37 protein-coding genes and 2 pseudogenes are annotated in these 42,744 nt (G+C 60.1%); 16 read left to right on the forward strand and 23 right to left on the reverse strand.

What is annotated here, in order from left to right; translation table 11 throughout:
- The 17 genes and pseudogenes from AC5RWD_RS20440 to AC5RWD_RS20520 form a co-directional block, all read right to left on the reverse strand.
- Positions 1–478: pseudogene (locus AC5RWD_RS20440) on the reverse strand (isocitrate lyase); the annotation flags it as partial.
- Between the two features lie 221 nt (positions 479–699).
- Positions 700–1,410 (reverse strand): TSUP family transporter, encoded by a 711-nt coding sequence (locus AC5RWD_RS20445; protein ID WP_494021766.1) that lies wholly within the window; start codon positions 1,408–1,410, stop codon positions 700–702.
- Positions 1,411–1,450: 40 nt separating this feature from the next.
- Positions 1,451–2,605, reverse strand: a complete 1,155-nt coding sequence (locus AC5RWD_RS20450; RefSeq protein ID WP_494021767.1) for a thiolase family protein — start codon at positions 2,603–2,605, stop codon at positions 1,451–1,453.
- On the reverse strand, positions 2,602–3,045 hold the full coding sequence (locus AC5RWD_RS20455; RefSeq protein WP_494021768.1) for a MaoC family dehydratase: 444 nt from the start codon (positions 3,043–3,045) through the stop codon (positions 2,602–2,604). Before AC5RWD_RS20455 ends, AC5RWD_RS20450 begins: the two co-directional genes overlap by 4 nt.
- Positions 2,975–4,246: an MFS transporter gene (locus AC5RWD_RS20460; protein ID WP_494021769.1), complete on the reverse strand. Its 1,272-nt coding sequence runs from the start codon at positions 4,244–4,246 to the stop codon at positions 2,975–2,977. The genes AC5RWD_RS20455 and AC5RWD_RS20460 overlap by 71 nt, the downstream gene beginning before the upstream one ends.
- Positions 4,247–4,248: 2 nt before the next feature.
- Positions 4,249–5,619, reverse strand: a complete 1,371-nt coding sequence (locus AC5RWD_RS20465; protein WP_494021770.1) for an MFS transporter — start codon at positions 5,617–5,619, stop codon at positions 4,249–4,251.
- Between the two features lie 23 nt (positions 5,620–5,642).
- On the reverse strand, positions 5,643–6,074 hold the full coding sequence (locus AC5RWD_RS20470; protein WP_494021771.1) for a Zn-ribbon domain-containing OB-fold protein: 432 nt from the start codon (positions 6,072–6,074) through the stop codon (positions 5,643–5,645).
- Positions 6,071–7,129 (reverse strand): thiolase family protein, encoded by a 1,059-nt coding sequence (locus tag AC5RWD_RS20475; protein WP_494021772.1) that lies wholly within the window; start codon positions 7,127–7,129, stop codon positions 6,071–6,073. Before AC5RWD_RS20475 ends, AC5RWD_RS20470 begins: the two co-directional genes overlap by 4 nt.
- Positions 7,130–7,230: 101 nt before the next feature.
- Entirely contained in the window at positions 7,231–9,189 is a 1,959-nt protein-coding gene (locus AC5RWD_RS20480) for an AMP-binding protein (protein ID WP_494021773.1), read from the reverse strand.
- Positions 9,190–9,354: 165 nt separating this feature from the next.
- On the reverse strand, positions 9,355–10,575 hold the full coding sequence (locus tag AC5RWD_RS20485; RefSeq protein ID WP_494021774.1) for a PucR family transcriptional regulator: 1,221 nt from the start codon (positions 10,573–10,575) through the stop codon (positions 9,355–9,357).
- A gap of 85 nt (positions 10,576–10,660) precedes the next feature.
- Complete coding sequence (locus tag AC5RWD_RS20490) at positions 10,661–10,918, reverse strand: hypothetical protein (protein WP_494021775.1); 258 nt, start codon at positions 10,916–10,918, stop codon at positions 10,661–10,663.
- Between the two features lie 134 nt (positions 10,919–11,052).
- Positions 11,053–12,066, reverse strand: a complete 1,014-nt coding sequence (locus AC5RWD_RS20495) for a D-cysteine desulfhydrase family protein (protein ID WP_494021776.1) — start codon at positions 12,064–12,066, stop codon at positions 11,053–11,055.
- A 299-nt stretch (positions 12,067–12,365) separates the two neighbouring features.
- Positions 12,366–13,214: an IclR family transcriptional regulator gene (locus AC5RWD_RS20500; RefSeq protein ID WP_494021777.1), complete on the reverse strand. Its 849-nt coding sequence runs from the start codon at positions 13,212–13,214 to the stop codon at positions 12,366–12,368.
- A gap of 50 nt (positions 13,215–13,264) precedes the next feature.
- Positions 13,265–14,482, reverse strand: coding sequence for a mandelate racemase/muconate lactonizing enzyme family protein (locus tag AC5RWD_RS20505; protein ID WP_494021778.1), 1,218 nt, complete (start codon positions 14,480–14,482; stop codon positions 13,265–13,267).
- Positions 14,469–15,470 carry a C-terminal binding protein gene (locus tag AC5RWD_RS20510; RefSeq protein ID WP_494021798.1) on the reverse strand — a complete coding sequence of 334 codons (1,002 nt, stop codon included), beginning with the start codon at positions 15,468–15,470 and terminating at the stop codon, positions 14,469–14,471. The genes AC5RWD_RS20505 and AC5RWD_RS20510 overlap by 14 nt, the downstream gene beginning before the upstream one ends.
- Positions 15,471–15,513: 43 nt before the next feature.
- Complete coding sequence (locus AC5RWD_RS20515; protein ID WP_353710712.1) at positions 15,514–16,092, reverse strand: OsmC family protein; 579 nt, start codon at positions 16,090–16,092, stop codon at positions 15,514–15,516.
- A 76-nt stretch (positions 16,093–16,168) separates the two neighbouring features.
- Positions 16,169–17,515 carry an MFS transporter gene (locus tag AC5RWD_RS20520; RefSeq protein ID WP_353710711.1) on the reverse strand — a complete coding sequence of 449 codons (1,347 nt, stop codon included), beginning with the start codon at positions 17,513–17,515 and terminating at the stop codon, positions 16,169–16,171.
- 427 nt (positions 17,516–17,942) lie between these two features.
- Here AC5RWD_RS20520 and AC5RWD_RS20525 point away from each other — a divergent pair, with 427 nt between their 5' ends.
- Complete coding sequence (locus tag AC5RWD_RS20525; RefSeq protein ID WP_494021799.1) at positions 17,943–18,122, forward strand: LacI family DNA-binding transcriptional regulator; 180 nt, start codon at positions 17,943–17,945, stop codon at positions 18,120–18,122.
- A 261-nt stretch (positions 18,123–18,383) separates the two neighbouring features.
- Here AC5RWD_RS20525 and AC5RWD_RS20530 read toward each other — a convergent pair whose 3' ends face one another.
- The gene (locus tag AC5RWD_RS20530; RefSeq protein ID WP_494021779.1) at positions 18,384–19,343 is read right to left on the reverse strand and encodes a DMT family transporter; all 960 of its coding nucleotides are present in this window, start codon (positions 19,341–19,343) and stop codon (positions 18,384–18,386) included.
- A 31-nt stretch (positions 19,344–19,374) separates the two neighbouring features.
- Here AC5RWD_RS20530 and AC5RWD_RS20535 point away from each other — a divergent pair, with 31 nt between their 5' ends.
- Together AC5RWD_RS20535 and AC5RWD_RS20540 are read left to right on the forward strand one after the other, a co-directional pair.
- Positions 19,375–19,929: a helix-turn-helix domain-containing protein gene (locus AC5RWD_RS20535; RefSeq protein ID WP_494021780.1), complete on the forward strand. Its 555-nt coding sequence runs from the start codon at positions 19,375–19,377 to the stop codon at positions 19,927–19,929.
- 415 nt (positions 19,930–20,344) lie between these two features.
- Entirely contained in the window at positions 20,345–21,046 is a 702-nt protein-coding gene (locus AC5RWD_RS20540) for a helix-turn-helix transcriptional regulator (protein WP_494021781.1), read from the forward strand.
- A 45-nt stretch (positions 21,047–21,091) separates the two neighbouring features.
- Here AC5RWD_RS20540 and AC5RWD_RS20545 read toward each other — a convergent pair whose 3' ends face one another.
- On the reverse strand, positions 21,092–22,333 hold the full coding sequence (locus tag AC5RWD_RS20545; RefSeq protein WP_353710708.1) for a MalY/PatB family protein: 1,242 nt from the start codon (positions 22,331–22,333) through the stop codon (positions 21,092–21,094).
- On the reverse strand, positions 22,327–22,743 hold the full coding sequence (locus AC5RWD_RS20550) for a RidA family protein (RefSeq protein ID WP_494021782.1): 417 nt from the start codon (positions 22,741–22,743) through the stop codon (positions 22,327–22,329). The genes AC5RWD_RS20545 and AC5RWD_RS20550 overlap by 7 nt, the downstream gene beginning before the upstream one ends.
- 435 nt (positions 22,744–23,178) lie before the next feature.
- Between AC5RWD_RS20550 and AC5RWD_RS20555 the strand changes: the two genes are divergently transcribed.
- The 8 genes and pseudogenes from AC5RWD_RS20555 (at position 23,179) to AC5RWD_RS20590 (ending at position 31,831) form a co-directional block, all read left to right on the forward strand.
- A complete protein-coding gene (locus AC5RWD_RS20555; RefSeq protein ID WP_494021783.1) occupies positions 23,179–24,684 on the forward strand; it encodes an amino acid permease in 1,506 nt (501 codons plus the stop codon).
- Between the two features lie 327 nt (positions 24,685–25,011).
- The gene (locus tag AC5RWD_RS20560; RefSeq protein ID WP_494021784.1) at positions 25,012–25,305 is read left to right on the forward strand and encodes a hypothetical protein; all 294 of its coding nucleotides are present in this window, start codon (positions 25,012–25,014) and stop codon (positions 25,303–25,305) included.
- Between the two features lie 233 nt (positions 25,306–25,538).
- Positions 25,539–26,103, forward strand: a pseudogene (locus AC5RWD_RS20565) (recombinase family protein).
- A gap of 384 nt (positions 26,104–26,487) precedes the next feature.
- Positions 26,488–27,162, forward strand: coding sequence for an SIS domain-containing protein (locus tag AC5RWD_RS20570; RefSeq protein ID WP_494021785.1), 675 nt, complete (start codon positions 26,488–26,490; stop codon positions 27,160–27,162).
- Positions 27,163–27,344: 182 nt separating this feature from the next.
- Positions 27,345–28,400, forward strand: coding sequence for an ABC transporter permease (locus AC5RWD_RS20575; RefSeq protein WP_494021786.1), 1,056 nt, complete (start codon positions 27,345–27,347; stop codon positions 28,398–28,400).
- A 26-nt stretch (positions 28,401–28,426) separates the two neighbouring features.
- Complete coding sequence (locus AC5RWD_RS20580) at positions 28,427–29,425, forward strand: substrate-binding domain-containing protein (protein ID WP_494021787.1); 999 nt, start codon at positions 28,427–28,429, stop codon at positions 29,423–29,425.
- 43 nt (positions 29,426–29,468) lie between these two features.
- Positions 29,469–31,028: a sugar ABC transporter ATP-binding protein gene (locus AC5RWD_RS20585; RefSeq protein ID WP_494021788.1), complete on the forward strand. Its 1,560-nt coding sequence runs from the start codon at positions 29,469–29,471 to the stop codon at positions 31,026–31,028.
- A 341-nt stretch (positions 31,029–31,369) separates the two neighbouring features.
- Positions 31,370–31,831: a transaldolase family protein gene (locus tag AC5RWD_RS20590; RefSeq protein WP_494021789.1), complete on the forward strand. Its 462-nt coding sequence runs from the start codon at positions 31,370–31,372 to the stop codon at positions 31,829–31,831.
- Positions 31,832–31,886: 55 nt separating this feature from the next.
- Here AC5RWD_RS20590 and AC5RWD_RS20595 read toward each other — a convergent pair whose 3' ends face one another.
- Positions 31,887–32,792: a sugar-binding transcriptional regulator gene (locus AC5RWD_RS20595; protein WP_494021790.1), complete on the reverse strand. Its 906-nt coding sequence runs from the start codon at positions 32,790–32,792 to the stop codon at positions 31,887–31,889.
- Positions 32,793–33,561: 769 nt separating this feature from the next.
- Between AC5RWD_RS20595 and AC5RWD_RS20600 the strand changes: the two genes are divergently transcribed.
- Genes AC5RWD_RS20600 through AC5RWD_RS20610 form a run of 3 tightly spaced genes read left to right on the forward strand, consistent with a single transcriptional unit; the run spans position 33,562 to position 36,368 of the window.
- Positions 33,562–34,194 carry an SIS domain-containing protein gene (locus tag AC5RWD_RS20600; RefSeq protein ID WP_494021791.1) on the forward strand — a complete coding sequence of 211 codons (633 nt, stop codon included), beginning with the start codon at positions 33,562–33,564 and terminating at the stop codon, positions 34,192–34,194.
- A gap of 9 nt (positions 34,195–34,203) precedes the next feature.
- Entirely contained in the window at positions 34,204–35,673 is a 1,470-nt protein-coding gene (gene xylB / locus AC5RWD_RS20605; RefSeq protein WP_494021792.1) for a xylulokinase, read from the forward strand.
- Positions 35,670–36,368, forward strand: coding sequence for a hypothetical protein (locus tag AC5RWD_RS20610; protein WP_494021793.1), 699 nt, complete (start codon positions 35,670–35,672; stop codon positions 36,366–36,368). The genes xylB and AC5RWD_RS20610 overlap by 4 nt, the downstream gene beginning before the upstream one ends.
- A 325-nt stretch (positions 36,369–36,693) precedes the next feature.
- On the opposite strand, the gene AC5RWD_RS20615 is transcribed toward AC5RWD_RS20610, so the two are convergent.
- On the reverse strand, positions 36,694–37,344 hold the full coding sequence (locus tag AC5RWD_RS20615; RefSeq protein WP_494021794.1) for an amino acid ABC transporter ATP-binding protein: 651 nt from the start codon (positions 37,342–37,344) through the stop codon (positions 36,694–36,696).
- Positions 37,345–38,184: 840 nt separating this feature from the next.
- On the opposite strand from AC5RWD_RS20615, the gene AC5RWD_RS20620 reads away from it, so the two are divergent.
- Together AC5RWD_RS20620 and AC5RWD_RS20625 are read left to right on the forward strand one after the other, a co-directional pair.
- Complete coding sequence (locus AC5RWD_RS20620) at positions 38,185–38,550, forward strand: hypothetical protein (protein WP_494021795.1); 366 nt, start codon at positions 38,185–38,187, stop codon at positions 38,548–38,550.
- A gap of 137 nt (positions 38,551–38,687) precedes the next feature.
- Positions 38,688–39,218: a hypothetical protein gene (locus tag AC5RWD_RS20625; protein WP_494021796.1), complete on the forward strand. Its 531-nt coding sequence runs from the start codon at positions 38,688–38,690 to the stop codon at positions 39,216–39,218.
- 158 nt (positions 39,219–39,376) lie between these two features.
- Here the strand turns inward: AC5RWD_RS20625 and AC5RWD_RS20630 are convergent, their stop codons facing one another.
- Positions 39,377–39,943, reverse strand: coding sequence for a hypothetical protein (locus tag AC5RWD_RS20630; RefSeq protein ID WP_494021797.1), 567 nt, complete (start codon positions 39,941–39,943; stop codon positions 39,377–39,379).
- Between the last annotated feature and the right edge of the window lie 2,801 nt (positions 39,944–42,744).

The raw sequence follows: 42,744 nt of genomic DNA on the forward strand, positions 1-42,744 counted from the left end.
TCGGGACCAGCCAGTCCTCGACGGTCTGGATGCCTTCGGAGAATTCGATCTGGTCGGCGCGGAGCAGGGCGTTGTTGATGCGGCGGACCACGGTGGGAACCGAGTTGGCCGGGTACAGGGATTGGTCCGGGTAGGTGTGGCCGGAGTTGTTGGCGTCCGCGGCGACCTGCCAGCCGGAAAGGTAGATGGCGCGCAGGCCCGCCTTGACCTGCTGGACGGCCTGGTTTCCGGTCAGGGCGCCCAAAGCGTTGATGTACCTGCCTTCCTTGTGCTCCTCGGTGAGCTGCTTCCACAGCTTCTCGGAGCCGCGGCGGGCCAGGGTGTGCTCTTCGGAGACCCGGCCGCGGAGACGGACGACATCCGTTGCCTTGTAGTCACGGGTTACGCCTTCCCAACGCGGGTTGGCAGCCCACTCGAGCTCCAGGGCGGCGGCCTGCTGTTCGGGTGTCTGCTGGGTGGGCTCAAATGCTGCAGTCATCGTTGATCTCCTTGATTGAGCTCCGGAATCGGAGGCAGGGGTGGCGTTCGGCAGCCTCTGGCACCTAGCCACTGCTTAAAAACATAAAGTGATTCGACTCACGCGTCGTCAGGACGAAACGAAGACTTTGCTGAGAAACGTTGCATTTAACGCAACGGGGCCGTTGTCGCTAAAATCCCAAGCTTCATGGCGTGTCTGCTCGATTGTTGAATTCCGCACTGCTACCAGGCCATAAGGCCCTTAGCGATAGCTCCGAGCGCACTGGCCCAGGCGACGGTTAGAGTAATCGCTGTGGCTGTCTTGGACGTGATGCGGCTGCGGACAAAGGCTCCGGCGCAGACACCGAGCAATAGCACGGGACTCAGGATGGCGGATTGGAGCAACAGAGAACTCGACCATCCCCATGCTAAAAGTGAGGCCACGTTGAAAAATACGAAGACGACCTGTGAGGATGCGACAAATCTCTGGTTGGTCCAGCCGCATGTGATGGCGTAGGCGGTCAGCAGAGGAGCCGAAAGCCCGCACAAACCGTGAATGAAGCCCGCAACTAATCCCGTTCCTAAGGGCAATGACACCCGCCCGTTCAACTTCTCTATGTGACTCGTTGCCGGACCGGCCAAGAGTAGTGATGCCAGTAATGTGCCGACCACCATGAGAAGAACAGACAAATTGAGCGCATGTGCCAGGAGCGCTCCCAGTGGAATGCTGCCCAGTGCTGGGAGAGTCAGGAGTGCAGTGGTCCGAAGGTCCACTGCACGCCATGTCTGTACGAGGGCTGCTACCGAAACCATTAGTCCTAACAGCAGTCCCAGTCGCATTCCATCGGTGGGGCCCAGAAGCAGGATCAGGACCGGCATCGCCACGAGCGCGAAACCGATCCCACCTACACGATGAACCGCGGACGCAACCAGGACTGCAGCTGCAGTCAGCACTGAACCACGGAAGCTGGAGGGAGGTCAGCTTGGGCAGGCATCAAATCAGTTTGAGGAGAATGGCCTGGCCTTGGCCTCCTCCCCCGCAGATTGCTGCCACACCTAAGTCCACTTCGCAGTCCATCATTTCTCTGGCCAGTGTTTGTATTAGGCGGAATCCTGAGGCCCCCAGGGGGTGGCCCAATGCGATGGCGCCGCCGTTGACGTTTACCCGTTCCATGCCGATGTCCAGTTCCCGGACGGATGCCAGGACCACGCCGGCGAAGGCCTCATTGATTTCCCAGAGACCGATATCGGCAGCGTTGAGCTTGTTCCTCTTTAATAGCTTTTTTGCAGCTTCTGCCGGTTTGAGGTGGAGCGAGAAGTCAGGGCCAGCTATCGTCGCTGCGTCTACAATTTCCACCATGGCCGTGTGGCCGCGGTCTCGGGCGAGCCCTAGGTTCATGATGATTCCTGCGGCGCCTGCATCGGACATTTGGGAAGCGTTCCCGGCTGTGATGCTCCCTCTCTCGGAGAATGCACTCTTTAGCTGCCCGAGCCTGTCCAGGGTAGCGCCCGGGCGGATCCCCTCGTCGTCCACAAGTCCTTGGAAAGGGACAATTTCCTTTTTGAAGCGGCCATCCTGGGCCGCTCGGGCGGCGCGGAGATGGCTTTGAAGTGCGAAGGCATCTTGGTCGGCACGGGAAATTCCCAGCTCAGTGTTCGACTCATCCGAAAGGGGTCCCATGCCTCGATCGGAAAGGGCGCACCAGAGGCCGTCTTTAGAAAGTAGATCGATGACCTGGCGGTCACCGAAGACCCCCGCTTGCCGGATTTGGATTCCGTGGAGGGCGCGGCTCATGGAGTCGAATCCGCCCACAAGTGCCGTGTCCAGCTCTCCCGACCGGATCAGAGTCGCGGACAGGCTGGCAGCGGTCATGCTTGCCAAGCAGACATTGTTGAGGGTGGTGGCCGGTACCGTCGGCGGGACGCCTCCCCTCACTGCTGCGCTACGGGCGGGGTTCTGTCCGTTTCCGGCTTGGACGACATTGCCGAGGAAAATGTGGTCAGGGACGAGTCCGTTCAAGGGCTCCAATGCCCCTTCCACCGCGGCGGCCCCCAGATCGATGGCGGAGGCGGTCCGTAAGGCGCCGTTGAATTTTCCTACGGCGGTCCGCGCGGCCGAGACGAGGACGGGGATGCGGGGTGATGTCACGACTCGTCCTCCCCCATGCCCAGGTCCATTGTGTAGCAGACGGCGGTGCCTTCAAGTACTACAGTTCCGTCATCGCGCACAACGGACGTCCGAAGCTTCGTGATCGGCTTGTCGGCACGCGCTTCGGTGACTTCGACGTGTCCGGTGATCACGTCTCCTGGCCGGACGGGTGCCTTGAAGTCCCAGTTCACGTTCAAAAACACGGTGCCCGGTCCGGGTAGTTCCTCCGCCACGACGGCGTTCAGGATGGCGCTGGTCACTCCGCCTTGGACAACTATTTCGCCGAATCGCGAGGCCTTTGCTGCCGCAGTGTCGTAATGCAGGGGGTTATGGTCGCCGCTTATTTGCGTAAACAGCACAATGTCGCTGTCAGTAATCCTTCGCGACAATTGGGCAGTCTGCCCGACCTTGGGCTGGGAGCGGGTCTGAATGGGGGTCATGATTGACCTTTCTTGTAGGGGGTTCGGTTCTTGCCAGCCTGCGCATTGCCAGAACGCCGATCAGAGGGCCGGGAAGCAGCAGAACGAAGGCGTACTGCCATCCGACGATCGCCGCGAACAGTGGGACGAGCTGGATGGTGACTACTGTCAGGAGGAATCCGATGGCGGTCTGGGTGGTGAGCGCTGTTCCGATGTACCGCGGATCGACATTTTCGCTCAGCGATGTTGAGAAGACACCGGAATCGGCGATGACTGCGGCTCCCCAAACGAGGAGAAAAATCAGCATGGGGATGCCTTCGGCCCAAAACATCAGGGGAGACAGGAGGCAGCAGCTCCCACTCACTGCCAGGGCCATGGCGGCTGCCTTGGGCCGTCCCCAGCGATCCGCGGCCCATCCTCCGAACAGGGCGCCGGCTGCCCCGCCGACTCCCATCGTAAGAAACATTGTTAGCCCTGTTTGGAGAGTGCTGTCCTTGCCTCCCTGGCTGGCGAGCAGGTACATCGGGAGCCAGGTCCAGAGTGCGTAGAGCTCCCACATGTGCCCGAAGTAGCCGATGTTCGCCAGCTTAGGGCGCTGTTCTTTGAACATGGCAAGGGCATAGCGGCGGTTTGGCCTGGCACTGGCTGTCTCGGCGTAGGGCCCCGGCCGAATAGCCACGACCGCAGTCAGGGCACCGGTGGCGGCAAGCGCTGCGGCGGAAGCCATGACGTTCCGCCATGGAAGATCGCCCATGCTGCTGATCAGGTGCGGTACGGCGGATCCCAGCGTTAAGGCTCCTATGAGGACTCCGAAGGCTTTTCCCCGTAGTGCAGGGGCAGACCATGACGCCATCAGCTTCATACCGACGGGATAAACGCCTGCCAGGAAGACGCCGGTCAGGAACCGGATCGCGATGGCCGGAAGCAGACTGTCCACGAAGGCTGCCAGAGCGGCGGTGGTGAGGGCGGCCCCGGCGGCGCAGGTGCCCAGCAGCACCTGCGGCCGGAATCTGTCAGCAAGGCTCAGTACCGTTGACGTGACCGCGCCGGCAACAAAGCCGACCTGCACCGACGCGGTCAGCCATACGCCGGCCGCGGCGCTGATGCCCCATTCGCGCTGCAGGGTAGGGACCACTGCGGAAGCAGAGAACCAGACAGCGAGGCCGAGGATCTGCACAAGGGCGATCAAGGCCTGCTGCCGGTTTGCCCGCCCAAAGTGCATGGTCAGTCGCGTCCTGCAGTTGCTGGAACCTGGATTTCGTTCGCCTTTGCCTTAACCGCAAGGGGGGCCCCTTTGCGTCGGTTTCCGCGGTGGGTCTCCGGGGAGAGCCATGTCGCCACGATAGTGATGATGCTCATTCCAATCATGTAGAGAGCCACCAGCCACGGCTGATTGTCAGAAATGCTGAGGAGGAATACGGCAAGAACCGGGGACACAGCACCAGCGATGGTGGATGCTATCTGGTACCCGAGGGACGCACCTGTGTACCTGACATTCGGTTCGAACATTTCGGCCATGTACGCGGCTTGCGGGCCGTACATCAGGTCGTGGAAGACCAGCCCAGCCACGATGGCCAGCCAGATCAGGATGGCGCTGCCGGTGCCCATCAGCATGAAGAAGGGGAAGGCAAAGAGCGCAGAAAGAACCGCGCCGATCATGTACACACGGCGTCGGCCGTACTGATCGGACAGCCAGCCAGAAATGAGGAGGGTGAAGCTGCTCACAACTGAACCAATAAGCACGCCGATTAGGGCCACCGACTGCGGAAGTCCCAACGCTGTACTTGCGTAGGTCAGCGCGAAGACCGTGATGATGTAGAAGATGGCGTTCTGGGACATCTTGATACCCACCGCCAGTGCCACTGCCCGCCACTGGGTCCGGAGGACATGGAGGACCGGGAACTTCGCTACCTCGCCCTTGTCCTTGACGTCCTGGAAGGTCGGCGTTTCCTCCATTTTCAACCTGATCACCAGGCCGACGACGATCAGCAGGGCGGATCCGACGAAACCGATGCGCCAGCCCCATGCGAGGAAGGCTTCTGGAGACAGCATCAGGCTGGAGGCCATGAAGACACCGTTTGCCAGCAGGAGCCCGACCGGAACCCCTGCCTGAGGCCATGCTCCGAAGAAGCCACGCTTTTCGGGAGGCGCATTCTCAACCGCCACGAGGACTGCTCCGCCCCATTCTCCGCCGACTCCGAAGCCCTGGATCATTCTCAGCAGCAGGAGAAGGATGGGCGCCCATATTCCGATGGAGGCGTACGTCGGGAGAAACCCGATCAGCGTTGTCGCGAGTCCCATGACGAGCAGCGAGGAGACCAGCATGGCTTTGCGGCCGATCTTGTCCCCGAAGTGGCCCATGATGACACCACCCAGGGGGCGGGCGATAAATCCCGCTGAAAACGTAAGCAGCGCCATCATTGTTCCTGCCATGGCTGAATATGACGGGAAAAACAGTTGATTGAAGACAAGGGCCGCGGCAGTGCCGTACAGATAAAAGTCGTACCACTCGATTGTCGTTCCCACGAAGCTTGCGATGCGCGCACGGCGGCGGGTAACTGCTTGTTCGAGCGTTTCAGTGCTTTCTGTTGACATGATGATCCGATCCTCGTTGATCGTTAGTGGATGGGGGTGAACTGAAGCAGGGTTTGGTTATCCGTCTCATCCCTGCCGGGAAGAAGCCTGACTGCCTGCCCGCAGTAGACGGTGTCGGGTGGGCAGGCGACGATGTTCGTCATGAGGCGTGGACCCTCGTCCAGTTCGACCAGGGCCAAGACGTAAGGCACCTGCGGCCCCCAGGCAGGATGACCGGGAATGGCGACCACGGTATAGGTCCAGACGGTTCCGGTCCCTGCGGCCTCTTGCCAATCGAGATCGTTGGACCAGCACCTTACGCAGAGGCTTCGAGGGTAATGCTGAAGATGTCCGCAATCCCTGCAACATTGCAGCAGCAGCTCGCCCTCGGATGCCCGCTGCCAGTAGGGAGAACTTCGGGAAGTGAATACAAATCCCGGCTTGGGAATCAGGCGTGTGTCAGTGGGAGTCTTCATGTATTGGCACCTCCCAGGACAAGGGCGACTTCTTCACTCATCGTTGCTCCGTTTCCGGTGACGAGGGCAATGTCCGGGTCCGTAATCTGGCGTTCCCCTGCTTCTGCTCGGAGTTGGCGGACGGCCTCCACGATGTGTCCCATGCCTCCGGCAAGATCAGCCTGACCGCTTGCGAGCTGACCACCGTGGGGGTTGATGGGAAGTTTGCTGTTGATGGAGAAGTCATGTGCCTCCAGCCAGGCTCCACTTTCGCCTTTGGCGCAGAAACCCGCGTCCTCCACGGTGATGGCAACGACGATCGAGTAGCAGTCATAGATGGAAAGGAAGTCGATATCCGCCGGGCCTATTCCGGCCATGGAGTAGGCGTCACTGATGGCCGGAGCCAAAGGAGACGTGGTCAATCCGGGTGCCTGACTGAGCGCGCGGTGGGTCACTCGTTCTCCCGCCCCGAGCACGTAGACGGGCGCTTTCTCCATGTCTTTGGCCCGGTCAGAGGAGGTGACGATGACGGCTGCTCCGCCGCCGCAAGGCATGACTATCTCAAGAAGCCGCAGTGGTGACATGACCATCGGTGAATTCAGGACGTCATCAGTGGCGATGGGTTTGCCATGAAATACTGCAGCCGGGTTGAGCATTGCGTTGGCCCGCTGTTTGACGGGGACCTGGGCCAGTTGCTGCGGTGTGGTGCCGAACTCGGCCATGTGGCGCTGGGCGATCATGGCGTATGCCTGGTTGGCGCCGCTGGCTCCATAGGGTACGTCGAATTCCCGGATCGGGTTGCGGTTAGGTGACCGGGTAGCACTCCCAGGGTCACGCGTATTGCCTAGGACGCAAAGGACGGTTTCGCACATGCCGGCGGAAATCGCCGCAGCCGCGCGCCACACCATTCCCGCCCCAGTGGCGCCACCGAGGTCAACAATGTCGGCGAAACGGGGTTGCAGGCCCAGATACTCCGCCACGGTCGCAGGAACGTGCTGCGGTGTTTCCCCAACTTGGGGACCGACTATGAGGCCGTCAATATCCGAAGGGGCCAGGCCGGAATCCTTGAGGGCCATTCTGGATACCCGAGCGATCATCTCCAGCGTTGTAACGCCGGGCGTTGATCTAGTGGGAGGAATCTCGGCAACCCCGACCACGGCACACCGCTGACGAAGCGTCACCGACCGCCTCCTATGGCCGACAGGGAGGCCGGGTCCTCAAGTGAGGAGGTATCCCCCGGCGTTTCCCCCAGATACACGGACCGGATAACGCGTCGAAGGATTTTCCCGCTCCGCGTCCTGGGTAGCGTGTCTACAACATGGACGAGTTTTGGCTTGAGCGGTTTGCCCAGGTCTCTGGAGACGACGTCGGAGATGATCTGAGCAAGTTCGCGCGTGTTCTCCGTCCCGGGGGCCACCCTTGCAAAAATCACCAAGGCTTCGCCTTTGATGGGGTCCGGGACGCTGATGGCAGCGGACTCCATCACAGAGGGAACACTGTTAACAACAGACTCAACCTCGGCAGGTCCAAGGCGTTTGCCTGCGATTTTGAGGGTGTCGTCACTGCGGCCCCGCACGAACCAGACTTTTTCGTTGTTTACCTCAACCCAGTCGCCGTGGAACCAGGTGGCGGCCCATCGATTCCAGTAGGTCGAGTAGTACCGTTCAGGTGCTCCCCAGAAAGTGATCGGCATGCCCGGTGAGGGACGACGCAGTGCGAGCTCACCGATGCCGGTTCCCACGCTGTTCCCGTCAGCGTCCACGACATCCGCGCCCATTCCGGGCAAAGGACCTGCGAAGCCGCAGGGGTGGATGGGCTGGGCGGTGAAGTTGGTCAAAATGGCGCCCGAAACCTCGGTGCCGCCGCTGTAGTTTATAACCGGAAGTTGACCCTGGGCCACGCGCTCGAACAACCATTCATAAGCGTCAGGAGTCCACGCCTCGCCACTCGACGCCAGCACACGCAGGCTTCCGAGGTCGATATTGGCTGCATCCGGATCCTGCGTCATGAGAGACCTGATCAGAGTGGGCGATACCCCGAGCATCGTGACGTTAAGATTCCGGACCACATCCCAGATTCGACCCGCGGAAGGAAAGTCAGGGCTGCCACTGTAGAGTGCCACGGAACTACCGGCAATAAGGCCTCCCAGAACAGTTATGGGACTCATGATCCAGCCCGGATCTGTCACCCACATGGCCACGTCTCCGCGTCCAACATCGAAACTGAAGGCGACATCACTGGCCGCTTTCACAGCAAACCCGGCGTGGCTCAGGACAATCCCCTTAGGAGCACCTGTTGTACCCGACGTGAAGGCTATGAGAAGGGGATGATCTGCCGGACAGGTGGCTGCTTCCAGCGGAGCTGCCGGAGCTTCGGCTCCCAACGCTTCCCACGCCACTTCCCCAGGCAGAGCAGGGTCGCTATTTCCTGGTGCAAGGGTGACGACGACTGTAGTGAGAAGTGACTCGACGCCTTGCAGAGCCGCTGCTGCTTCTTGGCGCAAGGCCACGACCCGCCCGCGGCGGTCGAAGCCATTGGCAACAATGTGGGCCTTCGCCCCGGCAATCCTTAGACGGTCAGCAACAGCAGTTGCCCCGAAACCGGAAAAGATCGGCACGGAAATAGCCCCGATTTTCGCGCAGGCGAGTTGAGCCACCGCCGCTTCCTTGACCATTGGCAACTGAATTCCGACGGTGTCCCCGAACTTCACACCTGAATTCAGCAGTCCTCTGCTGACCCGGTCTACCTCGGCAGCGAGTTCGTCAAACGTCCACTTTCCGCTTTCACCGTTTTCGACTTCCCAGGCGAGTGCGGTTTCATTTCCACGGCCGGCCCTCACCCACCGGTGTACAGCGTTGTCCGCGGCGTTGAATTTGCCGTTTACGAACCATTTCGTCGCATGAGGCTCGTCCAGCTGATCGAGTGTGGCGGTAGGGGTTTCCTGCCAGTCCAGCTCCAGCCACTCCGAAACGGTTCCCCAAAACCAGGACGGCTTTTCATATGCTTTGGCACCCAGCTCGCTTATTGTGGCGCAGTCTGCAGCGGCAGCAAATTTCAAAATTCTGCTGCGCCCGATTTCGGTGGGACCCGGCTGCCACACCAATCCTTGGGTAGGGCTTGCGGATGTGATGGTCACAACTTCTCCTGACGCTCTTCATTGTGTTTCAGGTCACGACTGATGGTCTGACAACCGTAGGAGTGCTGACCCGTTGGTGTCCCTACGGGGAAACGCCAAGTTTCATGGTGTTTTTTGCGCTTAACGCAGTGGCACCTCGTGTACCAGGCGAGCTGGTTCGAGCATTCAATGAACGTCTAGTTGATCCTCGGTGTCCTGCAGTCTGAGGGACAGGGCGAGGAGTGTGAGATCTTCCGCGTTGAAAGGGTCGTGCCCGGTTATTTCTTGGATCTTTTGGAGCCTGTATTTCACGGTATTGGGCTGAACCCTGAGGGCCTCCGCGGCTTGAACCAGCTTGAAATCCGCCCTAACGTACGCCCGGAGCGTGGCGAGCAGTGACGTGTGTCGAGCTGCGTCATGATTGCGAAGCGGGGTCACTGTTTCTTCGGCAAGGTCATTGCGGAATGCGCTGGTCCTCACCAGATGATCAAGGAGTGTGTCGCAGTACAGGTATGCGCGTGGTTCAGACTTGTCTAGGGGCGCCGATGCGATCGCGTTCTGGGCTTCTACGTAGCCGCGTGCCACTCCGGCGAGACCGTCGTGGGGCCTGCCAGCACCTAGGACGAAATTGGGCAAGGCCGCAGCCAAATCATTTAGCCGTGCACGAAATCTATCCCCGGTCGGTGTGCGGAGGTCCTGGATCGCTACTATCTCCTCGTTGCGCACACCAACCAGCGCCAACCGGAACGGGGGTTCTGAGAGCCGGGCCGTCACGATTTCGAGGGAATCACGGAGGAATTCCGAAGCAGCCGCGGAACGGGCTGCCCACCGCAGTAGCAGGACCTGATAGCGGCCCGTCATCTCCAACCGGTGCAGCTTCGCATGCCGTGAGATTCTCGGCACGTTTCCATCAACCAGTGCTTCCAGCAAATCCCGTCGACCCATTTCGCGGTCATGAATCAGTCCCGCCGCCTCGCTGAGGTACGACTGGGCTACAGCGGTCGACACGAGGTCAACGTGCTTCATGATCATGCCGGCGAGAGTCAGCGCCGATTCAGGATTATCGTGCGTTTGTGGGGCCGCCAAAACTTCTTCCCACACAGTGTGCCCCCACAGCCGGTAAGCATGAAGAAGCGCTTGAATCGGGACCCCTTGTCGAAAGCGCCGAATGGCACTTTCCCTGAATGGGAGCAGTTGGTCGCTGGTCAGCTCCTCACTGGATTCGATGCAGTGGAGCATCACCTCAAGGTTTCGGCGCGCGGTGGGTGCCACGTCCTGCTCGATGAATCCCTCCGGCAAAGAGCGGTATTCAACGATGTCTTCCCGGTAGCGCCGGGCCAACAACTCTCCGATATCATCGGCGCGTTGTTTCAAGTACTCCACAAGGGTTGACTCCTCGTCAGCCATACCAGGCCAATTCTGACCCTTCATGACGTCACGTCCTCCTGTTGGGTTCGACCGGCTATCGCAGAAGTTTGGATGCCAGCCAGTTTCAGTGTGCCCGAGTCGAGGTCTGCGGTTGATGCTCTGTGCGGCCGGGCTGGTAGTAGAACAAGCTGGTCCACAGACTGTAGCCTTGAGCCTTTTCGATGAACTCCCTGGAGTGGATTCCGTCGGCGGCAAGCCAAATACCTGAGTCGTCGGGCATCACGGCATCGACTAAGCCGGCGCGGTACAGGCACCGGCCAAGCCGGACTTCAACCATCGCGCCTTGAACCAATCGCCATTCAGTGCAGGGTTGCAAGCTCATGAATACATCTTTCGTTGATGCATTCCGCATCTTTAGTGATCGGGCGACCGTGCAAAGCCGGGGCAACCCGGGTTGTCCTGTCCTGCCTTGTTCCGACCTTGCCGGGACTCGCCGCTCCTTTCGGCTAAAACTCCTTACGGTTCCTCCCTGCCGGCTACGCTCGCGCGATAACCAAACAGACCAGGTTGGCCTCCTGTGTGGAGGAACAGGATGTCGCTGACGCAGCCAAACCCATGTTCCTTTTTCCGGATCCCGGCAACCAGACCTGCCATGGCCTTGCCGGTGTATACCGGGTCCAGAAGTATTCCCTCGGTTCGGGCCAAGAGGTGCACGACGTCCAACATCTCATCAGTGGGTAATCCGTAGCCGGGGCCGATGAACCGGTCATCCACTGTGACGTCGTCCATCGTTGGGCGGTTTGCTTGATCGGCACCCAGCAGGGCGGAGGTGTCAAGGGCTAGCCGGTGGACTGCTTCACGCTGGGGATGTTCCGGGAAGGCCACGCTGAAGCCGACCACCGCGGTCGTATCACCCGAAAACCGGAATCCGCTCAGAAGCCCTGCCTGGGTACCTCCGCTGCCGGTACCCAATGCCACTGCGTCGAATTTAATTCCCGTGGCCATGATCTCTTCTGCGCATTGGACGTATCCGAGTCCAGCGTGGGCGGTGGAACCCCCAAGAGGAATAGCGTACGGAGTTTCGCCGCGCTCACGGACAGACTCCACTGCGAGTTGGAGCTCCTCGGCGAGCGTTAGCTCCGAACCGACGAACTTGATCTCTGCACCGAACATGCGGTCAAGAAGCACGTTGCCCGAGTTGCGGTAGTCCGCATCGGAGAGCGCTCCTGGTCCGAGTACAAGGACGCATTTAAGGCCAACCCGGGCTGCGGCCGCGGCAGTCTGTCTTGCATGGTTTGACTGCATTGCCCCGCACGTCACCAAGGTGGTTGCTCCAAGGCGCTGTGCCTGGCCGATGAGGTATTCGAGCTTGCGGACCTTGTTGCCTCCAAGCGCGAGACCACTTTGATCATCCCTCTTAATCCAGATCCGTGTGGGACTCCCAAGAGCCTCCGAGAACCGGTCGAGCGGGTGCACGGGCGTTGGGAAGTAGCCCAGCCCGGTCCTTACCTCGAGTGCTTCAGCAACCATGGTCTTGATCCATTCTTTGCGTTATTCCGGAGCGCGGGTTTCCTGCCTTAGGGCTCGATGCCAGTGATAGGAATCAGCCCTGTGGCTACCAGCCGTGCTGAAATGCGGAAGGGGGCAGAGGGTTTTGGGTGCCACTAGTGACCAGGGGTCTTGCCTCGGCACCTGCCACAACCTCGCTGGCCGCGGAGAATTTGTTTATTCTGGGCCCCACGCCAACGAGGACCTTGCACGATCGCTTGTGCGTCAGCTTCGATGAGGCAACAGTTTCAGCGAGCGTTCGCTTCCCGTCGCGGACCGGTTCAGCCGTTGACGCTGAGGCGGCGCATGCTGCTGTTGCTGAAGCGGGGATCAAGTTCGATCAGGGCTTCCGAGAAGGCGGCAGCCTCCTGCTGCAACCACTCGACGATTTGAGATCGCCGGGGCTCGGTCATGCGCGGTTCTATTGCGGCAACGCTGAGCGACGCTACAGGGTCTCCGTCTGCTCCCAAGACGGGAACCCCAAGACCGGCAGAGTCCGGGATCAGGAGCCCGGGGAAATACGCATATCCGTTGGCCCGGGCCTCATCGACCATCTGACGCACCACGGTGGATTCAAGGCCAAGGTTTCCACCGGGGTGATCAGCATCGTCCCGGATGATTCGTTCGATGTCGTCGTCACCGAGCCATGCCAGCAGGGCAAGGCTCCCGGCGCAGGTTCCGAGCCGGAGCCGGTCGCCGACGCGCGGGTTGAGAGTGCGGATGGGGAAAGACCCTACGGCCTGGTCAATGCAGAGGGCCTTGTTGCCGGCACGCACCGAAAGGTAGACAGTGTCTCCGGTCAGTTCAGCGAGGCGGAGCAGGTGTGGTTCAGCTACGTCAAGTAGTCCGTGCCTGTCTGCTGCGGCGCTTCCGTAACCAACCAGGGGCAGGCCCAAAAAGAACGTCCCTGACTCGTCGTCCTGCTCGACCCAGCCGATTTTGGAGAGCGTTGCCAGCAGCCGGTGAACTGTGGTCTTGGAGAGTTTGGTCTCAGCGGCTATGTCGACCAGGCGGCTGCCGCTGCGGCCCGCGGCGGAGATCGCCTGGATCACAGCGGCAGCGCGCTCTACACTACGGATGCTGTCCGTGGCCCCAGCTAGCGCAGGCCCCTGCTCTTCGGGCGTCGTCATGGAATCAGAGTATCCGGTATTGACATGCGAAGATCCGGGCGCTGTCATGGCTACCGCTTTATCCCGAGATACGCAGTTCGTTTTACAGCCGGTCGCGAGAGGATCGCCTCTTCAATGGGTTCTGTCCCCCACCCTGGGCGGCCGGGCACCTGGAGCCGGTCCCCTCGCAGGACCGGGGCGTGGGTGAAGAGTTCATCGTCGAATTCAAGGCGGTCCACATCGTGTTCCATAATCCTCAGATTCGGTGCCGCTGCTGCGAAATTGGCGGACATCATGGTCGAGAGGTGGCTGTAGAAGTTATGCGGGGCAACGTTGACGTCGAAAGCTTCGGCGGTGTTTGCAATCTTCATTGCCTGCCACGCACCGTTCCAAATGACATCGACAATGCCGACGTCCAGGGATTGCCGCTTGAAGTACGGCAGGAACTCGCGGACGCCAAACAGGGTTTCGCACGAAGCGATGGGGACGCCGCTCTGTTCCCGGATGTGAGCCAGGGCATCGGGGTTGTACAGGTCGAGCTCAGCCCAGAAAAGGTTGACGTCCTTCAGTGCACGCAACAGGCGGAGGTATCCCTCGGTTCGAGCGTTGAAGTTCATGTCCAGGAGGATCTCAACCTCGTCGCCCACTCCTTCTCGAAGCGCGTCGACATGGGCCACGACGTCCTTGATGAGTTTGAGGTCGATGTTGAGTCCTGGTTCGTAGGGGTTACCGAAGCCGGCGCCCCAAGACTTAGGGCCGTTGGGACCATAGGAGAACATGTTGGTTTTGACCGCTCTGAAACCGCGATCACGTGCTTCGCGCCCGGCCTCAGTAACGCCCGCCAGGTCCGAAATGCGCGATCCATAGTGATCGGGGTGGCTGATGCGCCAGCTGGCGCAGTGGGACCAGTAGACCTGGATTTCATCCCGGTGCTTGCCGCCGAGCAATTGGTGGACAGGAATACCAAGGATCTTGGCTTTGGCGTCGAGCATGGCGTTTTCGATCGCGCCGAATGCTTCTGCCGGCAGCCCGGATGGTGCGGGCCGCGCCGTTGCTGCGACCTGCATATAAGTGCGCTCGTGGTTGAAGATATCGGCGCCCACAAACAGTGGGGCGTAGAGCTCGATGACGTTGGTGAGGCCTCGTGGGCCGAAGTCTTCGTCAAATTCTGACCAGCCGACGACGCCGTCCTCGGTCGTGAGCTTGACGAAGTGGTAATTTCGCCATCCTGCATCGCAGGACAGGGTTTCGATGCTCTTAATTCGGACAGTCACTTCATCGTGGTTCATCTTGCCTCCATCGGAAAGAGTTGGTCTGCGGAGTGTTTACCGGGTGGGCGACCTGCTGGCCTTTCAACAGGCGGGCTATATCGGTAAAGGCTGTGGTGCTGACCTCTTGAAGGGAGTCAGCTGAAAGATACGCGATATGCGGCGTCAGGGTGATAGCTGGCTGGGACCGCAGGGGACTGGTCTCCTGAAGCGGTTCCTGCGCAAAGACATCCAGGGCTGCGCCGGCCAGGTGCCCGGAACCGACTGCCTCGGCCAGGGCGGCTTCATCGATAATGCCGCCCCGGGATACGTTGACGAGGAAGCTACCTTTCTTGAAACGGCCCAGTGCGTCCTTGTCGATGAGGTTTCTTGTCTGGTCGGTCAGTGGGACGTGCAGCGACACTATGTCCGATGTGGAGATGAGTTCATCGAAGTCCATCGATTCCGCACCGACTGCCCATATTTGCTCAGGATTTGTGCGCGGGCTATTGGCGCGAGTGGAGAACCCGATCGGGGCAGCCATCTCCGCCAGCCGTTTCCCGGAGCGCCCGAATCCGATGATTCCGAGGGTCAGTTCGGACGGGCGCCGGATGGTCCTGCCAATTTCCTGACCATTCCATCCGTGCGCCCGCACATCCGCGTCGAAGTCCTTGAGCCGGCGTATGCCGTTCAGGATGAGTGCGAGGGCATGGGTTGCGACATCTGTGTAGTTGCCGTCCGGCACGTTGGTCACCTGTACCCCCAACTCGGTTGCGGCAGTGATGTCGATTGAATCGACACCGACTCCGGGCCGGGCGATTACCTTGAGGTGCGGCAAGGCTTCCAGGACGGTCCGCGTGATGGGCTCGGTCATGACGACGAGCCCATCCGCGTCCCTGCAGTTCGTGATGATTTCGGCCTCCGTCGCACTGGGCCGTACCTCGACTGAAACACCGAGTTCTTCGAAACCCTTCATCGTTGCCTGGTCGACAGCGATTGGGGAGCCATCAATTTTGTATACCCGGTGCATCACGAACGCTTCCTATCCTGCGGTTTGTCGATCTGGTGTCGGACTACGCCAGCGTCGTGACCACATCAACGGGGCGGATCAGGGTGTCCCGGATCGGGGACCGCTGCTGCACGGTCTCGACCAGGTCCTCAAGTTCCTCGCGGGTCGCGGTCGGAGCGTCGAGTTCCACCGTGACGCGGATCTGGCTGGCACCGGGGTTCTCTTCAGGGGCAATGCCCAGGAAGGAGGCAAGGTCGAAATCAGCCTCGAGCTGCAGCTTGTAGCTTTTCAGTTCGATGTTCCTGGCGGCGGCATTGGCCGTGAGGGTGACGGTGTAGCAGCCTGCGAGGGCCTGCAGGACATATTCCGCGGGTGATACCGCGGTGTCTGTTCCGAGGAGGCTGGCCGGCTCGTCGCTGCGCATCTCGAACTTACCTGCCCGCGAGGCATCCTTCTGGCCTGCCTGGGTGAGTGCGCCGGTGGCGGACCGAAGCTTGAAGCCGTCTTCCCATTCGCCCTCTACCGAAAAGGTGACTTCACCGAGGGTCCGCTCGCCCCGCACTGCCTCGATGGTAGCCGTGAGCTGGTCCAGATCGACGCCGTTGACGATGCCGCGCTCTGTGTTGGTCTCTGTTACAGACATTGATGATCTCCTGTTTGTTCTGGCAAGTGCCAAGTCAATGTAACCATAGTTCCGTTACGCGGAACAGGGTTCCGTTTTATTTTATAGCAACCGGGGCATGAGCAAGTTCTTCTGCTGCTACTTTCGCGTTCTTGATGATCCTGGCCCGCGCAACGAGGACAAGGGCGCCTGACAGTAGCGTGAAGGCGCTGGCAACGAGCATTCCGGGCTGAAGGCTTCCGGTCATGTCCTTGAAGTATCCGGAGATGTAGGGGGCGAAGAATCCGGCGAGGTTGCCTATGGAGTTGATCAGGCCGATACCCGCGGCCGCGGCTGTGCCGGTCAGGAATGTGGGGGGAATCTGCCAGAAAACTGGAATCGAGCAGAAGACTCCCACAGCCGTGACGCAGATGCCGATCATGCTCAGCAGGGGTGAGCCAAGGACCAGAGATATGGCGAGGGCGGTCCCGCCCAGGAAGCAAGTGATGGCGACATGGATGAAGCGTGACTGCGTCTTGTCCGAATGCCGGGACCAGGGCAGCATGACGGCGGTCGCGACGGCATAAGGAATGGCCGAAATCAGGCCGATCTGGGTGAGGTCGAACTTCACGCCGTACGTTGCCTGGAAGCCGGAAACAATCTGGGGGAGAAAGAACCCTACCGCGTAGACGCCGTATGCGATTCCGAAGTAGATGAATCCCAGCATGAAGACGCGGGGGCTGAAAGCCTTGCGGATCGAATGCCCGTCGTGGGCTGCGTCAACTGCCGCGTCTTCGGCCGCGATGGTGGCTTCCAGCCGTACGGCGTCAGCCCTGTCGAGCCATTTGGCCTTGGTGGGGCGGTCAACAAGGATGAAATAGCCGATGACTCCCGCGAGCACTGTAATCACGCCCTCGATGAGGAACATAAAACGCCAGCCGACAAGTCCGAAGATGCCGTCGCCGTACTGCATCATCATGGTCGAAATTGGCGATCCCAGCAGGAATGAGATCGGAGCCGCGATGTAGACGAAGGCAACGATGCGTGCCCGCTGCCCGCGGGGGAACCACATGCCAAGGAAGTAGATGATCCCGGGGAAAAACCCTGCCTCCGCAACGCCGAGCAGGAAGCGCAAAATGTAGAAGCTGATTGGTCCTTGCACGAAGGCCATCGCGCCAGCGATGGCGCCCCAGGTCACCACGATCCGGGTGATCCAGATGCGGGCACCGAACCTATCAAGCATGAACTGGCTGGGTACTTCAAAGAGGAAGTACCCAATGAAAAATACGCCTGCGCCCAGCCCATATGCAGTGGCGCTCAGGCCCAGGTCAACGTTCATGGTCAGAGCGGCGAAGCCTACGTTGACGCGGTCTACGTAGCTGAGGAAATACAGAATCATCAGCATGGGAAGCAGGCGCAAAGCGACCTTCTTCAGAACTGGTTTGTCGATGTCGGCGATAGTCATCGAGGTGCCTCCTACAACGTCAATGTTGTTTGTGAATGTGACAGTTTCGGTTTCCATCCCAGGTGGAATGTTTGTAGTGCCGCCGGCATCAGTGCGCGGTGACTCAAGCTCTTCAGTCAACTGGACTGGGGACAAGGCCTGATCCGAACGGAGTCGTTTGCCTTACGCCTTTAGTGAACCAGCTCACGTAGCGCACGTCAAGAAAAAGTTTCGCTAGACGGGTTTCTGTTCTACGTAGCGGAACACAAGTGGAGTGATGGGCCCAGCACTCCTATTGAAGGCCGCCCCTGGCTGGAGGGGGCGTAGTGCCAGATTGACGCCCGGAAGTGATGCGCGCAGCCGAGAGCGCAGTTATGCGAATAAACCCAGTAGCAATAGGTCCGAGGAGTTGTCCATGGCTGGAACACGGTCAAAGTCAGGACCGGCGATGCGCGACGTCGCCGCTGCCGCTGGCGTCTCGCAGGCTACGGTTTCCTTGGTGCTGAACTCGGATTCCGGGTCATGGTTCGCGGAGGAGACGCAAGCGGGTCCGGGAACCCGTGGCCCGCCCTGGCCTACCCTTCTATCGCCCACGCCAAGACCGATCGTGAAGGCGTGGTCCGAATGATTGGGTTTATCGGCGATCCTTTGCGACCATTCCTTTTGTCGGTGGCATCATCGAGGCGCGCAGCAGCGGGCATGGAAGACGGGCTCCTTCTGCTGACCGTGAATACCCACGGCGACAAGGAGCTTGAGGCCGGCCGCCCGGGACATGTTCCCTAGTTCCAGCGAGCATTTCGTTGGCTCAACGAGGAGCACGGCTCCGGTCGAGGTGGTCGCGCCCTGTACGGGTAAGTGACAGCAGTATGAGTCGTGGCAGGGGCAGGTGTTAGTCCGTTTGCTCGAGGTGGAGGAGAACGGGGGTTAGTTTGTCCACCCCCAGTGCAGGCTCACCTGAAGTATTGGAGTCGCCACGTTTGCGGGGTTTGAGTTCGCTGACGAGGGCGCCGACGACAATGAACACGGCCCCGACGATCGCGACCGGGGGCAGCCGGTCCCCGGCGACCCGGCCGATGATCGCAGCCCATACAGGCTCGGCGGCGTAGATGATCGTTGCCCGCGTAGGCGAGACGGATTTCTGGGCCCAGTTCATCGTGAGCTGGATGAGGCAGCTCGCAGCCCCCAGGACGACAGAGGCCGCCACCCACACCCAGGAGAATGCGGGCAGCTCCTCACCGACGACGGGCATGGCCAGAAAGCCCAGTAGTCCCGCGACAAGCAACTGGACCACGGTCACCCGGCCCAAATGCACCTTGCCCGCGAACCAGCCGATAAGGATGATTTCCGCTGCAATCGGAAGGGTGCTCAGGACGGTTGCGATCTCCCCCGAGCCGAAGGTGAAGCCGACGCTGCCCGGGTCGGCGAGCAGCACGAGACCTACGAAGGCAAGCCCCACGCCGATCCATGTAGGAAGGCGCGGCGGCTTTTTGAACACCATCCACTGCAGGATTGGAACAAGGGGAACGTAGAGGGCTGTGATGAATGCGGAGGTGCTGCTGTTGATCGTTTGGAGTCCGACGGTTTGCAGTCCGTAGCCGAGGAAGATCATCACGCCGATGGCTGAGCCTGCCGCAAGTTCTTTCCAAGCAAGGCCACGGAGGACGCGCGCGAAAACGAGAGCACTGATGATGCCAGCGGTCACGAACCGCATGCCCACAAAGAACCACGGTCCGCTGTACTGGACAGCGATGTGAACCATGAGGAACGTCGCCCCCCACACGGCTGTGATGAGGACGAGTGCGAATTCCTGCCTGGAGAGCAGGCGCCATCGCGGACGAGTGTGCAACATGCTGCACACTCTATGGTGCAGAATAGTGCACATGCAAACAGAGGGAACTAACGGTGTCCTAGAGCACGTCAGTGCGAACGTGCGTCGCTATCGTTTGGCGGCTCAGCTCAGCCAGGTCGCTCTGGCGGACCGCGCAGGCATCAGCCGCCGTACTGTCGTCAAGCTCGAGGCAGGTGAGGCAAATATCAGCCTGACAGGCCTCGATCATCTCGCCGATGCGTTGGGTGTCACATTCGTCGATCTCGTTGCCGCACCAGCCGCACCTCATACCGATATCAGCGAAGTTGCATGGCGAGGAGACCGGCAAGGCAGCGTCGCGGTGCTGCTGGCATCCGTTCCCGCCGCCAAGGACGCCCAATTGTGGGCGTGGACCCTTGAAACGGGCGATCGCTACGACGCGCAGCCGGATCCGGTGGGATGGTCGGAGATGCTCTTCGTCTCCGAGGGCTCCATCCGCGTCGAGCAGGAGCACGGCGATACCGAGCTCCGTACGGGTGACCACCTTGCCTTTCCGACCTCACAGCAGTACGCCTACGTCAACGTCGGCGACACTCGGGCACGCTTCGTGCGAGTCGTCGTCAGCTAACGCACCAGCCCTACATTTTTCCGGACGAGCATTGATCAGTCGTTGAGATCGGCGATGTTTGCCCGCGATTACCCCGATCTGCTTAGTGGCGAAAAATCGCACTTCGAGGGGTGTCTCCGAAGGCGGTCATCATGACTCAGCGCAGGGAAGTTCGTGCCTTCGAAATGCTAATCGGGTCGAGGACAGGCGGACGAGGAAGCGGGAACCCGGCCTATGCCTGTCTCTGAAACGCCATCAGCCTTGGCCGCACATACGGAAAGTCACGAAGCCCTCGTTGATGTCGCCCCGTCTTTTTGAACAAAGTGTTAAAATTCTAGGACTGAGTGCAGTGGATTCAACAGCTTTGCAACGGAGGACTAGCATGGGCAGTCAGATGAGGGACACGATGGCGCCGGCTCCAGAAGGTCTCCAAGGAATGGACGCTGAATCAATCAACTGCGTCCTAGAGCTTCTAGTGGAGCCTCTCCAGGCTTCTGTTCCCCAGCCGACGGAGGTTGTACTGCACGATTTGCAGCGAATCCCGGACACGGTCCGGGCCATTGCCGGGGTAGTTACCGGTCGGCGCATCGGCGATCCGCCCACAGACAAACTTCTGGAACGAGTTGCTGCCGGGGACCTCAGCCACGAGATTGGATATCGGTCGCAGTTACCCGACGGGCGGATACTTCAGAGCACCACGATCATCTACTCCGACCGGGACGGTCGTGCCGCAGCAGCACTGTGCCTGAACACAGATGTGTCAGCCTGGGTCACGTTGCGTGCAGCAATGGATCGTTTTGTCTTGGGCCACGAGGCGGCACCCGCGCAGACGCAGGCTTCGCTGGCGGCGCACCGGTCGGCCCCATCGTCGGGACCGGTGAACGGAAGTGAATACTTTCCACATAGTGTTGAAGAGCTGAGCGGCCGCCTTGTTGATGCGGCGATTTCAACTGTTGGCGTGCTGCCCGAGAAGATGCGGAAGGAACATAAGGTCCAGGTAGTGGCTGAACTTGACCGGCGTGGCTTCTTCTTGATCAAGCAGGCCGCGGAGACAGTTGCCGCGGCGCTGGGAGTCACCAGGTTCACGATTTACAACTATCTCAATGAAGTGAACGGATCGACCGAACAAAGCGCTTAAGCAAAGCAGGCCCGGGGCTCCTTCCCGGGCCTGCTTCCTTTGGTTTTAGGGACGAACTCGCCCCATTCGTTCGACAGCTTCAGTCAGGATCGTCTGGGAGGTCGCGAAGTTCAAGCGGACGTGGCCCTCACCGCCACTGCCGAATACGTGCCCTGAGCTCAACGCCACCCTGGCTTTGTCCAGGAACAGCTGCGCTGGTCCGGCCAAATCACTGACCACAGCTAGCCCACCGGGGCTCTGGGGTGTTTGTACTCCGAGGTGTCGGCAGTCCAGCCAGGCCAGGTAGGTACCTTCGGGTTCTTTATAGCCAACGTCCGGCAAATGTTCTGCAAGCAAATGCCTTAGCAGGGTTCGGTTCGAGTCCAGGCCCTGAATCAACGCTTTGAGCCACTCCTGCCCGTGCTTAAGCGCCGCTGTGTGAGCGATAAGCCCCAGATGGCTTGGTCCATGGCTGACTTCTTCGGGCATACGGGCGAGGTCTGCAGCAGCGTCGGGGCCGGCCACAGCCAGTGCGGCTTTCAGCCCGGCCAGGTTCCATGCCTTCGAAGCCGACATCACGGCAAAGGCGTTCTCGGAGCCGGGGACACTCAGGAACGGGATGAACGTGGAGCCAGGCAGGACGAGCGGGGCATGGATCTCGTCCGAAACGACCCTCACTCCATACTTGCTGGCTAGTTCAGCCACCGCTGTCAGCTCACGGAGCGTGTGAACGGTGCCGGTGGGGTTGTGGGGGTTACTCAGCAGGTAGGCCGCCCTGCGTCCCTCGTGCCTGATACGGCTAAAGGTTTCCTCAAGGGCATCCAGGTCAATCCGCAGGTCTTCGCCCAGGGGTGCTTCCAAAACCTGCCGGTTGTCGTGCGTAACGAAGGCGTAGAAGGGTGCATAGACCGGGGAGTTGACGACAACTGCGTCACCAGGACTGGTGACCAGTCGCAGAACTTCCACGACGCCCATCATCACGTCAGGAACAATCGCGGTCCTGTTGACATCCAACCCGCTCCATGACCAATGCGCGGCCGCGAAAGCAGCAAAGGCTTCGGCATAGGCTGTGCCGACCGGATAACCTGTGTCACCTGCGTCGATGGCACGATGGAGCGCCTCGGCGACGGGGGGCGCAAGTCTGACGTCCATCTCCGCAACCCACAGCGGCAGCACGTCATCCGGGTGAGTCCGCCACTTCATGCTGGTGCGCTGACGAAGCTCGTTCAGGCTGAGCTCCTCCAGAGGGTTGGGAAGCTGGCTGGCGTCGTCGGCATGCATGCCATTCATTCTCTCTGTGATCAGCATTGGACTGCCAACTCAATTTCCACGCACGCCCCCAACGGAAGAGATGCCACACCCAGCGCCAAACGCGCATGCCGGCCCCGCTCCCCCAAAACGTCCAGAATCAGTTGGGATGCCGCATCCACAACTGCAGGCGCGTTATTGAACCCTGCTCCGGCAGCGACATACCCGCCTAGCCGTGCGACACCCTTCACCGCATCCAGCGAACCCAACGTCTCCCGGATCACGTTGAGGCAGTTGGTGGCGGCCAAGGTCGCTGCCTCCCTGGCCTGTTCCACGGTCACTTCCGTCCCCACCTTGCCGGGATACAGCAGCCCGGCCTCGTTGACAGGAAGCTGACCCGATACAAACAGCAGGTCACCGACGCGCATGGCGCGGGCGTAAAGAGGAGGGGCAGTTACTGGCGTAGTCATAGTAGGCCTTCCATAAATTCAAGAATCGGAGCAGACGCACCCAGTGCTGCTGCGTATTCGCAGCCGAAGCTTCGATTAGACATCTGTGGGTGGTGGTCGGAATCATAATTACACAAAATGTGTAGATATGGAAGCGGCAGGGCTTCAGCAGCGTCGCCCAACCGGTCGGTTTGCGACATCGACTTGAAGTTTTTACAACTAAGTGTTGATTCTGCTGTGACTTGGGGCATATCCTCAACTCTGAATTGAAAGTATGTAGGTGCCCTCACGCCTCGACTTCAATCCGGATCCTTGCTTCTTGGCCTTCCTGTGCTCTTGCACGCGCGGTTAGGGATGCAGGAAAACTCTTCGACATCTCCACGGCAGATGCTCCCATCCTGACAACCTCCTACGGTTGACGGGCATGGTGACATCACCGGCCAATGAAAGGTCCCCATGTCCGTTCCTTTGCCTGACCTTGACCTGCCACCTGAGCGGGAAAACACCCGTGAAACCCGCTCTGTTCACGCTGAAGACGCCGGCTATCAGAAGAGCCTGAAGCCGCGCCAAATCCAGATGATCGCCATCGGCGGCGCTATCGGGACCGGCCTGTTCTTGGGCGCTGGCGGCCGCCTTGCGGCCGCAGGACCGTCGTTGATCCTGGCGTACGCCCTTTGTGGATTCTTCGCTTTCCTCATCCTTCGTGCTCTTGGTGAACTGGTACTTCACCGACCGACATCTGGCTCGTTCGTCTCCTACGCCCGGGAATTCTTCGGTGAGAAGGCCGCGTTTGTATCCGGTTGGTTCTACTGGCTTGTCTGGGCCACAACTACGGTGGCTGACACCACCGCCGCAGCCCTCTACATGAACTTCTTCGGCAACTACGTGCCGTGGATCGGAGCAGTTCCGCAGTGGGCCTGGGCACTTATTTCGCTCGTGCTGGTGCTCGGCCTGAACCTGATCTCGGTCAAGGTATTCGGCGAGATGGAATTCTGGTTCGCGTTCGTGAAGGTGGCGGCGCTTGTTATCTTCCTCGTTGTAGGCACCTACTTCGTTGTCTTTGGGACTCCCACGGGGTCACCTGTCGGTATCCAGTTGATCCTGGATAACGGCGGGCTTTTTCCCACCGGTGTGCTGCCCATGATTGTCCTGATGCAGGGTGTCATCTTTGCCTACGCCTCGATCGAGCTGGTCGGCACCGCCGCCGGCGAAACCGAAAACCCCGAAAAAATCATCCCCAAGGCCATCAACTCCGTGGTCTTCCGCATCGCCGTCTTTTACGTCGGCTCCGTCATCCTGCTTTCCCTCCTGCTGCCCTACACCTCCTACCAAAAAGGCGTCAGCCCCTTCGTGACGTTCTTCGGCTCCATCGGCATCCAGGGCGTGGACGTCATCATGAACCTCGTCGTCCTCACCGCGGCACTGTCCTCTCTCAACGCCGGCCTCTACTCCACCGGCAGGATCCTGCGCTCCATGTCGGTCAACGGTTCTGCCCCCAAATTCGCCTCCCGTATGAACAAAGCCGGCGTCCCCTACGGCGGCATCGCCATCACCGCGGTGGTCTCCCTCCTGGGCGTCCCGCTGAACTACTTGCTTCCGGGCGAGGCCTTTGAAATCGTCCTCAGCGTCGCGGCGGTCGGCATCATCACCACTTGGGCCACCATTCTTCTTTGCCAGATCCAGCTCAAACGTTGGGCCGACAAGGGTTGGCTCAAGCGCCCCTCCTTCCGCATGTTCGGCGCTCCCTACACCGGCTACCTCTCCCTCCTCTTCCTGGGCGTGGTGCTCATCATGATCTTCATTGACACTCCCGCGACGCTCCTCGTCACCATCGTGGCGGTGGCCCTCATGGTGGTCGGATGGTTTGCCTGCAGGGACCGCATCAGGACCATTGCAGAGACACGGGAGGGTTTCACCGGAGCAGCTTCAGCCATACCCAGCCCGGACCGCGAGAAGCCATAACCTCTCCCCCGCGCCGTCCGGCCGGATGCCCCTTCCCAGTCCAGCGTCGTGTGAGGGGGTGAAAGCCCACGACTAGCACTCAAACGCCGGGTTTCGGCCCATGAGGATGGGGCCGAAACCCGGCGCCCAACAAACTTCGTCTTAAACAACCCCTGAGATGCAGGAAGACGAAGTTTGCCTTCCCGCCCAGAGGAGTAGTTGCAAACCCACACGTCTAGAAGCGGCGTCACAAAGGATCCGAGTTCGAGCGTCGTCCTCTACATAGGCGCGCGGGTTTCTTGCCGGCAACGAGTCCAGCCGCATCATTTGCCATGACGAAGGACAAACATGAAGCTCGAAAATTACAACCAGTGGAGCGCCCTCATTGGCGCACGCGTGGAAATCCGCCACAACGGCGTCGCCATCAGGAACGGCACTGTCGATGATGCAACGGACGATTCCTCCGTTCTCTGGATCGCTGCCGAGGGCGTCCTGCCACGAACTATGTACGAGGCATCCCTGGGCTACCAAGCCTGGGTCAAACCCCAAGAGCTAGAGGGGACCAGCTGCTTCCGATACCGGATGACAACTGCTCATCTCTATCCGTTCAACCAGGCAGCCGCCCTCAGCAACGCTCGGTGAGCTCGTTCATGGACGTCCCGCCCTTAGCTCCTGGACACCGGGTGGATTTTAGATCGTGTCGATCACGGCATCTTGGGGACCCGGAGCCATTAAGTAGGGATAACAGACGCACATGTGAGTGTTCTTCCAATTAGGGCACACCCCAACCTGACACCCAAGACCTTGTGCCTCTTGACGTTCGTCTAGGACCTAGAACTCAATTTCACATCTAAGAGGGTTGGAGGCGGCGGTGGCTGGTCCAGCGAATTGGGTATGTGCGCGTGAGCACGCTGGACCAGAAGGGGCAGCGCCAGCTCGACGGGCTGGTTCTGGATCGGGTCTTAACGGACAAGGCTTCTGGCAGGGATACCGACAGACCGGAACTGACCGAATTGCTACGGTTCGCCCGCGACGGCGATACGGTCGTGGTGCACAGCATGGACCGGCTCGCGCGGAACCTTGATGACCTGCGCGCCCTGGTTCGACGTCTAACCCGCAAGGGCGTGCGGGTGGAGTTCGTCAAGGAGCACCTGCTCTTTACTGGCGAGGGCTCCCCTATAGCGAACCTAATGCTCTCGGTCATGGGGGGCTTTCGCTGAATTCGAACGGGCCCTCATTAGGGAGCGACAGCGCGAAGGCATCGCCCTGGCCAAGCAGAGCGGCGCCTACAAAGGGCGGAAAAAGACCCTCACACCGGAACGGGCAGCCGAGTTGACGCAACGGGCCGCCGGCGGCGTTCCGAAATCCGTCCTGGCCCGCGATTACGGCATCAGCCGGGAAACGGTGTACCAGTACCTGCGACAACCCAAGCTGGCGTGACGTCCTCCGCTGCTGACCCAACAGCATTCGGGCCACCACACCGCCGCCCTGTCGGAAGAGGTCCCCTTCGGAATAACCCGGGAATTCATAAAGTGACACCCGCCTCAACGCAAGTGGTTGGCTGATGGTTCAACCGTGACGCGGCGACATCAGCACCGTCTCGAGCGGTCTTTTGTGCCTCACCGGTGAATCACTCTTCCCACTTCCTCGGTAGTTTCCATTACGCTGCAAGGTCCAGTTGGGACACCCTGCGCTCTGAGCCACCGGCCAGACGCGTAACAGCGTTCAGGACGACCAGTTCGCTCATTTGAGCGCTACGCTTTTACATTCTGAGCGTTTGGACCATACTTTAGGAAAGCTCATATTGAGAGGTGGAACACACAAATGAGCACTCCTGAAGTGAGCGGCTTGACCGCCGTAATCGACGCAGCGCGTTCCTTTGTCTCCGCTGAACAAGGAGCGGTAGGGGACATTATCGATCAGATCGACGAGACTTTCGTCCGCGTCGCATCGCTGATATTGAACTGCCCCGGAATGGTGGTGCTCACGGGTGCCGGAACGAGCGGATTCACTGCCGCCCGGAGCGCTCATCTTCTGTCCGTTTCAGGCACTCCCGCCTACTTCCTCAATCCAACGAACGGCCTGCATGGGTCGATGGGCTCGCTGAGACGGAACGATGTCATGATCGCGCTGTCCAAGGGAGGATCCTCAGGCGAGGTCAACGAGCTGGCCTCGAGGGTCGCGGCTGAAGGCGTGAAGGTTGTTGCTTTGACCTGCAATGCAGAATCGCCTTTGGCGGCCTCCGCCGACATTGCAGTCACCTTCCGCACGTTTCCCTCTGCTGACCCGGGAAACCTTATTGCCATGGGCAGCACCTTGGCACACAGTGCATGGCTTGATGCCTTGGCTGTCATTCTTATGCGCGCCAGACAGTATCCCTGGGAGAAGGTCCAGTACACCCATCCCGGAGGTGCGGTGGGGCAGATGTCGGCACTTCCCGAAGCCGTGGCTCCCTTGGACATCCCGGTTATGCCGCTCAACGAGAAGCTGAGGACCTGACCCGCACTCAAGGCCTCCCAACCGACTGCCCTTAACAGCCCGGCTCGGGGACTCGCCTTTCTGTTGATCAGCCCAGGTCACCTGCTCCGAGCCCCGCGCGGTGATCCCGCCACGAACCCAAAAAACCTGTTGCGCCTTTTGCGCATATAGCTTCACCCATTCTTCAGAACAGAGAGGTTCCCATGAACAAGCGACGCATCCCAGAAGAACTCGGGATACTCGGCGTCCTCATAGCTGTGGTCGTCGTGCTCAGCCTTCTGTCCCCGACATTCCGCACTATTGATAACGCTCTGGTGCTCCTAGTGAACGGCACGGTTATTGCCTTCCTCGCGCTTGGGCAGACCTTCGTCCTGTTGACCGGCGGAATTGACCTTTCTACGGGCGCCAATGTGGCCATGACGGGTGTGCTCACAGCACTACTGATGCAATCAGGGCTCTCGTGGCCGGTTGCTGCGCTTCTCGGCCTCGCGGTCGGAACAACACTGGGAGTCGTAAATGGCCTTCTGGTTCACTACCTCAAAATCCCGGCCTTCATCGCCACGTTCTCAACGCAGGGCGTTGCCCTGGCAATTCCGCTCATCGCGACCGGCGCGAATTCCGTCTCCGTGGTGGACGTCGGATTTTCGTGGATTGGTCAGGGCAGAATCGCCGGTATTCCGCTTCCCGTCGTCCTGCTGATCATCACCGCGGTCGTGGCGGGTTGCTACCTTCGACTGACTCGCCCGGGTGTGCACATCTATGCAATGGGCGGAAACAAGGCTGCAGCCCGCCTGGCAGGGGTGAATATCCCCCGGACCACCATTCTCGTGTACGCCGTCAGCGGTTTCTGTGCTGGTATGGGCGGCATCATTGCAACATCCCGCTTGATGGTTGGTTTTCCCGCGACGGGTACCGGCAACGAGCTCTTCTACTCGATCGCCGCAGCGGTCGTTGGAGGCATCTCCCTCTTTGGAGGCGTGGGCACCGTCCTGGGCGCGATGATCGGGGCCGTTCTCATCGCCGTTGTCAGCAACGGAATGAACGTTCTCAACGTCCAAAGCTACTGGCAGTCCCTGGTCATCGGCCTGATCATCCTGGCGGGCGTCTCCTTCGACACCTACCGCCGAGGCCGGGCACGCAAACCCTCACAAGCACGTCGCACCAAAGACACGCCCACAACAGGCACGCTACAAACCGCCTCAGGGTCCTCGGGTCCGGCCGTTTCTTCTACTCCAAACACTCCCCTCGCAAAGCCCTGACACCCCTCCTCCCGAAAGGTATGACCATGACTATCAAGTTCGCTCCCCTTGCTGCAGCCTCGCTGCTGGCGCTGAGCCTGACCAGTTGCTCTAACGCGGCCACCGAAACAAGCCCTGGCGGCTCCGGAACGCCGGCGGCGCTGCCCGCCTCATGTACCGGTGAGAAGCCGACCATTGGCGTCGCTCTGCCCAACACCGTCAACCCTTACTACGTATCCATGAAGAAGAGCTTCGAAGACCATGGCAAGGAACTGGGCTACGACGTCAAAGTAGCCATTGCGAACGACAACGACTCCAACCAGCTTGCCCAAATCGATTCCTTCGTACAGCAGGGTGTGTGCGCAGTAGCGCTTAACGCCGTCAACTCGGGCCCCGGCGCGGCCAGCGTTGCGAAACTAAACGCTGCAAAGATTCCAGTGTTCACCGTCAACGTGATCATCTCGGACCAGGATCTGAAGACCCAGAACGCCTCCTACGTCCAGTACGTCGGTGCAGACCAGGTGGCCGGCGGAAAGCAGATGGGTGAGCAGGCGCTCAAAGACCTCGGCAAGGACGCCAAAATCGTCGCAGGGATCATCGGCAACCCCGACCAGATCCCCACCAACCAGCGCGACGAAGGCTTCACCACTGCACTCAAAGCCAACCCGAACGCCAAGGTCACCACGACGGTCAACGGAAAAATCGACCCGAGCGTGAGCCTTCAGGTCACCGGTGACCTCCTGCAGGGCAACCCTGACCTGAACGTGATCTTCGCCGATGCCGGCCCTCACGCAGTAGGAGCCCTGCAGGCGATTTCGCAGCAGAACAAGACGGACAAGGTCAAGGTCTACGCTTTCTGCGCAGCCGACAGCCCGCTCAAGGACAACTACGCAGCCTGCGCTGCCCAGGAACCGGCCGAGTACGCCAAGATCACGCTCGACAACATGAAGACCTTCCTGGGCGGTGGAAAAGTTGAAAAGGAAGTCCTGCAGCCTCTGAAGGTCTTCGTCAGCGGCCAGACCCCAGGCCCCGGCGAAGTCGGCTAAGAAATCCGATCCCGGGCGAACACGAAAAGAAGGAAGACGAACTATGTCTGATGCGTCAGGACTTGTTGTCACCGACATCTCCAAGACCTACGGTGCCACGCGGGCGCTGAGCAACGTCAGCCTGCGCGTCCGCCCGGGCGAAGTTGTGGCTCTCATCGGCCACAACGGAGCCGGAAAATCCACCCTGCTCCGCTCGCTGTCCGGGGCGGAAGTCCCGGACAGTGGAGCTATCAGCGTTGACGGGGATGCCTCTGGCTTTACCTCACCGAAAGACGCGACAGATGCAGGCATCGCCTGCGTCTACCAGGAGCTAAGCCTGATTGATCAGTTGAGCGTTGCCGAGAACGTGTTTTTGGGCCAGGAACGGAAATCCGGCGCTCTCCTCAACCGTAGAGAGATGCAGCGCATCGCCGATGACCTGTGCCGCGAGTACGGTATCCCTGCAAGGGCAACCGACACCGTGGGCGACCTTTCGGTGGCGCAGCGCCAACTGCTGGAAGTGGCCCGCGCCATCCACCACGAGGCCAAATATTTGCTCTTGGACGAGCCCACAACGGCGTTGGAAGAACAGCAGGTGCACGATCTCCTGGCCATCATCCGGCGCCTGACCCAGGAAAAAGGGGTTGGCGTCCTGCTGGTCGACCACAAACTCGACGAGGTTTTCGCCGTAGCCAACCGCATCGTCGGACTCTCGAACGGCCGAATCGTTCTGGACGGCGACGCCAACGACGTCGACAGGCAGACTGTCGTCGACGCCATCATCGGCGACCATGAGATACCCGTCGAGGATCTGGTCGGGGACGGGACCCATCCAGAGGACCTTAAGGAAGTAGACGAAGAGGATCTCCGGGAAACCTTCGGCGCTCCTGTGCTCGAAGCAGTCGCCGTCGGCGGCAATGGACTCTCCGGGGTAAACCTCAAAGTCCATGAAGGCGAAATCCTCGGCATCTATGGGCTGATAGGCTCCGGCCGTTCCAGGTTCCTGCGGACGGTGTATGGCGCAGAGCCCCTGACAGAGGGCGAATTGTTCTTCGGTGGGCAAAAGTACAATCCCCGGCGCCCGGGAGACGCTATCAAGGCCGGCGTGGCCTTTGTCTCGGAAGAACGGAAATCAGACGGGTTCATTCCGCATCTGTCCTCCGTCGACAACGCTGTGCTTCCCATCCTGGGACGCCATATGCGGGCTGGGTTGCTGAACTGGAAGAAACTGCGCGGCAGTGCCGATGATGTGCTGTCACAGATGTCGATCCGCGGTGACATCTCCTCGCCCATCACCGCTCTCTCAGGCGGCAACCAGCAGAAAGCCTTGTTCGCCAGGGCGATGTTGCAGGCGCCGCGCCTGTTATTGCTCGATGAGCCCACCAAAGGCGTCGATATTGGAGCAAAGCAGGAGATCTACAGCATCATTCGCCGTCTCGCCCGCGAAAAGAACGTCGCGGTCATCGTAGTTTCCAGCGAAGAAGAGGAACTGACAAGCCTGGCCAACACCATATGTGTCTTCCGCAAGGGAAGCTGCGACGGCACTGTGTTCGCGAAAGAGGCGGTAAGCCCTGCACAGCTGCGCGAGCTTGCCTGGGACGACCCAGCAGAACTACGGGCGTAAGCGCCGGCCCCGTCAGGATCGGCTGTTGGGGGCGGAAGTCGAGGTGTGAATCCTCACCAAGCCCTTCTCCCCCAAGAGCTTGTCCGGTCCCGGGGCAAAGCCCGGCGCATCCCAGCCGCCACCAATGAACGAAGGCCCCCGTACATGACGAACGCCCCAATTCGCTTCTACGCCGACAGTGCCGACACAGACGCCGTTGCACCTCTCCTGGACGGATCGCTCGTCCACGGGGTCACAACCAACCCCACGATCCTCAGGGCATCCAATCGCACGGTGGATGACATCCAAGAACTCCACGCCCGATGGACTGACGCCGGGGCCAGGGAGGTCTTTTTCCAGACATGGGGAACCACCACAGCACAGTTACTCTCGAATGCGCACCGCATTTGGACCTGGGCGGGAACATCGTGGTCAAAGTTCCGGCAACCCCAACGGCGTTTCCCGTTGCAGCTCGTTTGGCCCGAAACGGGGCGCCGGTCCTCATCACCGCCGTTTACAGTGCAGCCCAAGCCGTCGCCGCGGCGGCTATTGGTGCCCGTTACATAGCTCCCTACCTGGGCAGGCTTGAGGACGCCGGCGGTGACGGGCTGTCCCTCATCGGGCAGATGCACACGCTCATGGCCGGCACTGAAACACAGGTCCTGGCAGCAAGCCTGCGCTCAAGGGCAGCCATAGTTGAACTGGCCGAACGAGGCATCCGTCTGTTCACCGCCTCCCCCGAAGTGCTCTGGAGCATGGTCCAAGATGATGAATCCGACCGGTCTGCCGCAAAATTTGAGGCTGCCGTTTCCAGTTCTCCATGAGCCCGCACGTGCAATAAACGAACTCCGCTCCTTGGCGCTGCCAGTTGGGACGGCGTTAGTGGCCTCTAAGCAACTCACGCGCCAGTGACGCGTCCGTAACCACTGAATCGATGAGGCGTGCTGCAATTGCGGCGCGCATTGCACGCGCTTTTGACGCACCACCACCGACGCAGATGACTTCGGGGATCTTCCTTAGGGTTTCGGCGCGAATGGCGATGGTCCGGTCGTCGATGGTCTCGATGGTCTTGCCGTCTTCGGCGATAAGCGTGGCGGCTACTTCGCCCACGACGCCCTGCGACAGGAGCTTATCGGCATATCCCAGTTCCCGCACTACGTCGTACAGCTGGGAGTTCGGCGGGTCCCAGCTACCCACCGCGACGACGCCCTTGGTGACCCGCTGGAACTGAGACGTCGCCTCGCGGATGAGCGGGTCATGCATCAGCGCCCGCGCGGTTGCGGGGTCGCGCACCACCAACGGGGCAAAGATGGGCCACATACGGCCGCCGGCAATGCGTTGAGCTCGGCGCAGGATCTCGACGCCGTGCTCGGTGGCCTGGCCTGCCACACCACCGAGGGCGACTACGTCGCAACGGGCAAGTGACTCCAGAAAACCCGCAACCGCATATACCGTCCGGCCCGATGTGAAACCCACAACATCGCCTTCTTCAACAATCTCAGTCAGGAGCTGAGCGGCGGCCTTGCCCACGTATTCGCGGGCGATGTCATCGCTGTCGCCGGGGGCTGCAACGACAAGGGCACGGCGGAGGCCAAAACGCTTTTGAAGGTCCACCGAGAGGTCCGGGTCAACAAGGTCTCCGGCACTGATTTCAAACTTAATGATCCCCTGCTCTTTCGCGCGTTCGAGCATCCTCGCGATCTTGAACCTGGACACCCCTATCTCGTCGGCGATCTCAGATCGAGTGGCGTCGTCACGGTAGTAGCGGCGCGCCACGTAGGCCATCCTGAGGCGCTCTTCAGGTCCCGTCAATTTGCCACCATCCCCTTCTTATTCCGACTCTCAGCCTACCACTTGCACGCTCATTTGAGCGTACTAATTGCCCATCTGTTGCCATTTGGACTACGGCGGCAAAGCCCTATTTTGACCCGGTTATGAGGGGTATGATTCGCTCATTTGAGCGCCTGTATTGCCCCTTTGTTGAGAGCTTCGTTACAGTCAAGGCAGCAGAAAAACGGACAAAGACCGCGCCTCACGCTGGAAGGAACAGGTATGATCACCGCAGCAACGAGGGGTATGAGTGCTGCAACCTCCCCCCTGAGGTGCAATGTTCCGAACACGCCGAGGTGCCCGGGCATCGCGGAAACGCTCAGCGGTGGACTTGGTCGCAGGTGGTTCCTTCGCCTTTTTTGCAGGCCGTCCACCTCAGAGTCGAAGCAGGCAACACCGGTCCCATGGCAAGTGCAGGCGGAATCGAAGACGGTCCAAACGCGGTGAAAAGAAGCCACTTCATCAGCACCTTCCTAAAATCGGCGCCGTCCGGCCCTCCTCACGCCGTACCTTCGCTCGAGGAACGCAAGGACAAGTCAGGTCCAGCACCCTCACCGTCCGAGGCAACGGCCAAAACGTCCCCGGTTCACTAACGAAACCTGGACCGCCGGCAGCGTCCCCGGTGCATCCCTTCCTGAAACAAAGAAGCACACGAAACATCTCGTTCACTGCATCCACCGATTCCGTGGCCAACCAAGCCCTCCGACTACCAGATTGGTACCCCATGACAACCTCAAGCACCACGGCCAATACGATCGTGGAGGCTGCCCGGGCTGCTATACGCCGGGAAGCACAAGCAGTCGAAGGACTCAGTGCCCAGATCGACCAGACCTTCGCGGAGATCGTTCAACAAATCCTTGACCTCGAGGGCAAGATCATCACCACCGGAACCGGCACCTCCGGCATTATGGCCGAACGGCTTGCCCATCTCCTCGCCGTCTCCGGAACACCCGCCTTCTACCTTCCCTGCCTCGACGCTCTCCACGGAGGCATGGGAGCGATCACCGACGGCGACCTCGTGCTGGCCCTGTCCAAAGGGGGCCAGTCCACGGAACTTATCGAGCTGGTGAGCAGACTCGGTGAACGCGGCATTCCGGTCGTAGCCGTGACAGAGCGACCCGATTCGCCGTTCGCCAGGGCCGCTCAGCGTGTAGCCGTAGTGAGGACCGAGCCAGCCGAAGCTGATCCGGGTGGATTGATCGCCATGGGCTCCACCCTCGTCGCCGGCGCCTGGGGCGACGCGCTTGCCACCGTCCTCATGGCGCTGCGTGGACACACCTGGGAGGAAGTCATCCACATCCACCCCGGAGGGCTCGTCGGTCAGCAGACACAACTTCCCCCCGAAGTCGAACTCTAGGATCACCTCATGAGCACAACACTGCTGGTCGCTGGAGTGGACTCCTCAACGCAGTCCTGCAAAGTCCAGCTGCGCAACGCCGAAACCGGTGTACTCGCCGCCACCGGTACGGCCCCGCACACACCAACCTTCCCCCCGCTCAGCGAACAGGATCCGACGGAGTGGTGGACGGCATTCACGCTCGCGTTCCGGCAGGCCCTCGCCCAGGCGGCAGCATCGGGCAGCCAGGTTGTCGGGATCTCCGTCGCCGGACAGTGCCATGGCCTCGTACCACTGGATGAAGCGGACCGGATCATTAGGCCGGCAAAACTATGGAATGACACGACCTCCACTCCGGAGCTCAACAAACTGCGGGAACAAATTGGCGACGAGGCCTTCATCCGCGCCGTCGGGTCCTTGCCCACCGCGGCCTTCACGATTTCGAAGCTGGCCTGGTTGGCTGGGCACGAACCAGCCAACTTCAACAAGCTGCGCCGTGTCCTCCTACCCCATGACTATCTGACCTTCCGGCTCACCGGACAGTACGTGACCGACCGCTCCGAGGCCTCCGGCACGGGCTATTTCGACGCGGCAAGGAAGCGCTATCTACCCGAATTCCTCCGCCACATCGACGACCGGGACTGGGAAACAATGCTCCCAGCAGTGCTCGGCCCGGACGAGGCTGCGGGGGAAGTCTGCACCCCGGCCTTGGATGAACTGGGGCTGACCGGGCGTATCGTGGTTGGCGCAGGAGGGGGTGATCAGCACGCAGCGGCACTGGGCCTAGGCGTTCAGCACGGGGACCTCGTCTACTCCTTCGGCACGTCCGGTGTCGTCTCGACTGTCCACCCCACGGCCGTCCATGACCTCGAAGGCACAGTTGACGGGGTTGCCGACATGACGAACGAATACATGCCGCTGGTCTCTACCCTGAACGCTGCCAAAGTCACCGACACTTTCGCCCGGATACTCGGGGCGGGCCGCGACGAAATGACAAAACTGGCCCTGAACGCCCCAGACACAGAAGGACCCTCACTGGCGGCATTCCTCGACGGTGAGCGGACACCAGATAGGCCCGCAGCATCGGGAATCATGGCGGGCATCACCACCGCCACCACGCGGGAAGAGGTCGCCCGTGCCGCGTACGAGGGCGTGATTTTCGGCCTCTATCGGGGCCAGCAGAGCCTGGAGCGGGTCGGCGTGAACGTGACGGGACGGATCCTCGCCGTAGGCGGCGGCGCCCGCTCCGCCGCCTACACCCAACTCCTTTCCGACATCACGCGGCGGCCCATACTCGTCCCCGACGAGGATGAGGCCACCGCGCGCGGTGCGGCCGTCCAGGCAGCCGCTGTGGCCGCGCGTCGGAGCGTGGCCGATGTCCGCGACGAGTGGACCCCCAGAGCCACTGTCGCCGCCGAACCCCGCGCCCGCACCCGGAAAGCAGCCTTCGCAAGCTACTGCCTGGCCGCGGACATGACACAGCTGGACTGCGAACAATGACCGACAAAACCCAACCCAACCTGCCACAGCCGAGTGAGTCCCATTCTTCCGTCCTCAGCCTGGCGATCTGGGCCAGGAACTTCGCACCCGGAACGATCAGCGGCAGCGTTTACGCCGTGCCGGCGGCTAGCCGGCTGCAGGCTGCGCGGCTGTTGACCGAGCGCGGGCACCGAGTGCACGTGGACCTCATCATTACCGATGACGGAACCCATACCGGTGTCACCCCCGATGAGCTCCTGCTCATGCACCGGGCTGTCCCCGAAGCACGGTTCGATGTCCACCTGATTCTCCCAACCATAGAAATGATCGCCTCGGTGAGGTCCGCGGCGGAGACTGCGATTTGGGCGGCCGGGGAGGTCAAGGCAGAATTTTTTGCCCTGGCGCCGAGAGTGCTGCGAGACTTCGCCGACGCCTTGGAAAACCTGCGCACGAAGGAGGTACCCATCTGGGCAGAGGTCTCGATCGGGGACGACCTGACCGGCCTTCGCCGGGCCGACGGCGCGCTCGTGATGCTCATCGAATCCGGCACCAAAAACGCGGCAGACCCGTCCCAACTACGAAAGGTCGCCCGCCTCGCGGGCACAACGCCGGTGGCGATCGACGGCGGTGTCACGGCTGCTGTGGCGGCCGAAGGCCTGCAGTTGGGAGCGGACGTTATTGTCTCGGGACGTGCACTCTTCGAAATCGCCGACTGACCGAAGCTGACATCTAACGATCCCAGTATCTTGACCTGCTCCAATAGAGGCCATAGAACTTAACGGACAGGTGGAAGAGTTGGAGGCGCCGGTGGCTGGTCAGCGGATCGGGTACGTGCGCGTAAGCACCCCTTGACCAGAACGAGAAGCGCCAGCTCGACGGCCAGGTCCTGGACCGCTGAAAAACTCAAGCACCATAACGTTGTTGTCTTACGGAATCATTCCCGCTCAGAAGCATCGAGACAATCCCAGCCTCCGCGACATGGCGAACCTATTTCGTGGGGGCTTGGATTGTTGTGCTCCGTTTCGTCGAACGTCGTATTGCTCAGAGGACCTCGCTGAGAAAGGCCCTTGTGCGTTCATGCTTTGGATTGGCGAGGACCTCGCGGGGGTTGCCGGACTCGATAACGACACCACCGTCCATGAAGGTCAGGCTATCCCCTACTTCACGGGCGAAGCCGATTTCATGGGTGACTACTACCATGGTCATGCCTGATTTTGCAAGATCCTTCATGACCGTCAGTACATCTCCGACGAGTTCGGGGTCCAACGCGGAGGTCGGTTCATCAAAGAGCATGAGCTGGGGGTCCATCGCCAGGGCGCGTGCAATCGCTACTCTCTGCTGCTGGCCGCCCGAGAGTTGGGCCGGGTAGTGGTTGGCCCATTCTGAAAGCCCCACACGGTCGAGGAGCTCGAGGGCCCGCTTCTTTGCATCCGCACTGGTTTCTTTCTTTACCTGTACGGGTGCTTCCCTGATGTTCTCAAGGGCGGTCTTGTGGCCGAAGAGGTTGAAGCGTTGGAAGACCATCCCGATGTTTCTCCGTTGCACGGCTATGTCCTTCACGCGCAGTTCGTAGAGCTTGTTGTCCTTCTCCCTGTAACCAATCAGCTCGTCGCTGACCCTTATGCAGGCCGAGTTTCTCGCCCGCGCATCTGGTCCGGTCGACAAACTATCGCTCAGGTCCAGAGACCCCATGCACGGGCGGGGACTTCGTCAAATTAGCGCACACCCCAACCTGACGTCAGGCACGCGTCGCTGAAGGCCGTCAGGATAGGGTCTGGATTGAGGTTTCCTGACATGCCATTGAGAACGTCTTAGATTCCAATCTGACGTTTCCGTCGATGTGATCGGTTCGGTGGCTGTGACCGCAGTCGGGCACGTGGCTGTCTGCAAAAGGCGCGCTGAAATGACCAGTAAAGGGAGTCCTTAATTCATGAAGCCGATGCGCGGCGAGGCAGCTGCTCCGACGTGTCTCTAACTAACGGCGTGTACAGTGATTTGGCCAAAGGGTTGTGAGACATAGTTATGAGAATCGCATGCTCCGGACACACTTCGAACATTCCGTGCAAACTTAGGCATCGCTGTCGCCGCGGTCTTTTAATCAATTGAGACGTCCCGTTTCCCAAGGGTTTGAGGCGGTCCGTGCTCCAGCTCAGGGACCTTCGCCGGGCGCAAATAGGGCTGGGCATGCGGGACATCCTGATGGCAGCCCTTCACCCCGAATCGTGAATTCAAGGGGTGCGCCCGTCTATCGACCGGCTTACGGGACGTTATGCGGACGGACCTCTTTCGGACGTTTTTTAACGCCCCAGGTTCGGCTCTGCCTTGCCAGTCCGACCGTTGTCATCGGCCAATTGCTTCAAAAGATGGACGGTCAGGAAAGCCTGTATCTTCTCGAGGCATCCCGGCTAGTGCGCTCGGTGTCGGCCGCTGTTACGCTGACGGCACGGCTAGCCGTCGGATGGAGGCTTGCGTCCACTCCTGGCGGCCAAACGAGGAAAATTGGCTCTCGCTTGAGGCGCAAGAGGTGATGACTTGAGCACCAAAGGGAAGAACATCTTAGTGGCCATTTTGGGCTGGCTGATAGGTTCCCTCGTTGGCGCCGGCGTCCTTGCTTTATTCGTAGCACCAACTAACGAAAGCTATTGGCCAAGCGCGGCCTCCAACGCCGGAATCCTGTTGATAATGATTATGGCTTCTTGGGTTCGAGACAAAAGGCCTAAACGCAAGCAAGGATATTGGATACTGGCACTCGCTCTTGTCATTCCAGCGCTTATCCTCCTAGCTGCGTTCGGACTGGGCCCAGCGCTGGGCACACTCGTTGGTGGTTTGATTGCAGGACTCATCATCACTTGGCCGTACCTGACAGGCAAGAAAGCAGCACCTCAGCCTGGGACGTAAGAACGACTACAGATTTCTCGTTACCAAGCCGCGATGTATCGGGCCCGTTTAGGGGTTCGTCCTTCGTACGGCCACTGGCTAATTTCCTTTTCACGCCCACTAGATGTTCGTCCACCCAACTGGATTAGGCTCTCAGCATGATGGCTCAGGGGCAGCTTGACGGAGATCCACCGCGCATGCCCGAAGAGGCGCAATTCCTTAGCGGAATCGCCCGCGGAATTTCCGCGTCGTCCATTCCCGACGTCCAGCTCGGCTCGTTCACGGTGCTCGCCCGCATGAAACCCATAGTCGTAACTCTCAACGTTCCCGGAATCGACGTCCCGCACGGCACCTGTACGCTTCAGATCGGCTACTGGAATGAAGGCCCTTACGGCCGAGCTCTGGAAGGTGAATGGGGCGATTCTCACCTCCTTGACAACCACGTGTACGACGGCGACGGACTCACTGTAATCGGCCTGGTCGAGGCGCCGGAAACGTACGGAACGTTCGCTGCCGCCTGGCTACTTCGCCAACTTCAGCGGCCGGTGGAACGACTTGATTGGCTGCGCGATGAGCAGATCAAAGAATCAGCGTGGCGTCTCGCAGACTCAGGGAAAACAATTGCACGGACGGGCTGGTCGGTACGTCGCCCAAGCAAGGCACCTAGCCGAATCCAGAGAGTTCGTTGACTCAAGGAGTTACCTCGCCTGCGGCTGGCCTCAAACCCGATGAGGGTTCCATCAACGACAAAGCTTGCAGGCCAACCCGCGCAATAACATCACGACTGGTCGCTTCGCCCGGCCTGACCCCGATTTGCCTCTGACGAGCCAGCTGACAACACTGTCAATCAGTAATTGGGTTGAATCCAATCCGTCGTAATTGGCAGGAACTCGAGCTGGCGTCCAGGATCGAGCGGCGCTTCGAACTCCACTTCGGTCAGAATGGTGACGTCACCTAGCATGGCCATCTTCTCGATGATGCCTGTGGTGCCATTGATCACGGCGGTGGCGCGGAATGCTGGGTCGTCTACATGCTCGAAGGTAATCAGTAATGACCGCCGGCCAATCTCTTGGATGAGCATCGGGTAGAAGCTCTCGCCGCGACGACCCCACATCAGAAACGCCTCGGGGTGAAGCATTTGGACCTCGGTCGGCATGCCGCGAGGGAATGCAACTGCATGCGGAGGGTCAGGTTCCACCGAGAGCATGCCGTCAACCGCCGACCACCTCTGCCCCTGGTCGGTAACCATGTGCCATTCCTCTGCCTCCGCGTCCAGCTCCGCAACAAACTGATAATGGCTCGCTCCGGACTGACTGACACCTTTCGTCCGCACGGAAGTTTGCGTTCTCAAAGCCACGATCTCGCTCAGCAGACTGGAACTATCAGACCGGTCGAGGACTGTGTTTAACTTCATGGTCCATCCTCATCACACCGGCAGAAAGAACAAAACCACGCCAAACAGGGAAATTCCCCAAAGACCGTCCCGTGAAGGGTTCGGGTTTCGGCATCTGTGTTATCAGGGAAGGGTCCTCTTACGTGGACTACGTTGTAGCTTCAAGGCCTGTCACCACGGAAAAGCAATATTCAAACCCATTAGGACGCCCAGGGCGACGAACGCCACACCGAAGCAGACAGATGTCACCGGGAACCAACGCAGAAGCGTTTTCTCGCGCTTCCTTACGGCAGGTCTGTGGTAATCGATTGACAGCACGAACCTTGAACAGAGATCCGGAGCAACAATGAAAAAAACGCCTATGAGGACGATAAAGATAACTGTGATGGCCCTCACCGTCAGTACCCAGTCACTAAGCCGAAAACCGCAATCGCCGCGCCTAGGACAATCCAAGATATCCCGGTGATACGCACCCCTCGCACGTTCTTCCGCGTCCAAGCTTCCTTGTCCAGGCTCGGACGTAAGTACGTTTGGCTGTTTAAAGCCGCATTAGTCAGGGGGCGAGCTACGAGGAAGACTAGGATGCCGGTTGCGATCAGAGCCAAGCCGAAAATTGTTCCGGGCGCCATATGCACTCCCACTCTCCATGTGGATTGAGGTGAGTCTAGGCTTCGTGATCGTTGCCCTCAAGGCTGTCGAGTCTCCGCAGGAGCCAACGTTGCATTCCTAGGGCAGAGGCAATATTCCGCCCGGTGAGGGTTCGGCTAGCGGAGGGCACAATTTGCCGTAGTCCAACCTCGTATAAACGACGGTGCGCCGTCTGATTAGCGGTTTACGGACCCGAACAATTCTGTCTCGAACTGGTCTAACGCCTCTGGGTATCCGGCCACGTCAATGGATCCGTGAGTTGTTTGGAGGGAGACCACTCGGAGCCCCGGACCGAAGTTGACCGCCACGTAATCCCGCACCTCCAATTGTCTACGGTCTGGAGACACTCGGCCGTTGACAAGGAAGGTCGTAGGCTTGATCCAGGCTCCCTCCCGGGACTCATCTGTTACGAAGTCCACAAGCGGTGCGCGGACTGAGATCAATCCCCGCACCCAGCTATTGGCCAGACCGCCGGGCAACGGCTCAGGCGAACGAACCCAGACTTCCGTCCATCCGCGCCGCCGCCATAGCTTGAACCTGAGCCGGTTGACTATCAGGATGGCCAATAGCCAAATCACCCACATGGCCAGGAAGGTGACAAAGAATAGGGGAAGCGAGTCGGGCTGGCGCCCATTAAGCACCATCAGGAAAATTGAAGCCACAGCTGCGGTAATGACACTGCCAAGGCCGAGCGATACCAAACGCTTGATCCTCGATCTCCGTTCAGCCATGCCACACTTTAGGCCCGAATCACTGCTGCTGTCTGCACGCACCCACGCCCATTGGTCTACGTGGTGCAATTCGAAATGACCTTTCAGAAGCCATAAGCATGGGCCGCTTAAACCGGTGGCAACAGATTTGAGCGGCATCAGCCACGATCTGACATCCCGCTGGCCAGTACAACCCCCAGCCGTGCCAAACAAGCCTGCGGAACGTTCCGGAGGGGAAACATGGTCTAGACCTAATGACTTGTGCCGCGAGGGGTTCCCCCCTTAGGACGACCGTCCGTCGTCGACTCATCCTTTAGGAGGCCGGGCGCGCGTTACCCATGCGAGCATTCGAAATGACTTCGTGGATCACGGGCGCCAACGGACGCCGTCGTCCATGCACCTCGAAGTGGTCACTGCGCGGCCTTCCAAACATGCTGCATCGACGAGTTCACGTTTCCCGAGGGGCTCCTTCAGTACGACGGTCACAGGCACCGTGGTGTTTCCCTGGCAGGTGTGCGCACCAGGTGATAGGGGTCCGACGTTGGTCCGGATCAGGATCCGCTTTTGTTCGACCTGTACTTTTGGTTCAAGCACCGCCCCGGTTACGCCACCCGCACAACCCAGCCTCGTCACGCCCACCTTGAGGGTGGTGGAGTCGGAATTTACTTCCGAGGTGTTAAGTAGCTCCCACGTTCCGATCTCACCCACCGGCGGCGCTGAAGGTCGGGAGTCATTGACCTTCTGAGTGGGTGATCCGGTGTCACCTACATGGGGTCCCGAGGCGTCGCAACCACCGAGGGTAAGGGCGGAGCACGCGAGTGTTCCTATCAAGAAGTGCCGCGTTAACACGGGTGCTCCACGTCAAGCCTCCAACGAACCAGTCCGCTTCCCGCAGTATGGCATTCTTGGTCCTCCCCACATAGAGCATCAGCAGCAGTCCGAAGCCAATGCTCTGATCGGCCATCACAACCTGTCCTGTTAAGGGTTCCCCAATGGAGTTAATTCCAGCTCTTACGCTTCCCGATGAAGTAGCCTCAAAATATTAGAATGACGCCACCAATCACGACGAAGTGGGTTGCTCTTTGCAGGGACCGAAGCCAGCTGATCTGTGAAAGCCGCCATTCTGATTTATGACAGTCACAGGAATCTCTCCCAAACTGGATCGGCGTCTTCGGCCTGTCTCGAAAAGCTGCACCTTTCTGAGGCGCCGCCGGCACTTACTGCCGGTGTTTTCCCTGTTCAGGCAGGAACGGACTGTGTAACACTTCAGCATGGACGATCCAAGAAGCCGGATTCTGCCACTCCTTCGCCAGGGCGAACGGCTCCTGTGGGTTGGCCAACCCGACCCCCGAGTTCGCTTTACAGGCGCTGATGCCTTTCTCGTGCCTTTCAGCATCCTCTGGGGCGGGTTTGCGGTCGTATGGGAAATCATGGCCATCACCAGATCCGAGTCACCCTTGTTCG

It is taken from the genome of Arthrobacter sp. CMU6 (assembly GCF_059090205.1).

What these genes read in the sequence shown, in the direction of transcription:
- AC5RWD_RS20465 (WP_494021770.1), bottom strand. Translation starts at nt 5,619, where the DNA reads ATGTCAACAGAAAGCACTGAAACGCTCGAACAAGCAGTTACCCGCCGC.
- AC5RWD_RS20460 (WP_494021769.1), bottom strand. Translation starts at nt 4,246, where the DNA reads ATGCACTTTGGGCGGGCAAACCGGCAGCAGGCCTTGATCGCCCTTGTG.
- AC5RWD_RS20510 (WP_494021798.1), bottom strand. Translation starts at nt 15,470, where the DNA reads ATGCACCGGGTATACAAAATTGATGGCTCCCCAATCGCTGTCGACCAG.
- AC5RWD_RS20485 (WP_494021774.1), bottom strand. Translation starts at nt 10,575, where the DNA reads ATGGCTGACGAGGAGTCAACCCTTGTGGAGTACTTGAAACAACGCGCC.
- AC5RWD_RS20455 (WP_494021768.1), bottom strand. Translation starts at nt 3,045, where the DNA reads ATGACCCCCATTCAGACCCGCTCCCAGCCCAAGGTCGGGCAGACTGCC.
- AC5RWD_RS20550 (WP_494021782.1), bottom strand. Translation starts at nt 22,743, where the DNA reads ATGACTACGCCAGTAACTGCCCCTCCTCTTTACGCCCGCGCCATGCGC.
- AC5RWD_RS20560 (WP_494021784.1), top strand. Translation starts at nt 25,012, where the DNA reads ATGAAGCTCGAAAATTACAACCAGTGGAGCGCCCTCATTGGCGCACGC.
- AC5RWD_RS20585 (WP_494021788.1), top strand. Translation starts at nt 29,469, where the DNA reads ATGTCTGATGCGTCAGGACTTGTTGTCACCGACATCTCCAAGACCTAC.
- AC5RWD_RS20575 (WP_494021786.1), top strand. Translation starts at nt 27,345, where the DNA reads ATGAACAAGCGACGCATCCCAGAAGAACTCGGGATACTCGGCGTCCTC.
- AC5RWD_RS20630 (WP_494021797.1), bottom strand. Translation starts at nt 39,943, where the DNA reads ATGAAGTTAAACACAGTCCTCGACCGGTCTGATAGTTCCAGTCTGCTG.
- AC5RWD_RS20490 (WP_494021775.1), bottom strand. Translation starts at nt 10,918, where the DNA reads ATGAGCTTGCAACCCTGCACTGAATGGCGATTGGTTCAAGGCGCGATG.
- AC5RWD_RS20500 (WP_494021777.1), bottom strand. Translation starts at nt 13,214, where the DNA reads ATGACGACGCCCGAAGAGCAGGGGCCTGCGCTAGCTGGGGCCACGGAC.
- AC5RWD_RS20530 (WP_494021779.1), bottom strand. Translation starts at nt 19,343, where the DNA reads ATGTTGCACACTCGTCCGCGATGGCGCCTGCTCTCCAGGCAGGAATTC.
- AC5RWD_RS20615 (WP_494021794.1), bottom strand. Translation starts at nt 37,344, where the DNA reads ATGGGGTCTCTGGACCTGAGCGATAGTTTGTCGACCGGACCAGATGCG.
- AC5RWD_RS20535 (WP_494021780.1), top strand. Translation starts at nt 19,375, where the DNA reads ATGCAAACAGAGGGAACTAACGGTGTCCTAGAGCACGTCAGTGCGAAC.
- AC5RWD_RS20470 (WP_494021771.1), bottom strand. Translation starts at nt 6,074, where the DNA reads ATGAAGACTCCCACTGACACACGCCTGATTCCCAAGCCGGGATTTGTA.
- AC5RWD_RS20545 (WP_353710708.1), bottom strand. Translation starts at nt 22,333, where the DNA reads ATGCTGATCACAGAGAGAATGAATGGCATGCATGCCGACGACGCCAGC.
- AC5RWD_RS20570 (WP_494021785.1), top strand. Translation starts at nt 26,488, where the DNA reads ATGAGCACTCCTGAAGTGAGCGGCTTGACCGCCGTAATCGACGCAGCG.
- AC5RWD_RS20590 (WP_494021789.1), top strand. Translation starts at nt 31,370, where the DNA reads ATGGGGAACCACCACAGCACAGTTACTCTCGAATGCGCACCGCATTTG.
- AC5RWD_RS20515 (WP_353710712.1), bottom strand. Translation starts at nt 16,092, where the DNA reads ATGTCTGTAACAGAGACCAACACAGAGCGCGGCATCGTCAACGGCGTC.
- AC5RWD_RS20555 (WP_494021783.1), top strand. Translation starts at nt 23,179, where the DNA reads ATGTCCGTTCCTTTGCCTGACCTTGACCTGCCACCTGAGCGGGAAAAC.
- xylB (WP_494021792.1), top strand. Translation starts at nt 34,204, where the DNA reads ATGAGCACAACACTGCTGGTCGCTGGAGTGGACTCCTCAACGCAGTCC.
- AC5RWD_RS20580 (WP_494021787.1), top strand. Translation starts at nt 28,427, where the DNA reads ATGACTATCAAGTTCGCTCCCCTTGCTGCAGCCTCGCTGCTGGCGCTG.
- AC5RWD_RS20540 (WP_494021781.1), top strand. Translation starts at nt 20,345, where the DNA reads ATGGACGCTGAATCAATCAACTGCGTCCTAGAGCTTCTAGTGGAGCCT.
- AC5RWD_RS20610 (WP_494021793.1), top strand. Translation starts at nt 35,670, where the DNA reads ATGACCGACAAAACCCAACCCAACCTGCCACAGCCGAGTGAGTCCCAT.
- AC5RWD_RS20600 (WP_494021791.1), top strand. Translation starts at nt 33,562, where the DNA reads ATGACAACCTCAAGCACCACGGCCAATACGATCGTGGAGGCTGCCCGG.
- AC5RWD_RS20520 (WP_353710711.1), bottom strand. Translation starts at nt 17,515, where the DNA reads ATGACTATCGCCGACATCGACAAACCAGTTCTGAAGAAGGTCGCTTTG.
- AC5RWD_RS20625 (WP_494021796.1), top strand. Translation starts at nt 38,688, where the DNA reads ATGATGGCTCAGGGGCAGCTTGACGGAGATCCACCGCGCATGCCCGAA.
- AC5RWD_RS20595 (WP_494021790.1), bottom strand. Translation starts at nt 32,792, where the DNA reads ATGGCCTACGTGGCGCGCCGCTACTACCGTGACGACGCCACTCGATCT.
- AC5RWD_RS20475 (WP_494021772.1), bottom strand. Translation starts at nt 7,129, where the DNA reads ATGGCCCTCAAGGATTCCGGCCTGGCCCCTTCGGATATTGACGGCCTC.
- AC5RWD_RS20505 (WP_494021778.1), bottom strand. Translation starts at nt 14,482, where the DNA reads ATGAACCACGATGAAGTGACTGTCCGAATTAAGAGCATCGAAACCCTG.
- AC5RWD_RS20525 (WP_494021799.1), top strand. Translation starts at nt 17,943, where the DNA reads ATGCGCGACGTCGCCGCTGCCGCTGGCGTCTCGCAGGCTACGGTTTCC.
- AC5RWD_RS20495 (WP_494021776.1), bottom strand. Translation starts at nt 12,066, where the DNA reads ATGGTTGCTGAAGCACTCGAGGTAAGGACCGGGCTGGGCTACTTCCCA.